General features: G+C 63.2%; 42 protein-coding genes (1 of these 42 running past the window's edge). 29 read left to right on the forward strand and 13 right to left on the reverse strand.

Annotation, left to right across the window (positions count from 1 at the left end):
- Positions 1-168 precede the first annotated feature (168 nt).
- From codB to QP305_RS06135, 14 genes are all read left to right on the forward strand, one after another.
- Positions 169-1,554 carry a cytosine permease gene (gene codB / locus QP305_RS06075; protein ID WP_284904534.1) on the forward strand — a complete coding sequence of 462 codons (1,386 nt, stop codon included), beginning with the start codon at positions 169-171 and terminating at the stop codon, positions 1,552-1,554.
- Positions 1,555-1,605: 51 nt separating this feature from the next.
- Positions 1,606-2,907 (forward strand): cytosine deaminase, encoded by a 1,302-nt coding sequence (gene codA / locus QP305_RS06080; protein ID WP_284904536.1) that lies wholly within the window; start codon positions 1,606-1,608, stop codon positions 2,905-2,907.
- Positions 2,908-3,526: 619 nt separating this feature from the next.
- Entirely contained in the window at positions 3,527-4,282 is a 756-nt protein-coding gene (locus tag QP305_RS06085) for a TetR/AcrR family transcriptional regulator (protein WP_284904538.1), read from the forward strand.
- A complete protein-coding gene (locus QP305_RS06090) occupies positions 4,279-6,822 on the forward strand; it encodes a YhgE/Pip domain-containing protein (protein WP_284904540.1) in 2,544 nt (847 codons plus the stop codon). The genes QP305_RS06085 and QP305_RS06090 overlap by 4 nt, the downstream gene beginning before the upstream one ends.
- 189 nt (positions 6,823-7,011) lie before the next feature.
- Complete coding sequence (locus tag QP305_RS06095; RefSeq protein ID WP_284904542.1) at positions 7,012-8,898, forward strand: ABC transporter ATP-binding protein; 1,887 nt, start codon at positions 7,012-7,014, stop codon at positions 8,896-8,898.
- A complete protein-coding gene (locus QP305_RS06100; RefSeq protein WP_284904544.1) occupies positions 8,891-10,765 on the forward strand; it encodes an ABC transporter ATP-binding protein in 1,875 nt (624 codons plus the stop codon). Before QP305_RS06095 ends, QP305_RS06100 begins: the two co-directional genes overlap by 8 nt.
- 550 nt (positions 10,766-11,315) lie before the next feature.
- Positions 11,316-12,470 carry an ABC transporter substrate-binding protein gene (locus QP305_RS06105; RefSeq protein WP_274736337.1) on the forward strand — a complete coding sequence of 385 codons (1,155 nt, stop codon included), beginning with the start codon at positions 11,316-11,318 and terminating at the stop codon, positions 12,468-12,470.
- Positions 12,471-12,483: 13 nt separating this feature from the next.
- Positions 12,484-13,611: a FecCD family ABC transporter permease gene (locus QP305_RS06110; RefSeq protein WP_284904547.1), complete on the forward strand. Its 1,128-nt coding sequence runs from the start codon at positions 12,484-12,486 to the stop codon at positions 13,609-13,611.
- The gene (locus QP305_RS06115; protein ID WP_016441903.1) at positions 13,604-14,404 is read left to right on the forward strand and encodes an ABC transporter ATP-binding protein; all 801 of its coding nucleotides are present in this window, start codon (positions 13,604-13,606) and stop codon (positions 14,402-14,404) included. The genes QP305_RS06110 and QP305_RS06115 overlap by 8 nt, the downstream gene beginning before the upstream one ends.
- Positions 14,397-15,008, forward strand: coding sequence for a hypothetical protein (locus QP305_RS06120; protein WP_126135242.1), 612 nt, complete (start codon positions 14,397-14,399; stop codon positions 15,006-15,008). The genes QP305_RS06115 and QP305_RS06120 overlap by 8 nt, the downstream gene beginning before the upstream one ends.
- Before the next feature lie 2 nt (positions 15,009-15,010).
- Positions 15,011-15,670: a hypothetical protein gene (locus tag QP305_RS06125; RefSeq protein ID WP_016441905.1), complete on the forward strand. Its 660-nt coding sequence runs from the start codon at positions 15,011-15,013 to the stop codon at positions 15,668-15,670.
- A 210-nt stretch (positions 15,671-15,880) separates the two neighbouring features.
- Complete coding sequence (locus QP305_RS08715) at positions 15,881-16,033, forward strand: HNH endonuclease (RefSeq protein ID WP_350309601.1); 153 nt, start codon at positions 15,881-15,883, stop codon at positions 16,031-16,033.
- Positions 16,034-16,131: 98 nt separating this feature from the next.
- Positions 16,132-16,512: a hypothetical protein gene (locus tag QP305_RS06130; RefSeq protein ID WP_284904550.1), complete on the forward strand. Its 381-nt coding sequence runs from the start codon at positions 16,132-16,134 to the stop codon at positions 16,510-16,512.
- A gap of 68 nt (positions 16,513-16,580) precedes the next feature.
- Positions 16,581-17,153, forward strand: coding sequence for a Panacea domain-containing protein (locus tag QP305_RS06135; protein ID WP_284904552.1), 573 nt, complete (start codon positions 16,581-16,583; stop codon positions 17,151-17,153).
- A 574-nt stretch (positions 17,154-17,727) separates the two neighbouring features.
- Here the strand turns inward: QP305_RS06135 and QP305_RS06140 are convergent.
- From QP305_RS06140 to QP305_RS06180, 9 genes are all read right to left on the reverse strand, one after another.
- Positions 17,728-18,093, reverse strand: coding sequence for an SdpI family protein (locus QP305_RS06140; RefSeq protein ID WP_284904553.1), 366 nt, complete (start codon positions 18,091-18,093; stop codon positions 17,728-17,730).
- 194 nt (positions 18,094-18,287) lie between these two features.
- Entirely contained in the window at positions 18,288-20,018 is a 1,731-nt protein-coding gene (locus tag QP305_RS06145) for an ABC transporter ATP-binding protein (protein WP_284904555.1), read from the reverse strand.
- Entirely contained in the window at positions 20,012-21,865 is a 1,854-nt protein-coding gene (locus QP305_RS06150; protein ID WP_284904557.1) for an ABC transporter ATP-binding protein, read from the reverse strand. The genes QP305_RS06145 and QP305_RS06150 overlap by 7 nt, the downstream gene beginning before the upstream one ends.
- Positions 21,866-21,877: 12 nt before the next feature.
- Complete coding sequence (locus QP305_RS06155; RefSeq protein WP_284904559.1) at positions 21,878-22,543, reverse strand: TetR/AcrR family transcriptional regulator; 666 nt, start codon at positions 22,541-22,543, stop codon at positions 21,878-21,880.
- Positions 22,544-22,678: 135 nt separating this feature from the next.
- Positions 22,679-23,500, reverse strand: coding sequence for a Fic family protein (locus QP305_RS06160; RefSeq protein WP_284904561.1), 822 nt, complete (start codon positions 23,498-23,500; stop codon positions 22,679-22,681).
- 213 nt (positions 23,501-23,713) lie between these two features.
- Positions 23,714-29,389, reverse strand: a complete 5,676-nt coding sequence (locus tag QP305_RS06165) for a Rib/alpha-like domain-containing protein (RefSeq protein ID WP_284904563.1) — start codon at positions 29,387-29,389, stop codon at positions 23,714-23,716.
- 751 nt (positions 29,390-30,140) lie between these two features.
- The gene (nrdF, locus tag QP305_RS06170) at positions 30,141-31,181 is read right to left on the reverse strand and encodes a class 1b ribonucleoside-diphosphate reductase subunit beta (RefSeq protein WP_284904565.1); all 1,041 of its coding nucleotides are present in this window, start codon (positions 31,179-31,181) and stop codon (positions 30,141-30,143) included.
- A gap of 202 nt (positions 31,182-31,383) precedes the next feature.
- Positions 31,384-31,938: an NADPH-dependent FMN reductase gene (locus tag QP305_RS06175; protein ID WP_434736388.1), complete on the reverse strand. Its 555-nt coding sequence runs from the start codon at positions 31,936-31,938 to the stop codon at positions 31,384-31,386.
- Positions 31,939-32,031: 93 nt separating this feature from the next.
- Positions 32,032-33,864 (reverse strand): choice-of-anchor M domain-containing protein, encoded by a 1,833-nt coding sequence (locus QP305_RS06180; protein WP_284904567.1) that lies wholly within the window; start codon positions 33,862-33,864, stop codon positions 32,032-32,034.
- A gap of 124 nt (positions 33,865-33,988) precedes the next feature.
- Between QP305_RS06180 and QP305_RS06185 the strand changes: the two genes are divergently transcribed.
- Both QP305_RS06185 and QP305_RS06190 read left to right on the forward strand, forming a co-directional pair.
- A complete protein-coding gene (locus QP305_RS06185) occupies positions 33,989-37,042 on the forward strand; it encodes a choice-of-anchor M domain-containing protein (protein ID WP_284904569.1) in 3,054 nt (1,017 codons plus the stop codon).
- A 129-nt stretch (positions 37,043-37,171) separates the two neighbouring features.
- The gene (locus tag QP305_RS06190) at positions 37,172-37,984 is read left to right on the forward strand and encodes a carboxymuconolactone decarboxylase family protein (RefSeq protein WP_284904571.1); all 813 of its coding nucleotides are present in this window, start codon (positions 37,172-37,174) and stop codon (positions 37,982-37,984) included.
- Positions 37,985-38,318: 334 nt separating this feature from the next.
- Here the strand turns inward: QP305_RS06190 and QP305_RS06195 are convergent, their stop codons facing one another.
- Positions 38,319-40,010, reverse strand: coding sequence for an MFS transporter (locus QP305_RS06195; RefSeq protein WP_284904573.1), 1,692 nt, complete (start codon positions 40,008-40,010; stop codon positions 38,319-38,321).
- Positions 40,011-40,046: 36 nt separating this feature from the next.
- On the reverse strand, positions 40,047-41,261 hold the full coding sequence (locus tag QP305_RS06200) for an amidohydrolase (RefSeq protein WP_284904576.1): 1,215 nt from the start codon (positions 41,259-41,261) through the stop codon (positions 40,047-40,049).
- A gap of 160 nt (positions 41,262-41,421) precedes the next feature.
- Between QP305_RS06200 and QP305_RS06205 the strand changes: the two genes are divergently transcribed.
- From QP305_RS06205 to QP305_RS06215, 3 genes are read left to right on the forward strand one after another with little or no spacing between them, the layout of a single operon-like run.
- On the forward strand, positions 41,422-42,420 hold the full coding sequence (locus QP305_RS06205) for an MDR family oxidoreductase (RefSeq protein WP_284904578.1): 999 nt from the start codon (positions 41,422-41,424) through the stop codon (positions 42,418-42,420).
- 18 nt (positions 42,421-42,438) lie between these two features.
- Positions 42,439-43,410, forward strand: coding sequence for an L-lactate dehydrogenase (locus QP305_RS06210; RefSeq protein ID WP_026428978.1), 972 nt, complete (start codon positions 42,439-42,441; stop codon positions 43,408-43,410).
- A gap of 57 nt (positions 43,411-43,467) precedes the next feature.
- Entirely contained in the window at positions 43,468-44,130 is a 663-nt protein-coding gene (locus QP305_RS06215; protein WP_284904580.1) for a DNA-3-methyladenine glycosylase, read from the forward strand.
- Here the strand turns inward: QP305_RS06215 and pulA are convergent.
- Positions 44,114-46,876 (reverse strand): pullulanase-type alpha-1,6-glucosidase, encoded by a 2,763-nt coding sequence (gene pulA / locus QP305_RS06220; RefSeq protein ID WP_284904582.1) that lies wholly within the window; start codon positions 46,874-46,876, stop codon positions 44,114-44,116. The genes QP305_RS06215 and pulA overlap by 17 nt on opposite strands.
- Before the next feature lie 186 nt (positions 46,877-47,062).
- On the opposite strand from pulA, the gene QP305_RS06225 reads away from it, so the two are divergent.
- Entirely contained in the window at positions 47,063-47,518 is a 456-nt protein-coding gene (locus QP305_RS06225) for a (deoxy)nucleoside triphosphate pyrophosphohydrolase (protein WP_284904584.1), read from the forward strand.
- Positions 47,519-47,637: 119 nt separating this feature from the next.
- The gene (locus QP305_RS06230; RefSeq protein WP_284904586.1) at positions 47,638-48,435 is read left to right on the forward strand and encodes a hypothetical protein; all 798 of its coding nucleotides are present in this window, start codon (positions 47,638-47,640) and stop codon (positions 48,433-48,435) included.
- Positions 48,436-48,503: 68 nt separating this feature from the next.
- On the opposite strand, the gene QP305_RS06235 is transcribed toward QP305_RS06230, so the two are convergent.
- Positions 48,504-49,616 carry a histidinol-phosphate transaminase gene (locus QP305_RS06235; protein ID WP_284904588.1) on the reverse strand — a complete coding sequence of 371 codons (1,113 nt, stop codon included), beginning with the start codon at positions 49,614-49,616 and terminating at the stop codon, positions 48,504-48,506.
- Between the two features lie 139 nt (positions 49,617-49,755).
- Here QP305_RS06235 and QP305_RS06240 point away from each other — a divergent pair, with 139 nt between their 5' ends.
- The 8 genes from QP305_RS06240 to QP305_RS06275 all read left to right on the forward strand — a co-directional run.
- Positions 49,756-50,598 (forward strand): fructosamine kinase family protein, encoded by an 843-nt coding sequence (locus QP305_RS06240; protein WP_284904590.1) that lies wholly within the window; start codon positions 49,756-49,758, stop codon positions 50,596-50,598.
- A 105-nt stretch (positions 50,599-50,703) separates the two neighbouring features.
- Positions 50,704-52,158, forward strand: a complete 1,455-nt coding sequence (gene purB, locus QP305_RS06245) for an adenylosuccinate lyase (protein WP_284904592.1) — start codon at positions 50,704-50,706, stop codon at positions 52,156-52,158.
- Positions 52,159-52,262: 104 nt separating this feature from the next.
- The gene (locus QP305_RS06250) at positions 52,263-52,946 is read left to right on the forward strand and encodes a DedA family protein (protein ID WP_016441929.1); all 684 of its coding nucleotides are present in this window, start codon (positions 52,263-52,265) and stop codon (positions 52,944-52,946) included.
- 186 nt (positions 52,947-53,132) lie between these two features.
- On the forward strand, positions 53,133-54,572 hold the full coding sequence (locus tag QP305_RS06255) for an HsdM family class I SAM-dependent methyltransferase (RefSeq protein ID WP_284904594.1): 1,440 nt from the start codon (positions 53,133-53,135) through the stop codon (positions 54,570-54,572).
- Positions 54,569-55,516, forward strand: a complete 948-nt coding sequence (locus tag QP305_RS06260) for a BsuBI/PstI family type II restriction endonuclease (protein WP_284904596.1) — start codon at positions 54,569-54,571, stop codon at positions 55,514-55,516. The genes QP305_RS06255 and QP305_RS06260 overlap by 4 nt, the downstream gene beginning before the upstream one ends.
- Complete coding sequence (locus QP305_RS06265) at positions 55,509-55,697, forward strand: hypothetical protein (RefSeq protein ID WP_284904598.1); 189 nt, start codon at positions 55,509-55,511, stop codon at positions 55,695-55,697. The genes QP305_RS06260 and QP305_RS06265 overlap by 8 nt, the downstream gene beginning before the upstream one ends.
- A gap of 94 nt (positions 55,698-55,791) precedes the next feature.
- The gene (locus QP305_RS06270) at positions 55,792-56,037 is read left to right on the forward strand and encodes a heavy-metal-associated domain-containing protein (RefSeq protein WP_274735787.1); all 246 of its coding nucleotides are present in this window, start codon (positions 55,792-55,794) and stop codon (positions 56,035-56,037) included.
- Positions 56,038-56,148: 111 nt separating this feature from the next.
- Positions 56,149-57,671 carry the 5' portion of a heavy metal translocating P-type ATPase gene (locus QP305_RS06275; RefSeq protein WP_284904600.1) on the forward strand. It continues 928 nt past the right edge of the window, so 1,523 of the gene's 2,451 nt are visible here — the first part of the coding sequence; it begins with the start codon at positions 56,149-56,151; the stop codon falls past the right edge of the window.

A 57,671-nucleotide genomic window follows, 5' to 3' on the forward strand; every position in this document is an offset into this window, starting at 1 on the left:
CACCGCGATGTACCACCCCCGCCGTCGTCGTACCTTTAAATGCCAGCCACGCTACTGAGAGCCGTTTCACGCCGAAAAAACTTCCCTCCGGCCCGGGAGAGGAATATGCTATTGGCAATTTGAGCCAAAATCAGGAAGGCTCAGGAAAATTCGGAGGCACACGCACTTATGTCCGTGACGGAAACGACAACCACGACCGCCACTTACCCGATTGATCACCCTATCGATGGGAATCTCACCGTTCCCGCCAGTTCCGGCGTTTCCGGTGTTCCTGATTCCGCAGGAGTTAACAACCGGCCGGACGAGGATTTCTCATTCGGAGTTGTTCCCACTTCAAGCCGACGTTCCTTTTGGGCCGTCGGCTTTGTTATGCTCGGCTTCACTTTCTTCTCCGCGTCCATGTCGGTGGGAGCGAAGCTCGGCATCGGCCTAGACCTGGGCGGCTTCGTGGCCGCCGTCTCCATCGGCGGCGCCATCCTCGCCACCTTCACCGGGGCGCTGGCCTACGTGGGCGCGAAAACCGGGATGGGCGTGGACGAACTCGCCCGCCATTCCTTCGGCCGCTTCGGTTCCTTCCTTCCCTCCTTCCTCATCGCCTTCACCCAGATGGGCTGGTTCGGCGTGGGGGTGGCCATGTTCGCCATCCCCACCGCGGAAATCCTCAATATTAGCCCCTGGCCGATCGTGCTGATCGCCGGTGGCCTTATGACCGCCTCCGCCTACTACGGCATCAAGGCCATCGAGATCGTCTCCTTCATCTCCGTGCCGCTCATCGCCGGGCTGGGCACCTACTCGATGGTGACCGCCACGGTGGACGGCGGCGGCCTCACCCGCATCTTCGCCAACACCAGCGGCATGCCGGTGATGGTGGGAGTTGGCCTGGTGGTCGGATCCTTCATCTCGGGCGGCTCGGCCACCCCGAACTTCACCCGCTTCGCCGGCTCCGCGAAATCCGCGGTTATCACCACCGTTATCGCCTTCCTCCTGGGCAACACCCTCATGTTCTCCTTCGGCGCGGTGGGCGGTGCCTTCACCGGCAAGGACGATATTTTCTACGTGATGATCGCTCAGGGTCTGGCTATCCCGGCCCTTATCGTGCTGGGCGCCAATATTTGGACCACGAATAACAACGCCCTCTACACCACCGGCCTGGGCTTCGCGAATATGACGAAGCGCCCCAAGAAGCCGCTGGTTATTATCGCCGGTATCCTCGGCACCCTGTGCGCGCTGTGGCTCTACGACAACTTCGTGGGCTGGCTGAGTTTCCTCAACGCCACCCTGCCCCCGATCGGCACCGTGCTGGTGGCCGACTACTTCGCTAACCGCCGCGCCTACCACGCCATTGTGGAGGCGGTGGAAACCGGTCGGATCTGCGCCGCGGATACCTCGAACACTTCAGCGACCCGCGCGGTGGCCTGGCCTGCGGTTATCGCGGTGGCTGCCGGGGCGCTGGTGGGCTGGACCATCCCGGTGGGGATTGCCTCGCTCAACGCTATCGTGGCCACGCTGGCCGTGTTCTTCGCTGGCCGCGGCGTCGTCGCAAAAATGAAGTAAGCGCCCGCGCGCTGCACCGTAACGTATCGCACGCACCCGAAAGGAGCACCCGTGAGCACCCAGATTTTCCGGAATCTGCGCATCGAAAACGCTGAGCACCTCTCCGATATCACCGTGACCGACGGCGTCATTACCGCGATCACGCCCGCCGGGCCGGTTGCCGGTTCCGCCGCAGTTTCGCCCGCCCCCGTTTCCGGTACGACGGCGCAGCCGAGCCACGCGCCGGCCGCCACCGTCCGCGACTTTGGTGGGCGCCTGGCCCTGCCGCCCATCGTGGAATCCCACGTGCACCTGGACACCACGATGACCGAGGGTGACCCGCACCCCAACGAATCGGGCACCCTCTTCGAGGGCATCGAGATTTGGTCGCAGCGCAAGGCGAAGCTCACGGTGGAGGACGTCAAGGAGCGCGCCATGCGGGCGATCCGCCAGCAGGTACGTTTCGGCATCCAATACATCCGCTCCCACGTGGATATCAACGACCCGAAGCTCACCGCGCTGCGCGCCCTGCTCGAGCTGCGCGAGGAGCTGCGCGACCGCGTCACCTTGCAGCTGGTGGCCTTCCCGCAGGAGGGCATCGAATCCTACCCGCACGGACGCGAACTGCTGCGCACCGCCGCCGAGCTGGGCGTGGACGCCATCGGCGCCATCCCGCATTACGAATTCACGCGCGAATACTCGGTGAGCTCGCTGAATTACGCGGTGGGCCTCGCGCAGGAATTCAACCTCCTCATGGACGTGCATTGTGATGAGATCGACGACGGCGCTTCGCGCGGTCTGGAAACCCTGGCGACTCGGGCCTACGAGGCGGGTATCGGGGAGAAGGTCACGGCCTCGCATACCACGGCGATGCATTCGTATAACAATGCCTATTTCATTCGGCTGCTGCGACTGCTCAAGATGAGCGGAATCAATTTTGTATCCAATCCGATGGTCAATACCCACCTGCAGGGGCGCACGGATACCTATCCGAAGCGCCGCGGGGTGACCCGGGTCAAGGAGCTGACGGAAGCCGGAATCAACGTGTCCTTCGGGCAGGACGATATCGTCGATCCGTGGAATCCGCTGGGCACGGGCTCGCTGCGCGATGTCACCCTCATCGGGCTGTACGTGACCCAGATGATGGGGGCTTCGCAGATCGATCATTCCTATCGCTTCATCACCCATAACGGCGCGCGCACCCTCCACCTGCCTGATTACGGCATCAAGGTGGGTAATCCCGCGAACTTCATCGTGCTGGGGGCGCCGTCGTGGCGCGAGGCCCTGGCTTTCCACGCCCCGGTGCTGGCTTCCTACCGGCGCGGCGAGCTGCTTTTCGAGTCCACTGAGCCGGAGCGCGCCTGGCATTTGTAGGCGGTTGGTTGTGCGCCGCGCGCGCCGCGCGCTTTTCTCCCGGACCCTCGGCCGAGTGACAGGCCGGGGGTTCGGTGAATTTAAGCCGGTGGGCGGGCCTGCGAACGACAGGCACCGACCGCCCACCATCACGCCGGCTCACAAAGTGGTACTGGAGCTACAGTCAACACCCGATTTTCTGTCGTGCAGTACCACTCTGTAAGGCCCGCAGTTCTCCAGTACCACTTTGTCTCTGCACCGCGGGCCTGGCGGCCAGCCACCACCCGGAGCTGATCTGGCATCTGGCGGCCCAGGCCCGTCCAGCCCGGGCCCGTCCAGCCCGCCCCGAAAACAAAGTGCGCGTAAGAGCACCGTTTCGGAGCTATTTCGTGTCTCTTACGCGCACTTGACGAGGGTGATGGTCCGAAATGCGCACTTGAGGAGGAGGGAGACCAGGCCGACTCACAAAATGTACATGGGTGACTGTTTTTCCGAGATGTACTTCGCATGTACGACATCTGCACTACAGCTCGGAAAACACCTACCACCCCGCCTCCCCTTGCGCCGCCTATTTTACATGTGTAAATTAGGCGGCATGAGAGAGGTACACACAGACGCTCCCAACGGCGGCACGAGCGGAATGCCGAACGCAAATCAGCACAGCATCCTCGGCCCCGCCGCAAACCAGCACAGCCCCCTCGGCCCTGCCGCAGACGATCCGCGGGCCCGGCGCTCCTACGATGCACTGGTGCACGCTGCTGGCGCGCTCATTGATAGCGGCGCGGCGATTGATGATCTCACCGTCTCTTGGATCACGCGGGAAGCCGGGGTCACCCGCCCCACTTTCTACCAGCATTTTTCTGGGATTAGCCAACTGGTGCGCGCCGTCGTTCTTACACGGCTCCACGCAATTTTTGACGCCACCCCGGTGCCAACCTCAGAAGAACCGTCGCTCGACGTACAGCTGCAGGTGCTGCTCCCCATGCTCACCACTCTGTTGGAGCACCGCCACCTCATTGCCGCGGCTCTCACCAGTTCCGCGGCTCTCGGGAGCGCAGCCCCGATTATCGCGGCGATTCGTGATCGCCTGCTCAGTGCCCCGGCCATTCGCGCCCGTGGCCGTGTCATGTTCGGTACGCCGACACCCGAAAAACAAACTTCGGGCGACGGCGCGCCTGCGCCTGCGACCGCTAAATCAAGCATGCCCGCCGGGGCGAACGGCACCTATCCCCCGCCCTCGAAAGCGGAAATGGACTTCGCTTCCATGGTGGCGGCCGGCCTGCTCTGGCGTGTGCTCCACTGGATGACCGAGGAACCCGCCGACCCCGATGATCTTCCCCGCCTCGCTACCGAAGTGGGCAGTTTTACCCGCGCCGCCTATGGAGAACACTCATGAGCGAATCACGAAACACCGCCCCGCAGCCGGATACGACGCCGCGCACCACCGCGGAAACCGGGCCGGCCGCGCCGTCCGCGCAGCCGGCTCCCGCCCGCAGCTGGCGGGAGCGCATCCGCCCCGCGATTATTATGTTTGGGCTCGCCATTATCCCGATGATCTACGCGCTGATTCTCACCGGCGCCTACGATGACCCGCTCGGCAACCTCAATGAGATCCCGGCCGCGATTGTGAACGAGGATCGCGGCACACAGCTGGGCGGCTCCGAGGTGAACCTGGGCGCAAGCATCACCACCAAGCTCTTGGAAACCGAAGAACGCCAGAACTTCCAGTGGCGGGAATACTCCGCCGCGGAGGCCCAGCAGAAACTGGCTAACGGCGATATCTACGCGGTGCTCAGCATCCCGGCGTCGTTTTCCAGCGATGCCACTTCCGTGGCGCGCGGCCCCGGGGCCGCCACCCGCGCCCGGCTCTCCTTCGTCACCGACGATGCCCTCAACTATATTGTCGGCAATGTGGGACGCGTCATCGCCTCCACCGCCACCGCGGCGGTTTCGGAGAAGGTGTCGGCCGAATATCTTGATGGCATCTACCTTTCCTTCGGGACGCTGAGCGAGCAGCTGAGCGCCGCGGCGGGCGGGGCCGGAGAGCTGGGCGCCGGGCTGCGTGACGCGGCCGGCGGCGCAACTCGGCTCGCGGAGGGCGCCGGCCAACTGGCCGAGGGCGCCGGGAGCCTCGCCACCGGAACGGAAACTTTAGCTTCCGGTGCGGGGCGTATGAACGACGGCGCAGCTCAGCTCGCGGCCGGTGCAGGCGACGCCGCGGGCGGGGCCAGCACCCTCAGCGAGGGGGTTTCCCAGGTAGCCGGTGGGGCCAGTGCCGCGAGCCTGGCGGCCGGCCAGCTCCGAGATGGTGCGGAGCGCAGCGCCGCGGGCCTGGATACCTTGGCGGCCGCCAGCCAGGATGTGGCGGCGGGCAGCCAGAAAGTAGCGGAGGGGAATGCCGCGCTGGCGGAGGGAGCCAACCGCGCCCTTGCCGGAGCGCAGCAATTGGGCACCGGCGCGGAGAAACTCAGCGGCGGGCTCAATAACCTCAATGACGGATTGAGCACCCTCATCGCGATGTACGATGTGCTGCCCCCGGAGGTGGTCAAGGCGAAGCTCGCTGAGGCACAGGCTGGCACCGCGCAACTTCTTGAGGGATCCACCCAGCTCCAGGGCGGGATAGCTGCCCTCGTCGGCGAGGAAACTGGAACGGCGGGCGGGTCCGGCATGGGTAGCGACAATGGAACAGGGGGCGGACCTGGCGCGGGCGCCGCCACCGGCGCGAGCGGCGAGCCTGGCGCGGGTGCCGAAAGCGGCGGGTTGAGCGCGCTTGCCAGCGGGGCGCAGGCCGCGAGCGCCGGGGCGGCGCAGCTCAAGGACGGTGCCGCCCAGCTGGCCGCCGGTGCGCAGCGTGCCGCCGCGGGAGGCCAGCAAGCCTTGGCCGCCACCACGGAATTCGCGGACCAACTCGATGCCCTGGCCGTCGGGAGCAGCCGCGCCGCCGCCGGGGCCACCCAGCTAGCGGAAGGCACCGCGCTCCTCGCTACCGGAAGCGGCGAACTAGCCGCCCGTGCCCCTGAACTAGCCGCCGGGGCACGCGCCGCCCACAGCGGGGCCACTCAGGTAAGCAGCGGCGCCACCACCCTCGCGACCAACCAGGAAACCCTGCGCGACGGTTTGCACACCCTGCGCGAGGGCGCCGCCACCCTGGAAGTGAAGCTCTCCGAAGGTGCGGAGAAAATCCCGGTCTACACCCCGAGCGAATCAGAAACGATGCAGCGAGTGGGGGCCACCCCGGTGGAATTGAGCACCACCCGCGCTCACCCCGTCGGTGATTTCGGTGCGGCAGTGGCCTGCTACTTCATCGCGCTGGCGATGTGGGTGGGCGCTATCGGCCTCTATCTCATGAAGCCACCTCTCTCGCGCCGCCTGGCGGCGGCGCGCGTATCCGGGCTGCGGCTCGGGCTCGGTTCGGTTGCTAGCGGGGCGCTCATGGGAATCGTGCAGGCGGGCCTGCTGGTCGGGATACTCCACCTCTTCGGGAATGTGGATCTCATTAACCCGGGCGCCACCCTGGCCATCTGCGTCACCTCCTCGATTGTGTATATCGCGATCAACCAGGCACTTATTGCGCTTTTCGGCGCCCCGGGTCGTTTCATCGCGCTCCTCATGATCGTGATCCAGCTGGGCGCGGCCGGCGGCATCTACCCGGTGGAAACAGCGCCGGGCTTCTTCCAGGCCGTCCACCCGCTGCTGCCCGTCACCCACACGGTTAACGCCCTGCGTGCCGCGATTGCCGGTGGCCCGATTGACACCGCGGCCTACGCCAGCGCGCTCGGGATATGGTTCGCCGCTTCGGTGCTGGCCACCGTCCTTGCTGCCATCATCAAAATACGCCGCGATGGCCATGCCGGCACGTCGCGGCCCCGCGAGGCGAAAGCCGGTAGCGGCGTCGTCGTACCAAAAAATGAGGAGGCGCCCGCCGCGGCACGGTAAAACGCAGGAGCGCGACGGCACGGTAAAACGCTACGGCACGATAAAGCGCAGGAGCGCACGCCGGGCCCGCACCCACCCCCGCACCGTAATTTCTGAGTCCTATTTACCACGAAGTAAGGGAAGCCTAATATGGAGGTGCTCCGCGGATCGCCCGCGGGGCACCTCTCCTACTGTTCGCGGAGGAATGGGATGACGGCTCAACTCACCCACGCAGATGCCGGCACCGCCCCGAACGGCGGCGTCGCCACGCGTGTCGATACGTATAAAGAAAAACGCGCGCAAGGACAGCGCGCCCTCAAAGAACTCATGGCGCCGATTGCCCCGCGCCTGGCGCTCGGCCGCTTCGTGGCGGTGTGCTCCTCGCTCGTGGCCGTGGCGCCGTTTATTGCGCTGGTGCGCATCGGCGATATTCTGCTGCCGGCCTGGCGCGCGGGAACGCCGATAGATACCGCGGCGCTCAGCTGGAATGTGAAACTACTTGCCGGGGCTTTTTGCACCCAGCTGCTCCTCTACTTCCTGGCGCTCACCATCACGCATTTCGCGGATCTCACATTGCGCGGCCTGCTCCAAGAGCGCATTATCGCACAGATTTCACGCGCGCCGCTCTCGTGGTTCTCCCGGGCGCGCTCCGGGCAGATCCGCAAAGCCATCCAGGCCGATACCACCACGCTGCACACCCTGGTGGCGCACGCCCCGGTGGAAACCACGGCCGCGGTAGCCACCCCGCTCGCCCTCGTTATTTTTGCTTTTACCGTGAATTGGCGCCTGGGGCTCCTCACCATCATCCCGCTGCCCTTCTATTTCGCGGCGCAAATGTTCATGATGCGCGATATGGGCGAAAAGACCGCGGAGATGGACGACCGGCTCGGCTACCTCGCCGCGCGCGGGGTGGAATTCGTGGAAGGCATCCAGGTGGTCAAAAGCTTCGGGAAAGTCGGCCACGCGCATCGCGCTTTCGCTCGCGCCGCCGATGATTTCGGGAATTTCTACTGGGACTGGTGCGGGCCGCTGCTCAAAGGCTCCGCGCTGGCGATGTCCTTCATTTCCGCGCCGGTGGTGCTGCTCGTCAATATGGGGCTCGGCTCGCTGATCCTGGCCGCCGGCGGCGCCACCCTCCCCGAGGTCATCGCCTGTTCCCTCATCGGCCTCATCGTGCCGCTCACCTTCGACACCCTCTCCACCAGCATGTGGTCCTACCAGCTGGCCGGGAATTCCGCGCTGCGCATTATCGAGGTGACGAGCGTGGAACAGTTGCCGCAGCTGGAAGCCCCCGCGGAAAATCCCGCAGCAGATCCCGCAGCCCCCGCGGCCGCGAGTACCGAGGAAGCCGCGGGCGGCGTCGTACCCGCGCATGTTGTTTTCGAGAACGTGAGTTACTCCTATCCGCGCGCCGGGCGCACCATCCAGGCGCTCGACGGCGTATCCCTCACGCTGCGCCGCGGCACCGTGACCGCGCTGCTCGGGCCCTCCGGTTCGGGCAAATCCACGCTGGCGACCATGCTCGCGCGCTTCCGCGATCCGGATAGCGGGCGGGTGCTCCTCGACGGGCGCGACCTGCGCACCCTCCCCGAAAAAGACCTCTACGCGCGGGTCGCTTTCGTGCTCCAAGATGCGCAAATGCTGCGCATGTCCGTGCGCGATAATATTCGCCTCGCGCGTCCCCATGCCGACGACGCCGCCATCGAGCAGGCGGCCCGCGCCGCCAATATTTGGGACGATATCTGCGCCCTCCCCAAGGGGCTGGACACGGTGCTCGGGGAAGATACCACGATGTCCGGGGGCCAAAACCAGCGCCTGGCCATCGCGCGGGCGCTGCTGGCCGACGCCGATCTTCTTATTTTGGATGAGGCGACCGTGGCCACCGATCCCCAATGCGAAGCGGAAATTCAAAGCGCCCTCAACCGTTTGGTGGCCGGGCGCACCGTGCTGGTGATCGCGCACCACGCCGAATCGGTGCTCGGTGTGGATCAGGTCTGCATTTTGGAACAGGGGCGGATTTCTGCCCTGGGCACCCCGGACGAGGTAGCCACGCATCCCTTCTGGGTGCGGCTCATGGAAGGACGCGAACATGCCTAAGAACTCTGAGGCCACGAACACCTACGGCGGGCGCGCGGGCGGCGGGCACACGCACACCGCGAGCGCACCCGCCACGTACGGCGCCCACACGCACACCGGGCGTTTCTCCGATCCGCTCCTCGTGCACGCCTACGGCTCGGTCCTCACTAAGGAAGGCCACGGCTACTACCGCCGCTCGATTATCCTGGTCATCCTTTCCGGGATGATCGAGGGCCTGGCGCTGCTCACCGTGGTGCCCCTGGCGCTGACATGGTCCACCGGCACCCCGACCCTCGGGCTCGGCGTGGGCGGCTGGATGAGCGTGCTTGCCGGACTCGCGGTGACCGGCCTGCTCACCGCCTACGTTCAGGCGGTCATGGCCTACACCGCCGCCATGGACGTGATCCGCCACAGCCTCAGCCTGCTGGGCGACCAGCTTTCCCGCCTGCCGCTGGGATGGTTCCGCTCCGGCTGGGCCGGCACCCTCTCGCGCCTGGTCACCGACGGCCTCATGGCCATCGGCCAGGGCATCGCCCATTTCACCACCCCAATTATCCGCAACGCCACCGCAGCCCTGGTGCTGCTGGTGGGGATGTGGATCTGGCAGTGGCAGCTGGGGCTTGCCCTTACGGTTGCGTTCCCGCTGCTGTGCGCGCTGGCCGGCGCGGCCCGGGTTTTACGACGCCGCTCCGAGCTAGCCACCAGTGCTACCGAAAGCGATCTGGCTGACCGGATCGTGGAATACGCCCGGTGCCAGCCGATCCTGCGGGCCACCGGCCAGGCCGCCACTTTCGCGCCGCTCCACACCGCTGTGAACGCGAACCTCGCCGCCCAGCGCCGTTCGCTGTGGCTGGGCATCGCCGCGAATCTACTTTCCGGGGTGGGCGCGCAGCTGCTGGTGGTGAGTCTTATCGCGCTGGCGGTGCACCTGTGCACCGGCGGGCTGCTCAACCCGGCGGCCACCCTCGCCTTCCTCGGGGTGGCACTGCGTTTCATGCGAAATCTGGAGGATTTCACCGCTTTCGTTATGGCGACCGAGGTGGCTCGCACCCCGCTTGACTCCATGCGCGAGGTGCTTGATGCACCTGTCCCGAGCGAGCCGGCCAGCGACGTCGCCCTTCCCACGCCCGGCGAAGTTGCCCTCCGGGACGTTCGTTTCGGGTACCGCGCGGATACCCCGGTACTCGACGGTGTGAGTTTCACGGCCCGCCCGGGCACCCTCACCGCGATTGTGGGGCCCTCCGGGGCCGGCAAATCCACTCTGTTCCGGCTCATGTGCCGGTTCTGGGACGTGGACGGCGGCAGCGTGAGCATCGGTGGCGTGGATGTGCGTGATCAAACGACGGCGCAGCTCATGGCGCAGTTGTCCATGGTGTTCCAGGATGTTTATCTGTACGACGACACCCTCGAAGCGAATATTCGGGTGGGGCGCGAGGGCGCCACGGATTCCGAAGTGCGGGCGGCCGCGGATATGGCCGGGGTAAGCGATATTGCCGCGCGGTTGCCCGATGGCTGGGAGAGTCCGGTCGGCGAACGCGGCGGGATGCTATCGGGTGGGGAACGCCAGCGGGTTTCCATCGCGCGGGCACTCCTCAAGCACGCCCCTATCGTGCTTTTCGATGAGGCAACCTCGGCCCTCGACCCGGAAAATACCGCCGCTATCCGCGCCTGCATTCAGCAGCTGCGCCAGGAAGCAACGGTGCTGGTGATTGCTCACAAGCTGGAAACGGTGCAGGGTGCGGACCAGATCGTGGTACTCGACGCGGGCGGGACCGTGCGCGAAGTGGGCACCCACGCGGAGCTGCTAGAAAGCGGCGGACTGTACCGGAAGTTCTGGGAGGATCGACGGCGCGCGGCCGGCTGGCAGCTGGGAGCCGCGGCGGATTAGTGCCGGCCTGGCGGAATGCCGCCGCCTCGGCGAAATAGCGCCGCTTCGGCGGATTAGTGCCGCTCTTCGCGTACACGTCGCGGGCCCGCCGGTACGTTTGAAAACGCCCGGCGGGCCCCATCCTACATTTTGCAACGCAACCGGCCTACATTTTGTAACGTAGAGAGCCTACAAAATGCAACGTAAGGGCTCTACATTTTGCAACGTAAGCGGTTGTGCACGATCTCAGCGTTTTGCCGAGACCTTGGGCGGGCACGTGCGGCATTACCGCGATTCCTACGGCCATGAAATTGATGCGGTGCTGGAATTGCCCGGCGGCGTCTGGGCGGGCGTCGAAGTCAAGCCAGCCACACTGAGCATCCACGCCGCCCCCGCCACGCCAAGCCAACGCCGCGCATACTCATACCCACTCCCGGATTTTCAAGCATTTACAAGGATTTTCACGCCACATAACGGTTGACACCCCGCGCTCCACTCCATAAAGTTAGGGCCACCTAACCACTAGGTCGGGAGCCGGTTTCACGCCCCGGCCGCTAACAAAGGAGCATTGGTGAAACGCCGTGTCATGACCGTTGCCCTGAGCGCGCTCTGCGCCGGGTTACTGGCGAGCTGTTCCGCATCTTCCACCTCTACCGAATCACCTACCAGCTCGAGTGGTGCCAGCGCAGCTGCGTCGTCGGCCTCCCCCGCCACGGGCGATGCCGCAAGCGGCCCCATCACCGTGACCGATCAGCGCGGCCACCAGGTGGAAGTCACGCGCCCGGTGCAAAAAATTGCCTCCGCGGTGATTCCCGCGCCCACCATTATTGCCGCGGTAGATGGATCCTGGGATCGCATTGTTGGGATTAACGAATCGCTGCTGGTCGCCAATAAACAGGGCATTATTTCGAAGATTTTCCCCGCCTCGGTGACCACCCCGGTGATCGCGGATCGCCAATTCACCCCGAATATGGAAACCATTCTGGCGCAGGATCCGGACGTATTTATTCAGTGGGGTGACCGCAGCGAGGATCTTATTACCCCGATTGAGTCGGCCGGCATTCCGGTGCTCGGGCTCAAGTACGGCACCCAGGAAAATCTGGAAACCTGGATCAAGCTTTTCGGGGAAATCCTCGGCAAGGAAGACCGCGCCGCGCAGCTTATCGACTATATGCACAGCGAACAGGAATCGATATCCAAGCAGGTCGCAGCGCTGGGCAAGCCCAAGCCGCGCGGGCTGCAGCTGAGCTACTCGGCGGAAAAGATGTCCGCGAATACCGAAAAGAGCTACGGGCAGCACGTTTTCGATGTGGCCGGGATTCAGAATATGGCCACCTCGGATGTGGTGCAGGATGGCATCGTTTCCCCGGAGCAGATCCTGGCCTGGGATCCGGAAATTATTTTCCTTTCCGCTTTCGATAAGGCCGTGCCCGACGATCTTTATAACGATCCGCGCCTGGCCGAAGTAAGTGCTATTAAGAATAAGCGCGTCTACCGCGCCCCGCTGGGCGTGTACCGCTGGCAGGTTCCGTGCGCGGAATCGCCGCTGTACTGGAATTACGTGGCGGCCCTCGCCTACCCGGGAGAATTTAAGGTCGATATGCCCGCGCTCATGCGCGAGAAGACGAAGTGGGTCTACAACTACGATCTCACCGACGAAGATATCGATCTGGTTCTGCGCACCGATATTAATGCCGGCAGCGCTAATTATGACGTTGTCCGCTAAATCCGCAGATTCAATGGCCGCATCCGGTGCGCCCGGTGCAGTGCCGGGAACGATGAGTACGACGACGGCGGGGGCTACCGCCCCCGCACCCGCGGCCAGCGCGCCAACCACAGCCGTCAGTACCATCGCCCGGCGCCGCACCGCGGCTTTCGCGGTGCTGCTCATCACCACCATCGCGCTGCTCGGCGCGATGGTGGTGGCGATGGGCATGGGTCAGCTCTCCATTAGCGCTCCGGACGTGGTGCGTATTCTCTTCTCGAGTCCGGACGATGTGGATCGCTCGGCCCTCGTGGCTATTAACCAAATTCGAGCCCCGCGAGTCATTCTTGCCGTCGTGCTCGGCGGTTGCCTGGCTGTTTCCGGCGCGGTGCTCCAGTCCCTGTTCCGCAACCCGCTGGTCTCGCCCGATATCGTGGGGGTTTCCTCCGCGGCTGCGTTCGGCGGGGTGCTGGCGATTCTGGTGGGCACCTCAAGCTTCATCCTCATGGGATCCACCTTCATTTTCGGGCTTTCCGCGGTGGTCTGCGTGATGCTCATCGGGCGGATCCGTTCCCATTCGGCCACGCTCACTATCGTGCTGGCCGGCGTGGTGGTTTCCGCGTTCTTCAACGCCATGGTTTCCCTCATGACCTACGTGGCCGACCCGTACAGTAAACTCCCCTCGATTACCTTCTGGCTCATGGGCTCACTAGCTGCGGCGTCGTGGGCAAAAGTCACCACCATTATTATTCCCGTCATTATTGGGCTTATCGTGGTGGTGGCGCTGCGCTGGCGTATTAATGTGCTCTCGCTGGGCGATGAGGATGCCCGGGCTCTCGGTATTAATCCGAGTGCGATGCGCTGGGTGTGTATTTTCGCCGTCGCCCTCCTTACCGCAGCTTCGGTGGCAGCCGCCGGAATCATTGGCTGGGTGGGCCTGGTGATCCCGCATCTGGTGCGCCTGCTGGTCGGGCACGATAATCGCGTGGTTATCCCGGAATCTTTCCTCATGGGCGGGATGTATCTCCTCATTATTGACACAATTGCGCGCAATGCGACCTCGGTGGAAATACCGGTGGGAATTTTGACCGCCACGATCGGCGCCCCGGTATTTATCGGGTTGCTCATTCGGCGCGCGCGAAAGGGGCGGGCTCTTGCTTAAGGCAGAAAATCTTGGGCACCACTATCGCGGCGGGCCGTGGCTGTTCCGCGGGGTGGAGCTGGAGGCCCACCCCGGCGAAGTACTCACGGTGCTCGGGCCGAATGCGCGCGGAAAAACCACCCTGCTGACCTGTTTGGCGGGAGTGCGCACCCCGGTGGAAGGCACCGTGCATTCGGACGGGCCCATCGGCTACGTGCCGCAATCCCACGCGGCAAACCACCAGTTCACCGTGCATGACATGGTCCTCATGGGTCGGGCCCGCACCATGCGAGTTTTCGCCAGCCCCTCGGCCGCCGATAGCGAGGCCGCGTGGGAGGCCCTCGAACGGGTGGGGATCGCGCACCTGGGCGGGGCTACGTACGCCGAGCTTTCCGGCGGGCAACGCCAGCTCACGCTCATTGCCCGCGCGCTGGTCGCCACCCCGAGCACTCTCATTTTGGACGAGCCGACATCCGCGCTGGACCTGCGCAATCAACGCCGTGTCCTCACAATTATTCGCACGCTCGCGGCCGAGGGCCTGGCCATTATTATGACCACGCACGATCCGGCGCACGCCTTCCTGACCTCGCGCACCACCCTCGTCATGGACGCTGACGACCTCTCCATTGGCGCCACCGAACGCCAACTCACCGAAGCGCGGCTGAGCTCGCTTTACCGCACGCCGATTCGGGTTCGTGATGTTCCGGTTGACCGTGGCTCACAGTGCGTCGTCGTTCCGGATTTTAGTGCGAACGACGACGCCGCCCCTTCCGCTTCCACACCGCCCTCGCAAAGAAAGGACCACGATGGGTAATATCCTCACGATTATGAATATGGTGCGCGATGCGAGCACGCCACCTGACCTTATTGATACCTACGAGCTACCCAGCACTGACCTGGGTAATTACCGCGGAATTGTGGTGTCCATGGGCGCCGACCAGGTATTTTTAGAGCGGCAGCGCGAGCGCCTGAGCGCCTGGGTGCGCGCGGGCGGGAAACTGCTCGCCAACGGCCTGCCGATGCGGCGCTGGGTGGACGGGCTACCCACCCACCGGAAAATGGAATTTCACGGGTTGGATGATGTGTGGCTAAGCGCTGTGGAGCCGCATCCGATCTGGGAGGGTGTTGAGCGCCGCGATATGCTGCTGCGCACCGGCGTGCCCGGCGAGCATTCTTTCGAGGAATTACGCGAGATCGGGGTGGCCGGTTTTTACGCGCGTTCCTTCCTATCGGACCTGCCCGCAGGCGCGCGGGTGATCACCGGAATCGGGCCCGGCAAGCTGCCGGTGGACGTCAGCTACCGGCTGGGCGAAGGCGAAGTGATTGTCCACAACGGTAACGACCTCAGCGGTTTCGCGTTCCCGGGGACGTCCGCCGCCGGGCTGCGCCGCGCCATCACCGAGTACCTGGAGAAGTAACGATGAAGAAAATAGCATTTGTGCACACCGGTTCGTTTTTCCATCTCGCGACCGTGAAGGATCCCGCGGTGCGGGCACGCCCGGTCACCCCCGTGTACTGGCCGGACTATTCGGGAGATTTTTCGGAGTTCGACGCCGTCTACTTGGCCGCGCGCAATCACCCGGGTGTGGTGGCCGCGAAGCACGGCCAGGTGCTGGACTTCCTGGGGCAGGCCGGTAATAAAGTATTTATCGACGGAATTAACCAGGTGGATAGCTGGCTGCCGGGGACGTCCGAGACTCCGCGCGGCACGAATTTCTGGTCCTGGCGCACGGGTGAGGATCTGGGGCGGCGTTCGGTGAATACTGATCATCCGCTCTGGGAGTATCTTTCCGATGAGGCCGTCCACTGGCATTATCACGGGGTGCTCGCGCCTCCGGCGGGGGCGACGCCGTTGGTGGTGCTCACGCAGATGGAGCAAACCGGGCCGGGCGTTGATCCCTGGGGCGGGTATTATCTGGCACTTCCGGATCACCCGAATATGCTGCTCTACCACGATAATGTGACGTTCGCGGCCGAGCTGGTGGTATCCACGATGGATGCCACCTATCACCACGGGGCCGGTTTCATGCCTGGCGCCACCCAGTTGCTCTACCGCATGCTGGAGTGGCTCGGGGATTAGCGCGGGCGGGTGGCGCGGGCCGGGGCGACCGGAGCGGTCGGCGAGACCCGGGCGGCCGGTGCGGCCGGTGCCGCTGGCGTGCAGCCTTGGCTGTACGCGAGCGCGGCTCTTAGTCGAGAACGCAATCGGGTGGGCGTGCGAGATGTCGCGCGCCCACCTTTTCTACCCTAGGAGAATGGCCCGGAACCTCGCACGCATGAGGTCGCTAATATTGAAGCATCCAGAGGAAACGGCGCACCCGACTCCAGCGACAATGGATTGCTACTGTGCCGGAACCATCACCGCGCCTTTGACATTGGCTGCTTACAGTACGACGCCGCAACGGCAAGGCTTCGACGGCGGGAAGACTGCACTCCCTTCTAAAGTCCGCTCGTAAAACACTGCATCTTTTCTAGCCCGGCTTGACTACAGTTTCAAGCCGGGCTAGAATTCCGCCAACCACCTACAAGAAAGAAGAAAACATGAATCGCCCCGTATTCAAAGCAAGCGCCGAACGTGCCGGTAAACAGTGGCACCTGGAATGCCATGCGGTTGATCATGTTTCAGAATGTCCAAAGCTCGATCAGGCTGAAGAGGTAATCCGGCGCGCTATCACATCTCAAATTGGACTCGCAGCCGATAGCTTCGATACTTCCATTGATATCATCCTGCCCGAAGGTTTCGATATCCGGATTGCAGAAACATACCGTCTCCGCCACGAGGCGGAAGAACTCACCCGGCAGGCTGCGGCACAAACACGCAGCATTGCACTCGAACTTAAAGAAAACGGCCTAACTCTGCGCGATATCGGCGCCATTCTCGGAGTCTCGTACCAGCGCGCCGGCCAACTAACGAAAGGATAATTTCGATGCTCCTGACTGCATACAAGCCACCTGTCTTATGCCAGAATGATGGGACAGGAGGTCTCCCCATGAGCGTTTTTGACGTAGCCCAGTTTTTCGTTTCCCAGTCAGCATCCGGCAGCTTGTCCGCGCCCAAACTGCAAAAACTGTGCTTCTATGCCTTTGGCTGGTACGGCTACCAAACAGGCGAAGCCCTCTTCGATGATGCCTTCTGCGCAATGGAGAACGGTCCCGTTGTAGGCGATCTCCTTACGGCGTCTGCTTGCCGCGCAACTGTGGATCAAAAGCTTCTCGAAGAAGTCCATGCCGCTTGGGAAGAAGAAACCAAGGAGTTCGATCTTTACACCAGCGATATTCTGAAGGCAGTCTGGGATCGGTATGGTGACATAACTCCTGAGGAACTGACCCGCGCCACACAGCAGGAGGAACCATGGGTTGAGGCATGGCAGTCTCGCCCACATGGAGCAAAGCGCGCGGCGCTGTCAAGCTTCGAGATTATCGATTACTTCGTCACGAGAAAGAGTCCTGATTTTGCGCTACCGGATCGCAAGATCATCTACGATCCTTTCCCCTTCGAAGAAACCCCAACGCCGGCTTCGTTTTTTGAGAAACTTCGGGATTTGGGATGTCTTTCCATCTGACTCGCCTGAACGAAGATATTTTCCTCGATTCTTTCATTACAGGAAAAGACAACGACTCGCTCGGAAGGTGGCTCCGCGACAAAGCTCGCAAACTCCAGGAAGAGGATACCTGCGTGGTGTGGGTACTTTGCCAAGAGAACTCGAGCGAGCCGCTCGGATATTTCGCGCTTACCAGCACAAACGTCCCTACTACGCGCATCTTGAAGCGAGATCGATATCATTTCCCTGAGAACGGCAGCCTATAGGCGGCTTACGATCATCACCCTGCTTTACTGCTAGGTAAATTCGCTCTCCACGCGGATTATGCAGGAAAGAGCTCGCTGGGCCCCTTACTCATGGCACACGTATTTTCTAAGGCCGCAGCGGTAAGCGAGATTATCGGAGTACGTTATATCATCCTGCAAACACAGGTAAAATCCGTCGCTAATTACTACCAGCGTGAGTATGGTTTCACTTCGCTCCACAGCAGCCAGGCTTCCACCTTCCCGATGTACAAGACAATTAGTGCTGCACGCGAAGCCGTCACCCATTTCTTACCCTAGGAATAGCAGCAGAAGCCTATTGCCTGGCTCGGTCACCGCTCTTGCTCGCAAAGAATCTGTTTCGCAACCTTCTGAGCGCGGTGTGCACCGGCAAATACGCAGGCGAGCAGCACCACCATGCTGAGGATGATGATCGTGGCGATCACCCCGTCGGAGAGCGGGAGCAATACCGCGAAACCGCTGAAGACTAGGCATGCTGTGGCGGCGGCTGTCCACGGCCAAGCTGCGGCGTGCGCTTCCTGCCACGTTTCCTGGTTCGTCATGATGATGTCAGTGCGGTACCCGACGAGTTCGTTAAGCTTGAGGGTCTTTTTGCGCGAGGCGTAGGCAAACCAGCCGCTAACCACCGCAGATCCCCATAAGATAACCACTATAACTACCGCGATCTGCCAGGTCATTGACCCCTCCCATCTGCCAGCTTCGTTGCTGGTGGCGCTCTTCTCAGTGAACGGTATTTTCCCATGGGCCAGTTTACTGAGTGGCAGCGTCGTCGTACCAGTACCCACATCAAATTCGTAAGCGATAGAACCTGTCGGAAATACCGACAGCTTGCTTCCCACTGGGCGCGCTGCGCTACCGAATATACGCAGGTTCAGCGTGCCATGAGCTGCGAAAAATCGATGACCTGGTCTGCCCACGCAATTGTGGAGGGACGGTGGGCGACCATGAGTACCGTGCGGCCTGCGGCGAGGCGTCGTATCGCTTCGCCGATGACTGCCTCGGTGATGCTGTCCAGCGCGGAGGTGATTTCGTCGAGGAGGAGGATCGGGCTGTCTTTGAGGAAAGCTCGGGCGATGGCAACGCGTTGTTTCTCCCCACCGGAGAGCGCATTTCCGCCCGGACCTACCTGGGTGTCAAGTCCGGCGGGCAGCCGCTCGATAACTGGATCCAGCCCGGCCTGGCTTACCGCGGTGAGGATTTCTTCCTCCGTGGCATCCGGCTTGGCCAGCGTCAGGTTTTCTCGGATGGACCCGCTGAAGAGGTAGACATCCTGGAACACCATTGCGATGTGGCGCATGGGCTTGCATTCGCGAATATCGCGCCCGCCGAGAGTGATGGTTCCGCCCTGTGGCTGCCAAAAGCCGGCGACCAACGCCAATGCGGTAGTTTTCCCCGCACCTGACGGGCCCACTAAAGCGGTCACTTTACCTTCCGGGGCTTTCAAGTTGAGATCACGCAGCACGGGGTAGCGCGGATCGTAGCCGAAGGTCACCCCGGAAAATTCGATGGTGCTATCGGCGAGCACGCCTGGATCCGCCTCGGGAGATACGCTCGGCCCTGGGTTCGCGTGGGAGGGCGCGAGCACGCCAGAATCCGCGTTCACGGGCTCGGCGACAGTCGAGATATCGGGCTGTTCCTCGGCGGCCGCGATAATTTCGCGCACCCGCTCGAGGGCTTGCATAGAATCCGTGAGCGCGGTGGAGTATAAGACTGATTGCGAGAGCGGCAGATTAATACGGGTGAGAACAACGGCGATGGCCAGGAAGCTGAGGAAATCCAGGCCGCCACCAACCACCAGGGCTCCGCCCCAGCCCAGGCATACGGCGAAAGCCAGTTCAACCAGCAGGAGGAATGCGGAGGCCGGGCGGCTTTGGCTGCGCAGCGTCCGCAGGATTCCGGTGGACTCGGCAGCGAGCGCCTCATCCAGGGGCTGCCATTGGGTTTGCCCGCTGCCGCGCAGGACTTGCTGGAGTTTCGCGAATTCGATAATCCGCCCGGCTACTCGGCGTGAGAGCCGGGCTTCGCTGGCTTGGGCTTCGCGCACTGCTCGATGCATCCATCCCCAGATAAACCACAATCCGATACTGGTCACCGCGAGAACCACCCCGAGGCGCCATTCAACCACCGTGACCACCACCGCCATGACGAAAGGAACCACCACGCCGGATATCACCGCAGGGAAAACCAGGGAAGCCAGGTGGGAGAGGGTGTTAACGTCTTTCGAAGTGGCATTTATAACCGCGGTGCGGCGGGATGGGGTGAACCACCCGACCGGGAGGCGCACTACCGCCGCGCCGATTTTTTTCATGAGCTCGTCGCAGATCGCGTACACGCTCACCCGGTAAGACCAGCTCATCGTCACCACGTAGAGGAAAAACGTGATGGCTCCGCTGATGCATATCGCAATGAGCCAAGAGGATAGCTGCCCATCGGCCGGCGCACCGCCGCCAGCGCCACCTTCGGTGAGCAGTGCCCGGAGGAACCCGATGAGCATCGCTAAGGTGATGCCTTGGGCCACCGCGGCCGCGGTGTAGGCCCCTATCAAGATTTTTATTTGGCGCACATGTAGTACGGTGCGCATCGCCGTGAGCATTTTCAGCATGGGATTCCCTGCTCTTTCAGCATGTCGCGGTACAGGCCCGCGGTGGCCGCGAGTTCGTCGTGGCGGCCGGATTGTACGATTCGCCCGCCCGCAATCACCAGAATCTGGTCGGCTTGGGCGAGACCGCTTAGCCGGTGGGCGATCACCAAGGTGGAGCTATGCCCGCGCCGCGCCGCGATGACCTGGTGCAGAGCCTGCGCGGTATGAGTATCTTGGTGTGCGTTCGCTTCATCCATAATAAGGAGCGGAGGATCAGCTAACAAGGTACGGGCGATACTCAAGCGCTGCGCTTCACCGCCGGAAAGCACAGCGGCCTCCCCCAGGATCGTGTCATACCCGGCCGGGAGTGCGGCGATCCGTTTGGCGATATGCGCGCGGGCCGCCGCTTCCTGTAGCTGTGCATCGGTAGCCTCCCGGTTGCCGAGCAGGAGGTTATCCCGCACACTCACCGCCGCTAAGGACACATCCTGAAATACTGTCCCGACCTGGCTGTAGAGCCCCGCACGGCTGTATTCGCGCAGGTCGTGCCCGCCCAGGGTAATGCAGCCACTTTCCGGATCCCAAAAACGTGCCGCGAGTGCACCGATGGTAGTTTTCCCAGCTCCCGAGGGCCCGACCACGGCGGTCAGAGTTCCGGATGGGAGGGTGAAACTAATATCGTGCAAGACCGGGCGGCCTGGAGCATAACCGAAGGACACATTCTGGAAACGTAGCTCCGGGGCGGCCGAATCTATAACGGTCTCAGCCTTAGCGGCCGAAGCCGTGACGCCCGTAGTCTTAGCGGCCGAATCCGTAGCGGCCGAATCCGTAGTGCGCGCAGCCAGGGCAGGAACCTGGTAATCCCCTACTTCCTGCGGTTTTTCCGCCAGCAGCGCCGCTGTATCTTCCCCGGCCCGCAGTGAGCCTTGCAGGTTCTGAGTGAGCGTCATGAGTTGCCCCAGCCCCGCGGGCAGCCCGAGCCAAATGGTGAAGAACGCCAGACTGCTCGCGGGTGTGATCCAGCCGCTCCACACGAACCAGCAAATGAGCGGGGCGCTCCACGCGAGGATCACGCCCGGCTGGCTCAATGCGGATACCACCGCAATTCCTTTACCGGCCCCGGCCAACCACCGGAAGGACGCGTCGGAATTTTCTTCCCGCGCCGTGGTGAAGCGCCCGCCGACTCCGGTGGCGGGGAGTTGGTAGTTTTTGATTTCTTTTATGCCATCAACAAGCTCCACGGTTGCGTCCGCGAGTTTCCGTTGGGCGACGTCGTAGTCTTTAACGGCTTGATCCCCGCCACGGAAAGCGATCCCCATGGCCAGGCCAACGGCAATAATAAATACTCCGCCCAGGAGGAGTGCCAGCCTCCAGTCGAGCACACACAGGTAGATGCCGCCCACCAACGGTGCCACGAGCGCACTGGCGAGTTCGGCGCTGGCATGGGCAACCAGGGTATGGATGGCGCTGGTGTCATCAACCACGATTTTCCGGATTTCACCAGGGCCCAGCCGCCGCACGCGCCCCAAAGGCAAGGCGCCTAAATGTGTGATGATACGACGGCGCAGCCGATGCCGCAGCCCTGCTTCGCTGATATGGGTGATACCAACTGCCCAGTTGTAACAGATGTGATGTACCAGCAAGCCCACCAGGGTGAGCCCCAACCACCACCAGATACGTGCCGCGCCGTGGCCGCCGAGCCAGTCATCAGCCAAGCCAACTAATGCGATATACGGAATGACCGAAGCGCCGGATCCGATGCCGGCAATAATGAAGGAAACCAGCATTGACGTGCGCACGGGTGCGACCAGCTGCCACGTAGTCGTTTTCGGAGCCTGCTTCGCGTTTTTCCCTTGATGGTGAGCCATGGGATCTTCTTTCTACCCGAGCACATGCGTGCCGGAATGTACCGGCTCTTCCAAGAGACTCCGCCATCCGGCTTCCCGGAAGTTCTGAAGTAAGCCCAGGTATTTTTTGGCGTTCTCACGGTTGAGGCCTTGCCTGAGAGCGCCAAAGAAGCCATACCAGCCGGTTTCGCACATGACCTGCGCGAAGGCGGGCCATACCGCATCTTCCGGGCCGAGCTCGATATAGAGGCGGGCTTCGTATTCGGCTAGGTCAGCTACGAAGCTCTGATAGGGAGTGCCCGCGGATCCCCACAGAACTAATTGAAATACGGTGAGGTGGTCATAGACGTAATCGATCATCCAGTCCGTGATGCTGCTACCAAGATCCTCACCTGCACCGCTACCACCCTCCCGCGGTTCTTCCGCGCGCGACTTTTCGCCGAGCGACTTTTCCGTGAGGGCAAGACCGCGCATAATACCTTCGCGGTGCCGCTGGCGTAATTCCTGGCAACAGGGTTCCACAAGAGCCGCAAACAAGGCTTGTTTATTATCAAAATGGGTATAGAGGGCGCCGGTGGTGACATTGGCTTCTTTGGCAATCACACGCAAGCTGGCTGCTTCATAGCCGTGCTCGGAAAAAGTCCGCAAAGCCGCGGCAAGGATCCGTTCCCGTGTTGAGCTATTTCCACGTGCCGCCACCGCAACCCCATTTCACATAACACTGTTATGCGATAAGGATAGCCCGGCAGAGGCAGGGCAGCAAGGGGCTATTTCGGAGTATCGGAATCGACGTTGCCGTGACTGGTAACTTGAACCATTATCTTGGCCGGTAACTTAGACGCTATCTTGGTCGGTATCTTGGTCGGTCGACCGACCAAGTACATCGACTTCGGTCAAGGAATCGCGGATTATCTCCAACATAAGCTCAACAAAATTCGAGCTATCCCCTTCCTTACCCGCAACAACGAAAGCTCGGTAATAATCCTGCTGGCGTGACCGGATGAATTCTTCCACGGGAAGCCAGAAGAAGATCTCTTTCCAGCGGCCAAGGAGCAGAGAATGCCAGAGCCGGCCCGTACGCCCGTTGCCGTCGGCGAAGGGATGGATGAACTCGAATTCGTAATGGAAAACCGCGCTCTTTATAAGCGGGTGCAACGTGGATTCCTGATACCACGCGAGCAAATGGCACATGTGTTGCGGAACCAGATCCGCCGGCGGAGCCGCGTGCACAACCACACTCCCCGCAAAGACCCCCACACCGCCAGAGCGGAAACACCCGCTCTCGGGAACTAGCCCGCTCATCATGGTTCCGTGCGCACGTAGCACATCGCGCGCTGACATCGGATCAAGTTCGGGGAGCAGGTCATATGCACTGCCGGCGTTATGCGCCTCAAGAACCTGAGCTGTCACGTCCGCGATATATTCACCGCCAAGAATGGCCCGGACTGTCTCCAGCGGCAAGGTATTCCCCTCAATGGCAAGGGTGGCGTGGATTACGCGAATACGGTTCTCGCGCCGCCCAAGCTCTCCCAAAGAATCCAGCCAGAATTTCCCGCCGTCCCCCGGGCGTTCCAGTTTTTCAACAAGGTTGCAGACCTGCCCGACCAGCGCCTCGCAGGCAGGTGTTATGCGCAGTGGTGGTTCGTAACCGCTCATCTCCCGATGCTATCGAAGCGTCATTCCCGCCACCGATCCACACGCCGAGAAACTGCATAGCAGGACTACGCACCGCGCACGCAAAGGGGCCGCCCCTGATATTTCAGGAGCGGCCCCTTGCGTTAGCCACTCGGCTGCTTGGGTAACCCATTGGAAACTTCCGCAGCCGCGCGGCTGGTTGGGTAGCTTTTCAGCTACCTCAGCAACATTGTGTTACTTCTTGCGGCGGCGAATTGCCACGCTACCCGCACCGGCGGCCAGAAGAGCGAAGACTGCCAGCGATGCCACATCGGCACCGGTCGCGGTCAGGCCCTTGGCCTTCTTGACCTTCTTAGTCTTCGGTGCAGCCTTGCCCGGATCGTTCGGGTTCAACGGGTCGGTGCCGTTCTTGATCTCGTCACCATCATTGATACCGTCACCATCGGTATCGGCCTTATTCGGGTTAGTCGGCTTACCACCATTCTTCACGCCCGTCACCTCGTCACCATCGGTGAGCCCATCACCATCGGTGTCAGGGTTGAGCGGGTCAGTGTTACCAGGCTTGCCGTCCTTATTGAACTTATCGTCCTGGAACGGGTTCTTGGTGCCGTTCACCTCATCACCGTCCGTGATGCCGTCACCGTCGGTGTCCGGGTTCTTCGGGTCAGTACCAATCTTCTTCTCGTCACCATCGGTCAGGCCATCACCATCGGTATCACCCTTATTCGGGTCCGTACCGTTCTTGATTTCGTCGCCATCATTGACGCCGTCACCATCGGTATCGGCCTTATTCGGGTTAGTCGGAGTGCCGTTGTTGTTCTTGCCGGTCACCTCGTCACCATCGGTGAGCCCATCACCATCGGTGTCAGGGTTGAGCGGGTCAGTGTTACCAGGCTTGCCGTCCTTATTGAACTTATCGTCCTGGAACGGGTTCTTGGTGCCATTGACCTCATCACCGTCCGTGATGCCGTCACCGTCGGTGTCCGGGTTCTTCGGGTCAGTACCAATCTTCTTCTCGTCACCATCGGTCAGGCCATCACCATCGGTATCACCCTTATTCGGGTCCGTACCGTTCTTGATTTCGTCGCCATCATTGACGCCGTCACCATCAGTATCGGCCTTATTCGGGTTAGTCGGAGTGCCGTTGTTGTTCTTGCCGGTCACCTCGTCACCATCGGTGAGACCATCACCATCAGTGTCAGGGTTGAGCGGGTCAGTGTTACCAGGCTTACCGTCCTTATTGAACTTATCGTCCTGGAACGGGTTCTTGGTGCCATTGACCTCATCACCATCCGTGAGCCCGTCACCATCAGTATCCGGGTTCAATGGGTCAGTACCGATCTTCTTTTCCTCACCATCGGTCAGGCCGTCACCGTCAGTATCGGGGTTCTTCGGGTCGGTCTTGGTGGCCTTGGAATCATCAACCTTCGGGGTACCATCCTCATTACGAGCAGGCTTACCGTTCTCGTCGATATCCGTACCGGCTTCCTCACCATCGGTCAGGCCATCACCATCAGTATCCGGGTTCTTCGGATCGGTGCCCAGGTCCTTTTCACGACCATCACTCACACCATCACCGTCAGTATCCGGATTCTTCGGATCAGTCCCGTCCTTCTTCTCATCCCCATCATTGATGCCGTCACCATCAGTGTCAGCATTATTCGGGTCCGTGCCGTCCTTGATTTCGTCAGCGTCAGTCACGCCATCGCCATCGGTATCGGCCTTGTTCGGGTTAGTCGGCTTGCCACCGTTATTCTTACCGGTCACTTCGTCACCGTCGTTCACCCCGTCACCATCAGTGTCAGGGTTGAGCGGATCAGTGTTACCAGGCTTACCGTCCTTATTGAACTTATCGTCCTTGAACGGATTCTTGGTGCCATTGACTTCGTCGCCGTCATTGATACCGTCACCATCGGTATCCGGGTTATTCGGGTCGGTGCCGATCTTTTCCTCTTCGGAATCGGTCAGGCCATCGCCATCGGTATCCGGATCCTTGACGGTCACCTTGGAGGTGTCGAGGACCTTATCACCATCCTTGATGGTCACGGTGATCTCAGACTTGTCCTTAGCGCCCGCGGGCACCTTGACCACAACATTGCCATCGGTGCCGATGGTGCAGGTTGCACCGCCGGTTGCTTCACAGGTGGCCGAAGCCGGGATCGGGCCGTTCGCCGGGTCCTTCGTGAGCGTCACGTCCGCACCGGGCTTGCCTTCGCCGTCGTTCCACGCCGGGCAACCATTATTGGAAGCCGGGCCGGCGATGGTGGGGCACTGATCCTGAGCATCGGGCACGCCGTCGTTATCGCCATCCGGGTTCGGAACCGGAGCGGGGGCCGTGACGGTCACCTTGGACTTGTCGAGGACCTTGTCACCATCCTTGATGGTCACCGCAATCTCGGTACCGGGGGTTGCACCCGCCGGAATCTTGACGACGACGTTGCCATCCCCGCCAATAGTGCACGTGGCACCACCGGTTGCTTCACACGTGGCCGAAGCCGGGATCGGGCCGTTGGCCGGATCCTTCGTGAGCGTCACATCGGTGCCGGGCTTACCTTCGCCGTCGTTCCACGCCGGGCAACCATTATTGGAAGCCGGGCCGGCGATGGTCGGGCACTGATCGGCATCCCCGGACACTCCATCCTGATCGGGATCAGGATCAGCAATGGTCACGGTAGCCGTATCCAGGTCCTTACCGTTGGGGTCCTTGACCTTGACAACGATCTGGTCCTTATCCTTCGCATTCGCGTTCGGAGTGACCGTAATCGAGCCATCCTGGTTGAGCTTGGCGGTACCCGGGCCGGTCACCTCAACGGTGGAACCGTCCGGAACCGGGCCACCCGCGTTAGGCAGCTGCGCCGGCTCACTCGGCTTGGTGGTCGTGTCATTCCAGGCCGGGTTATTCGGGGCAAGCACGGTCACCTTGGAGGTGTCCAGATCCTTGCCGTCATTCTTGACGGTCACCGGGATTTCGGTACCGGGGGTCGCACCTTCCGGAACCTTCACGGTGATATTGCCATCCTGGCCGATGGTGCAGCTCGCGCCATTACCCGCAACGCACGTAGCGGTGTTCGGGATCTCGCCGTTAGCGGGATCCTTCGCCAGCGTCACATCCGCACCGGGCTTACCTTCGCCGTCGTTCCAGGCCGGGCACCCGTTATTGGTGGCCGGGCCGGCGATGGTGGGGCACTGGTCTGCGTCGTCGTTCACACCGTCGTTATCGGTATCGGGGTTCGGAACCGGATCCGGGGCCGTCACCGTCACCTTGGGTGTGTGGAGGGTCTTGCCCTCGTTCTTGATGGTCACCGGAATTTCGGTGCCGGGGGCGGTTCCTTCCGGAACCTTGACGACGACGTTGCCATCGGTGCCGATGGTGCACGTGGCACCATTGCCGGCTTCGCAGGTCGCGGTGCTCGGGATCGGGCCGTTCTTCGGGTCCTTCGTGAGCGTCACATCAGTGCCGGGCTTGCCCTCGCCGTTGTTCCACGCCGGGCAACCATTATTGGAAGCCGGGCCGGCGATGGTGGGGCACTGGTCTACGTCGTCGTTCACACCGTCGCGGTCAGTATCGACCGGGGCCGGGGTGGTGACGGTTACCGGAACCTTGACGGTATCGGTGCTGCCATCCGGGTAGGTGACAACAACGGGAACCTCGTAGGGGCCAGCGGCGGTGCCCGCGGCCGGAGTCACCGTAATGGCGCCGGTTTCGGGGTTAACCGTGGCGGTAATCGGGGAGTTCTCGCCGAGCTTGAAGGTGGTCTTCTTGCCCTTCTCCGTCGGAGCGGGGTCAGTTTCAACCTTCTTGGTAGCGAGCTTATCGAAGGTGGGAGCCGGGACCTCAATGGTCTGCCCCGCTTCTACCGTATTGTCCTGCTTGTAATTCGGATCGTAGGTATCGGTGAGCTGCGCCAGCACCTTGACCGGAACCCAGGTCTTGAGCTTGAGCTTGTTCTTGGCGTTGAGCGGATCGGTCACGGTAGCAACCACCGGGATGCGGTAGTCACAGGGAGCCACGTCCGCGCCGGGCTTGACGGTCACCACGCCGGTGGCCGGATCAACAGTAGCCCAGACCTTCGCGCCTTCACCCAGCTCATAAGTCGCATCGGCAGGAAGCTGGTACTTGTTATTACCGGCCTGCGTGAAGCCCTTGGCTTCGCGGGTTGCGTAAGGAGCCTTGCTCTTCTCGGTTTGGGTCTTCTTCACCTGGACGGCGTCGTACTTGACGGGAATCGCGCGCACGATGAAGGAATCGGAAGAAACAGCGTTTTCAGCGGCATACAGAGTTGCCGTGTAGATTTCGCCGTCCTTCGCGTTATCCGGAACCTTGAAGTATGCCTTGCTGGCATCGCTCAGCTTCTTCAGGCCGCCGTTGGTCTGCACAACCTTGCCCTTGGAATCGGTCCACTCGATGCGGTTGGGCAGCGGGGAGAGATCCTTACCGGTCAGCTTGACTTCAGCGGTCTGCCCGGGGAGAGCGTAGTTTTCCTGGGCATCGAAGTTCGTGATATCCAGTTCCACCTGCACGCTGAGCACCAGCGCCAGATTGACGTTGTACCAGTTATTGGTAATCAGATTGACAGCCGCGGAGGTTTGCGGAGTCCACGAAGCATTCGAGTTGAACATGTTGAAGGTCTGGCGCATGAAGGAGGAGTAGTTCGGGACTACTCGCCCGTTCGGGTCCAGGACGTACATGTAAATACGGTCCACGTCCGCGCCGGCATTCTTCGGCAGGCGGATGGTGTACATGCCCTTTTCGTTCGTGGTGGCCGTGTAGGTGCCCTCGATGTAATCGGGGTGCTCGGTGAGCATGTCACGGACCTTGACCTCGCGGTCATTCACGGACGGGGTGGCATTACGCAGTTCCTGGAGCGCAGCCTTGCCCGCGGGGGTCAGCTGCGAGAGCACCACGGTGTAGCCGGAGGCCACCACGTCACCCGAGGTATTGAAGTTCGGGCCGGTGGCGGAGTTGGCAAGATCGCCAGCACCGGATTCGAACCACACCTTGCCGGAAACGGAGTCCCGGGTGGAGAGGGTCACGGCCGGGTCGGTCAGGGGACCCTTGTCATCATTGACCCATTCGTTCTTGGGGCGGGTGAGGTAGTCATTCGGATCGGTGTACATGAACACCGCGGTCCGCTGCATATTGGTGCCGATAAGCGGGAACTGGCCCAGGTTATTGGCCGTCACGCTATTGACGAAGGCACCCGGGAAGAAGCCGCCGGCCTGGCGCACCATGGTGACGGGGTTGCCGGCCGGGTTGGTGAAATCATTAATCCACAGGCGGTAGTACTGGCCAGCAACGGCCTTGTAAAGGTGCTGCTTGCCGGTGTTATCTACCCAGGGCACGCGCAGATCAAAAGCGTAGGCGCCGGGGCCGATCTGGCTTCCGTCGCTCTCGTCAATCGTCTTGACGGTGGTGGAGTAAATCGGGGAGGCCGCGCCGTCGGTATCACGCCACTGGAGGTACACCTTGGTTCCGTCCGGAACCGGGGTTGCACCATTGGAGGTGGTTGCCGGCGTGCCAACGCCGCCGAAGAACGCACGCCCCGAGAGCGTGTTCTTGGCATTACTGGCATCGGTGGTGCTCTTAATCCAGCCGGTCTTGAAAGCATCGGCTTCGATAATGGCATCTTGCTTGAAAGGAATATCCGGTCGGTTAGCGCCAGCTTGGTTCGCGCCTGCTTCGACAGCGGTGTCACCGACATACGTCGGACACTGCGCCGTGGGAGCAGTCGGCGCCGCACCGGAATTACCTTGCGGTGCAGCGTAGGCGATTCCCGAAGCAAACGTCGTCATGAGCGCCGCGGCGGTGAGACCGGCCCACACTTTCGTGCGACGACGATGCCCACCCTTGCGGGACACAGACGCGGAGACTCCGGGCGCCGACTGAGTCGACTCCGTGTGTTGGGACATTATTTCTCCATTAGTAGGTTTATGGATCGTTAGGGTGAAGCATGAGGAGAGCGTCAATTGTGGGAGGGTAGCGCTGGAGTGCCCCCCCCCCCGCAATTCAACCGACCCTGTCAGCTAAATCGCCTAAACAATTCATGAGCCTAGCACAAAGAGCCGTATTCAATTATTCAGTACCAAAGGTTATATAAACCGCGTAGCAACGCGGCTTCCCTCGCGGAGATAACTAACTTTTTATCAGGCTGTTTCAGAATTATTTACTAAGTATTAACCCGCGGCACCGCGCGGTTTTGAGACGGGCGCTTCGTTGCGCTCGGGCCTGCCTGGCCGCTTTTTCGACGGCGCGGCCGCGCGTCCACCTCGCCATTATGCCGCCCGCGCCGGCGTGAATAATAATACTTTTCCGTAGCGGCGCGGGCCTTCGCTCACCACCCACACCGCCCGGACGGTACTAAAGTCCCGTGCCGGCGCGGCGAAAGGGCGGGCACACGCGCGGTACATTCCCCGATTCACACCACGCCCCGCCGCGTGAATACTTATGTGCCGCCACGGCCCCTACCTGGGGCATCGCTCCGGTAAATGTACCCAATCTCTCGTTTTCTCGGGGCGGCCACCCGCACACAGCACACGCGCAGGTGGCCGCCCCGATCATCGCACCACAGGTCAGGACCTTTGGGCTACTCGCTTATGGATTACTTACCTTGAGCTATTCACCTTCGGATACTCAGCTTCGGATACTCAGCTTCGGGCTACTTTAGAAATCCCAATCGTCGTCGGTGGTATCTTCCGACTCCCCAATAATGTAGGAGGAGCCCGAACCGGAGAAGAAATCATGGTTTTCGTCGGCGGCCGGGGAAAGTGCGGTGAGGATTTCCGGGCTCACCCGCGTTTCTTCGCCGCTGAAGCGCGCCTGGTAGCCAAGGTTCATGAGTGCCTTATTGGCGTTGTAGCGGACGAAAATTGCGACGTCGTCCATCAATCCCACGGGCTCGTAAAGTTCACCGGAGTACTCGAGTTCCATCTGGTAGAGCTTCTCGAGCAGCTCGAAGGTGAATTCTTCCATTTCCGCGCGCCGCGCCTCGCTGCATTCTTCCAGGCCGCACTGGTACTTGTACCCGGAGTAGTACCCGTGCACCGCCTTATCGCGCAGAATGAGGCGGATAAGATCCGCGGTATTCATGAGCTTGCCGCGGCAGGACAGGTAGAGGGGCAGGAAGAACCCGGCGTAGAGCAGCAGCGAGGACAGCAGAGTGGAGGAGACCTTGCGCTTGAGCGGATCATCGCCCACGTAGTGTTCCAGCACCGCCTTGGCTCGCTGCTGGAGCAGCGGATTATCCACGGCCCAGGTGTAAGCTTCCTCGATCTGGGCGCTCGAGGCCAGGGTGGAGAAAATCGAGGAATACGAACGCGCGTGCACTGCCTGCATGAAGGCGATATTGGCGTAGACGGCCTGCTCGTGTTCGGTATGCGCGTCCTGGATCTGACTGATTTCACCAATGCTCGCCTGTACGGTATCCAGCAAGGTCAGGCCGGTGAAGACCCGCATCACGAGGGTCTGCTCCACCTCGCTCATGCGCTGCCAGGAGGGCAGGTCATTGGAGAGCGGCACCTTTTCCGGCAGCCAGAAATTCGCGGTGAGCCGGCGCCACACCTCCAAGTCCTTCTCCTCCGGGACGTAATTCCAGTTGATCGGCCGGAAAGGCCCCTCGGGATGCTGGATGTACTGCGGCGGCATAAAGGAACGCAGGGTGTAATGCCGTCCATCAGGTGCGCTCATGACTTCTCCAATTTTCATCAAAACACTAGATATTGTGGTCACTTCAATTTAGACCACTAGATATAGTGTCGCATTGTGGGCGCCTAGGACTTAAGGCTCGCCGCAGTGGTGTATGTCATAACGACGACGCCGCTCCTTTCCCGCGAGCACCCGAGCCACGAAAAACACCCCCGAGCCGGCCGGAAACCAACTCGGGGGTGCGCTACGCGATAAGCGAGATTTACTTCTTCTCAACCAGGGCCACGAAGCGGTCAATATAGCCGCGCACGAAGTCCGCGGTATCGGCCTTGAGCTTGCCGGACTCCTCGAAGAGTTCCGGGGAGCGCCCCAGGAACACTTCGGGCTGGCCAGGCATGGGCATATCGAAGTAGGAAAGGGCCAGGCGCAGGTTCTTCTGCGAGCTGTAGCCACCCATCCGCCCCACCGAATGGCTGATAATGCCGGCCGGCTTGTTCTTCCAGGCCACATCGCTATTGGGCTTGGAGCCGATGTCCACGGCGTTCTTCAGGCAGGCCGGCACGGTGCGGTTATTTTCCGGCGTGACGAAGAGGATGCCATCACTGGCCTTAATGGTTTCCCGGAAGCTGGTGTAGCTTTCCGGCAGGGGTACGTCCGTCACAGCTGCGTCGTCGTAATCGAAGTTGTAGAGCGGCAGGTGACCGATCTCCACAATCTCCACCTGGTACCCTTCGGGGAAATAGCCGGCCACTTCGCTCGCGATTTTGCGCGCGTAGGAACCGCGCCGCAAACTACCCACCAGAATTGAAATCTTCATAAGTATCCCGCGCTTTTCACTCGTATATTGACTGGGTGTGCCGCGCCCGGCCGCCGCCACAGGCGCCGAAGCGGACGCTGCCACCATCATAGGCTAGGCCCGCTTGCGGGTATACAGCACCACCCCACCCACGCAGAGGAGGGCCAGGGTAACCGAGAGCGGGTCAATCACCTCGGAGCCGGAATGCGCGAGGTTATTGCCGAGCTTCTTGCCTTCGCGTTCCAGCTGGGCGATTTGCTCGGCGGAAAGTTCGCAGGGCTGGCCATCCGCGGTGCGGCCTTCCCACACCGTTTCGGTACCGCCGCCGCTCGAACCGAACCACTGCTGGCCCACCAACTGCCCGAAGGTACCCGATTCGAAAACGGCCATCTTGCCGGGGCCGGACACGCTGGTGACGCTCAGGGTGAGCTCGCCGGTGGTCGCTTCGCGGAAGCTGGGATGCTGGGTATTCGCGCCGAGCCACGGCACTCCGGAGACCTGGCTGGAAGAAATCATGTAGATGCGCTCACCGGCGCTCGCCACGAAATCAATACCGGCCGGGGCGGTGGTGGCCGCGGCCTCCCCCAGCCCGAAGCTCAGGGAAGCCGGGTCGAGCCACTGCCCGGAATTATCGTCCTTGACGGCGGCGCGCAGCTGCCCGCCGTCCACCACCGCACCCAGGTCGTAATGGCCGCTATTGGCGTTGCCACTTCCCCCGACGTTGAAGGTGAGGGTAGTGGTGGTTGACAGGCGGGTGCCGTCCGTTGCGGTGGCGTTGAGGGCCAAGCCCACCGTGTAGGTGCCCGGCTGGGTGAAGACCCAATTGGGGTGCACATGGGTATTGGCCGGTATCTTATGCGAACCGCTGGCACCGCCGCTCGCGGCGCGCTCCACCGGGGTAGGGATGCACACCGGCGCGGCGGGCGCTTGCGGGGCTTGGCCGGCCGGGGCTTGGGGTGCTTGGCCGGCCGGCGCCTGGGGTGCTTGCCCCGTGGGGGGCTGGGGCGCCTGCGTAGCGCCGCCGTTCGGCGCCGGGGTGCCGGGCGTGCCGTTAGCCCCGCCAGTCGCACCGTTGGCACCGTTCCCGCCGTTGGCGCCGTTCGCACCACTTCCCCCCTTGCCAGCTCCCGGGGTGGATCCGCCGCCCGGGGTAGCGGTATTGCCCGGCGCGCCAGCGGCACCGTCGTTCCCACTATCGTTCCCACTACCGGAGCCACCGTTATCGTGACCCTGCGCGGCCGCAATCGCGGCGTCACCCACCGCCCAGGTGTAGGTGCGGGCGGGCGCGGTGAGGGTACCTCCGGGGGTATCCACTTCGGCGCGCACCGTCATGCGGTAGGTGCCGGGCGCGGAGAAGAGCCAATTAGCGTGCTGGTGCGCGGGTTCGGGCTGGGCGATCACGCTGCCCGGCCCCATCTGGAAGATTGGGGCGCCGGCGGCGTCGCGCAGAATCGGGTTGAGGGTGGCGAAATTCGTTTCCCATAGGAAGACCTTGCCGGGGCCTTCGAGCTGCTCCACCACGAAACGTGCCGCGGTGCCGCCGAGCTGGCGCGCCGCCCCGGAATCCCAGCCGGGCCATACAATTCCGGGCTGCTGCACCTGGTCGAGCAGAAAGCCGGGTGTACCCAGCTGCGGAACCTCGGCGGATTTGCTAATGAACGTTCGCTCCACTACCCCGATCACGGTTTCTTCGGGGGCGCGCTCCACCCCGGTACCGGTGGCGTCTTCTTTGAGATTGAGGGAGATGGCGCCATCTGCACCCGCGGCAATATTGAAGAGGTCCATATGCCCGGAGGTGAGAACGGTGGACTGCCCGGCCCCCGCCCCCGCGGGCGCTGCCGGCGCCGGTGCGGCCTGGGCGGCAGGAAGGAATGCTCCCCACCCGGCCAGGAGCGCCGCCATGGCGCCCGCCAGCCCCGCCGCAGCACGCCGTGTGAGTGCTGTCATGACTTTCCTTTCCTTGCGGTACTTGCGCCACCTAGCCTATTTGATAACAATAATGATTATCAATAAGGGGTGATGCGGTTGTCTCTCACCCGGACTGCCGCACACCGAAACGGAAAGAGACAGAATGGCACGACGCTTCCTCGCGGCCCTGGCCGCCGCCGCACTCACCGCCGGGATAGCTCCGGCCGCCGCGGCCGCCCCGGATGACGGAAAGATTGTCACAACGACGGCGCACGTTGATGCCCCCAAGGTTTTTTGGGAAAACGGTACGTTCGTGCTGAAAAACGAAGCCTATGACGAGTTGTATCCGCTGGAGAAGACCGTCAATTGGGTGGGGCGCGGCTACGCGCGCTCCGGCTCGAATCAGGGCGGGCAGCAGTACATTTTCCTCCCCCCGGATAACGAGGCTTACGGGCATCTGCGCAAGGTGGCCGAGCGCTGGTATTCCGCGCCGGGTATGCCCAGCGGCCCCTTCCCCATCTGGGCCGGTTTCGGTGCGGATGCCGCCATTCCAGTGGAGCAATTCCGCAACGGCACTTTCGCGCTGGAGCTGACCAAGTTCGACGGCCCGGGGCGCATGGAAGCCTTCATGACCAATATGGACCTCTACCTCCCGCTGTTCTCCAGCCACGAGACGGGGCGGCGGGTCTCCTACCTGGTGCCCGGCAGCCACACCCATAACGAGACCGCTTTTACCAAGCCGGGGCGCTACACCCTGACCTATCGCGCCATCGCGCGCGGGGTGGACGGCAAGATTATCGCCTCGCAGGAGATTCCGTTTGTGTGGCAGGTGGGTGGCACCCGCCCCGCCAAGGAAGCGGGCCCCGATCTGGCTACCGCGTTCAATGCCGCCCCCACCGGGGATACCTCCGGCTACCGTTTCTCCCTCGCCCCGTACGAGGGCCGCGAGCACGACGCGGATGACCAGCTCACCGAGCTGCGTTTCGATGCCGGTTCGGAAACGGTGGCGGGGAAGGTGCAGTTCTTCCTGGATGGTTACTTCTTGGCTGAAGTCCCGGTGGAGAAGGGGAAGGCGCGCTGGGCGGAGATGATCGGCTCGGGCGCCTCGAATTTCCAGGCGGTTTTCGTGCCCGCCACCCCGGGAACGCAGGGCGCGGCCGGCGCGCCCAAGGCCGACGGCGCAGCCAATTCGGCTCCCGGCGCTCAGGCCACCACCGGGGCCCGCTGGATATCCGCCCCGGTCTCCTACGCCTTCGGGGCGGCCGAGGCCAGCACCTCGGAGAGCGCCGCGCAGCTGCCCGAGCCCCATTCGCAGGATCCGGCGCCGGCCATGGAGGGCGGGGAGTATACGCCGTCGTCCTTCGATTACACGGTACGCACGGAAAAGACGGCCACCGGAAACGTAACCACCTCGGTTGCTTTCGCGGATCCGAAGGTGCGCGCGTACGTGCACGGCGGCTACTACGCGAAACCGGAGGATAAGTACCCGGATTGCGAAGTGAATATGGTGACGGATTCGCGCGGCGTGGCCACCGTAACCCAGGGTGATTCCTGGTGCGAGGGCTACCACCTCAAGCTCAGCATCGACCCGCATCCGGAAGTGAATATGAGCGCGGCGGCGGACGCGCGTTTCGGCACCATGGACCTGAGCGCCCCGCAAAGCTATTCCGGGCGGCTCGCCGCCGCTCCCGCGATTGGTACCGGCACCCAGCCAGCCCCCGAGCCGCAGCCCGAACCGGCGCCGGGGCCGGGGCCTGAGCCCGGGCCGAACCCAGGTCCGAATCCTGCGCCAAACCCGAACCCGGGACCGAATCCCGGCCCGAATCCGCCCGCGCCGGCGCCTACACCTTCTGTGTCGCCTAGCGCTCCCGCACCAGCCCCCGCACCGCAGCCCGCCCCGTCGCGCACCATTTTGCGCCGCGGCCACGTGGACCTGCAGGCGGTGCCGGGCGAGGGCGGCCCGGGCGTTACCCTCAAGGACGACACCCTCGAGCACGCCACCACCTCGGTGCAGCGCGATGTGAGCACGGTGGCGCTGGCGGTTCCTGATTCGGCGAAGTCCCCGCGGGCGAAGGGCGCGGCTTTTGATTTCCTCGGCGCGGAGGGCGAGCGGCTCTACCAGCTGCCCCAGAACTGGGATCGTTCGCATATTTGGCCCGGGTGGTCCACGGAGAGCTACCGCAAGCCCACGCGTTTCCACGTGGAGCCGGAGTCGATTCCGGCGGGCGCGCAGTATCACGCCTACGCGCTGAGCGGCTTCGGGAACGTGGATCGCCTCTTCGACGCCTCGCGCACCGCCCTTGACCTGCCCGATCCCACGCACCAGCACGCCGGTTGGGCCTTCACGCAGCCGGGCGTGTACGTGTTGCGGGTGTGGTACGACGACGCCGCAGCCGCGCCGGAAAATTCCGGCGCGGGCGGGGCCAATCGGGCGGGCCGCCTAGTTTTCTTGGTCGGGGATGAGACGATCGCCGGTTACGAGCAGGGCATCGTGAGCATCCCCGGCGATCCCACCGCTCCCGAACCGGGCGGTGCGGATCATCCCTCCGCGGATCCGAATCCGGGCGGCAACCCCGGTGGCAACCCGGGCGGCACCGTTAATCCGGATGGTGCGCCCACGCCGGGCGCCACTCCCGCACCGCAACCGTCGGCCGCACCCGGAACCCCGGGCGGCATTAGCACACCGAACCCGAATCCGCAGCCGGGTACACCCGGCCCCGGAACTAATCCCGGGAATAAGCCGCTAACTCCGGGCGGGCCGCCCGCGCCCGCCCCGCTTCCGGAGAATCCCGGGGCGAAGGTGCTGCCACCGAGCGGCAACGCACCGCTCGGCCCCGGTGGCGGCGCCACCCTCACGGGCAACCGGGTAGTTGGCGCACCACAGGCCGGTGGCGGCGGGGCACCGCGTCCCCTTTCCCCCGCTCCGGCGAAGGCCGGTGGGCCAGCAGCCGGTAAAGCGACCGCCCCCTCCGCCACTCCGTCGGCGAGTGCCACGCCCGGTGCCGGCACGCCCTCCGGTTCCGCCTTCGTTGGTATGCCCAATGGCGCGGCGGGCCAGGGTAACCAGGCGGCTGCTGGTGCGAATGCGGATGCTTCGGCAAGCGGCTGGGATCGGAGCATTAAGCTGAGCACCCTGGCGAAGATCATGGGCGTCATCGCTTTGTGTGCCCTGTGCCTGGGCGGCGGCGTCGCCCTGGAACGCCACCGACGCAAGTAACGCTCCTATAAACGGACCGGGCCACTAAGGCCCCCTACACCCCGGCGCACCCGAGACCGGATGCGCCGGGGTGTAGTCTGTTTTTGGCTGGGCAAAGGCGTCGGCCATACGTGAAGGAGATGATCTCAGGTGAGTGAGAAGATTACCCAAACCGCAGGCCGCGACCAGCTGGGAGATTTCACCCCGCTTTTTGCCGAGCTCAATGACGATGTTCTTTTTGGGCGGGTGTGGAATCAGCCCGAGCTGTCTCTCAAAACGAAGTGCGTGGTCACGGTGGTGGCTCTCATGGCCTCCGGTATCACGGATTCTTCGCTGCGCTATCACCTGGAGAACGCCAAGAATCACGGGGTGACTCGGGAGGAGATCGCCGCGATTATTACGCATGCGGCCATGTACGTAGGCTGGCCGAAGGCTTGGGCGGTTTTCAATCTGGCGAAGAATGTGTGGAGTGTTGATACCGAGGTTGCGGGTGCGGATGGTAGCGCTGGCTCCAATCCTGGCACGGATGCGCTGAGCGCCAAGGAACGCCACGCGCGCGAATGCCTCTTCCCCATCGGCGCACCCAATGACGGTTTTGCTCAGTATTTCATCGGGCAGAGCTACCTCACGCCGGTTTCCACCAGCCAGGTCCCCATGTACAACGTGACGTTCGAGCCGGGCTGCCGCAATAACTGGCATATTCACCACGCCTCCAGCGGCGGCGGCCAAATCCTTATCTGCGTGGCCGGCCGCGGATTCCACCAGGTCTGGGGCCAGCCGGTGGAAGAAATGCTGCCCGGGGATGTGATCAACGTTCCGGCGGGCACCAAGCACTGGCACGGAGCCGCACCCGATAGCTGGTTCTCCCACCTGGCTGTGGAAGTTCCCGGCACGGATACCTCCAACGAATGGCTCGAGCCGGTGAGCGATGCGGAGTATGCGCGGCTGACTGTGCGAGGCTAACCGCCCAAAATTCACACCTCATCCATCGAAGATTACCGGGCGAGTGGTATTTTTCTGAGCTGTACTTCGCATGTACGACATATGCACTACAGCTCTGAAAACACATGCCCCCGCAGGGTGTGATGTGATTATTGAGGTCAGTGGGAAAATACCATCATCGGGATTGCCACGTGAGGAATCTGGACCGCTTCGAAAGCACATCAGCATTAACGGGGTGTGGGTGCGCACCGCAGAAATCTGCAATACGCACCCACACCTATGTAAATATGCCTACGCGTGCGGCAGTCACACCCGCCGCCCGCGCACCCGCTCCGCGAGCGCGCCGCGCGAAGAACTACGCCTTCTGCTTCTCCACCAGGGTCTGCAAAGCCTTGGTGTCCAAGCCGGAGAGTTCATCCACGAGCAGCTGGCGCTCCAGGCGCTGGAGATCGCGTAGCGGCAGCTCGGACAGGCGCGCGATAATCTCCTGGCGCTCGTCGTCCGGGGCGAGCTGCGGTGCCGGAGCCGCGCTGGGAGCCGAAGCACCCGCGGTGGCAGAGCCCCCGCCCTTGGGTACCGTCGTCGTAATAGAAACAATGGCGAGCAGCAAGAACACCAAAGAAACACCCAAGGCGACCATCGCGGCCAGGCGAATCGAGGAGTTATCCGTACGCCCGGACATCGCGATCACGTCCGGCACCGGGGCGCCCTGCAGCCCGTAGAAGACCGCCAGCGAAATCGCGGTACCGATCGCCCCGCCCAGCGAGGAGGCCATCTTGTAGATACCCGAACCGGAACCGGCCTGGGAAGCCGGCAGGTTCGAGAGCGCCGCGTCCGTGGACGGGGTGGCGTAGAAGGCCAAGCCCAGACCGAAGAGGCAGTAGGCGATTACCGCCATGAGCACGTACTGGCCGATAAGCAGGTGCGTGGTCATGAGCAGCCCGCAGGCCACGATGGTGATGAGGCAGCCCCAGATCATCGGCTTGCGCGGCCCGAAACGCTGGAGGAGTTTCTCGCCGATACGGATGAAGGCGATAATGCACACGCCGTAGCCCAGCGAAAGCAGGCCGGCATCGAACGCGGTGTAGAGCGAACCGTCCGCCTTGTGCCCGGCCAGCTGGATGACCTGCTGGCTAATAATGAGCATGCCGATGGTGCCGTTTACCAGGAAGTTGGAGATCGTGGCACCCGTGAAGGTGGTGTTCTTGAAAAGCGCGAAATCAATGAAGGGGTTCGCCTGCTTGCGTTCCCACCCGAAGAAGAGCGCGTAAGAAACCACCGCGAGCGCGGTGAGCAGGAGCGTTGCCGCGCTGCCCCAGCCGAGTTTCGAGCCGTAGAGCAGCACGATCATGAGTCCGAGGGTGCCGGCGATGAAGAGCACCAGGCCGATGGCGTCGAAGCTCTTGCGCGGGCCGGTGCTTTCCACCCGGTTTTCCGGGGTGCCCAGGATCATGAGGAAGGCGAGCACGGAAATAATAATCGAGGCGATGAAGATTCCGCGCCAGCCCACGAATTGCACCACGGTGCCGCCGAAGATCGCGGCCAGGCCGGAGCCACCCCAGGAACCAATCGACCACATGGACACCGCGCGCTGGCGGGCCGGGCCATCCCAGTAGGCCTTCACGAGGGCCATCGAGGCCGGCATAATGCAGGCCGCGCCCAGGCCCTGGATCGCGCGCCCGGTCAGCAGCAGCGGCAGCGCCACGCCCCCGGCCGCGAAAATGAGCAGCAGCGAACCGGCCGCGTTGAGCACAATCCCGAGGAGGGTGATGCGTACGCGCCCGATTTTATCGGCCAGGCCGCCCATGAGCACCATGAAGAGGCCGGAGAACAGGCCGGTAATGGACACCGCGAGGTTCATCCCGGCCGCGTCCACGTTACCGAGGTCCTCCATAATATTGGGTGCCACGGTGGCGGCAGTTCCGGCGAATAGCCAGAAGGTCACCACCGCGAGGACGATGCCCCACAGCAGTTTTTCGGTGCCGCGGTAGCCGGTTTCTTGCGGCGGGTTACCGGCCGGCGCCTTTGCGCCATTGGTGGTAGCCATAGTTTTATCCTTTGTCATCGTGGAAATGTGGTCCCGCTAGTCCCGCGCCAGCCAGGCGAGCGCGGCAACGGCCGCGGCTTCGGTGCCGGTGGCGAGGGTGGGTTGGAGAACCGGCCCGAAGGCGGGGTTGTGATTGGGGTAGGTGGGCGCGCCTTCCGCGAAACCACCAAAGCCCCAGTAGGTGTAGGGAATCCCGAAGGCGTCCGGGATCACGCTGAAATCTTCGGAAGCCGATACTTCGCCGCAGTCCATCACGCGCTCTTCCCCGAAGTGTGCCAGGAATGCCTGGGTGACCTTGGCGGTAGTTGCGTCGTCGTTATTAGTAAGCGGGTAGGAATCGTAGATCTCAAATTCCGGTGCCTGCGGGGCGCGGGCCGCTTCGCATTCGGCCGTGATGGTGCGCTTAATGCCATCAAGGAGCTGTTCGCGCACGTCCATGTCGTACGCGCGAATATTAATAAGCAGGGTGGCCGTGTCCGGAATAATATTTGATTTGCTTCCGGCGTGGATGGAGCCCACGGTCAGCACCGCCATCTTGAAGGGATTAATTTCGCGCGCCACCACGCTCTGGAGCCGGGTCACCACGGCGGCGGCCAGCACCACCGGGTCGATGCTCAGATGCGGCATGGAGCCGTGCGAGCCCTTCCCGTGCAGCGTCACCTTAACGGAAGCACCGGTGGAGAGAATCGCCCCGGCGTGGGTGCCGACCTGCCCCGCGCGCATCGGCCCGGCCAGCACGTGCTGCCCCAGAGCCACATCCGGCGCCGGAATCTTATCGACCAGCCCGTCGGCCACCATGGAGCGCGCCCCGGCCGCGGTTTCTTCCCCGGGCTGGAACAGCGCGATATAGGTGCCGGCCCAGGCCTCGCGATTTTCCGCGAAAATACGGGCCGCACCCAGGGCGCAAGAAATATGGAAATCGTGGCCGCAGGCGTGCATGGCCGGGACTTCATTGCCGTCCGCGTCCGTGCGCGTCTGCGTGGATGCGTACTCAAGCCCGGTCGCTTCCTTGACCGGGAGCCCGTCAATATCGGCGCGGAACAGCACCGCGGGCCCCTCCCCGTTTTCCAGCACGCCGACGACGCCGCCGCCGATCCGCTGCGTTGCGTACCCGAGGCGCGTCAGTTCCGCGTCGATAGTGTCACACGTTTCTTTTTCCTGCATAGAAAGTTCGGGATGCTGATGCAGGTGGACATAAAGCTCTTCTTGCCAGGAGGTGAAAGAATCCACCGCCTCTTTAATGTTGATCATGAATCACCTTTCCGCCAGGATAGGGCGGGACCGCCATCGTTGCGAATGCGTGGAAGTAGCGGCCGGCCCTATCTGCGCCTTGTGCCCGGCTCACGCGCCGGGTCTACTTCAGATAGTAGCGGTAAAAGCACCTCGCGTGCCGCGCCGGTACGCTTAATGCATGGCTACTATTTTTGTGCGGTGCGACGACGCAGCCGCGCCCACGCTCACTTTCGACACTCAGGCCGGTGGAGCGAATGCGGCCCCGTTCGGGGAAGGCGATGTGCTCCTCGATATTTCCTGGTCTTCCCTCAATTACAAAGATGCGCTGTGCTTGAAAGGGGACCGGGGTGTGGCGAGGGTCAGCCCGCTTATTCCCGGTATTGACGCAGTGGGGACGGTGCGGGAGGCCGGCCCGGATAGCCCGGTGCGCCCGGGGCAGCTGGTCAGTGTGAACGGGGCGGGTCTGGGTGAATTCCGGCACGGTGGCTACACCCAGCAGTTGCTGGTGCCCGGGGAGGCGTGCGTGCCGGTGCCGGAAGTTTTTAGCGCCGCGCAGGCGGCGGCCCTGGGAACGGCGGGGTATACGGCGGCGTTGTGCGTGCTGGCACTCAGTGATCACGCGGTGAAGGACGGCCCCGTTGTGGTGACCGGGGCGAGCGGCGGGGTGGGAAGTATTGCGCTCCACCTCCTCGCGCGGCTTGGCTATGAGCCGGTGGCGTTGACCGGGCGGGCGGAGCGCTTCGGGGATTTCCTGCGCGGGCTCGGGGCAAGCGAGGTGCTTTCGCGCTCGGAATTTGAGGAACCTTCCGCCCGGCCGCTACAGAAGAGCCGCTTTGCGGGCGGGGTGGATACCGTGGGCGGGCAGGTGCTCGCGAATCTGCTGGCGCAAATCCGCTGGGGCGGGACGGTGGCCGCCTGCGGCCTGGCCGGCGGAACCGCGCTGCCCACCACGGTGCTGCCCTTTATTTTGCGGGGCGTCACTCTGGCCGGGGTGGATTCGGTACGGGCCCCGCGCGAGCTGCGCCTGCGCGCCTGGGAGCTGCTGGCCGAGCACGTGGATACGGGCGTGCTCGATTCCCTCACCCACGTTATTGAGCTGGAGGAGGTTCCCGCAGCTGGGCGCGAGCTGCTGGCCGGTCAGCGTTACGGGCGCACGGCGGTGCGGGTCAACCCGTAGCGGCTAAAATAGTGAAATATGATTGACCAGCGCACTGAAGGCTCAAAGGTTTCTATTATTGGCGCCGGGGCGGTGGGAACTTCCCTCGCCTACGCCATGCTCATTAAAGGCGTGGCCCGGCATGTTGTTCTCCAAGATATCAACGCACAAAAAGTGCATGCCGAAGCTCTCGATCTTATGCACGGTGGCCAGTTCATGCCGACCGCCAAAATTGAGGGCACCGATAACGTGGAGGCCACCGCGGATTCCGATGTTATCGTCATTACCGCCGGGGCACGCCAGCGGCCGGGCCAGTCCCGCTTGGACCTTGCGGGCGCGAGTGTGGCAATGATGCGCTCCATTGTTCCCCCACTTGTTGAGCTCTCCCCCAACGCGATTTTCGTCGTCGTCGCCAATCCTGTGGACGTAGTCACCCAAGCCGTCCTCAAAATCTCCGGGCTGCCGCCCGCGCGCGTTTTCGGGACCGGTACCGTGCTGGATTCCTCGCGGCTGCGCCAGCTCATTTCGCAGAAGTTCCACGTGGCGACCTCGAATGTGCACGCCTACATGTGCGGCGAACACGGGGATTCCGAGACTCCCATGTGGTCGATGGCTTCGATTTCCACGGTGCCGATCCGCGAATGGGAGCTGCGTTCCGGCCCGGTCACCGATGAACTCCTCGACGGTATCGCCGACCGCGTCATCAACGCCGCCTACGAAGTGATCGAAGGGAAAGGCTCCACGAATTACGCCATCGGGCTGGCGGCCTCCCGGATTATCCAGGCGGTGCTGCGCGACGAACACGTGGTGCTTTCCGTTTCCCGGCTTATGACCGGCTGGAACGGGATTTCCGGGGTGTGCATGTCCGTGCCCACCATCGTGGGGGCGCGCGGCGCGATCCGGCAGATCGATATGAAGCCCTCGGATGCGGAACTGGAATCTCTACGGGCCAGCGCCGCGCAGATTCGCGAAGCGCTTTCCAACCTCGAGGGTATGGGCGACGACGCCTAGGAGGCACGCGGTACTCACCCGAGCATCGGACTCGGTGGGCGTAACAGCGGGAGGGGTATGACGGGCGCGAATACGGCGGGCACCGAGGCGGTGAGCATCGCTGCGGCAAGCGTCGCGGACCTGAGCCGGCCGGCCGATGAGCTCGCCCCGCTGCTACTGGGCGCGATGATAGGCGACGGCACCGTGGCGGTGCGCCTGACCGAGGTGGAAGCCTACCTCGGGGCGAGCGATCCGGCCTCGCATGCTTTCGCCGGGCCCACCCCGCGCGCCCGGGTCATGTTCGGGCCACCCGCCCACCTCTATGTCTATCTCAGCTACGGCATCCATCGCATCGGCAATATCGTCTGCGGGGCGGATGGCCAGGCCAGCGCGGTACTTTTGCGCGCCGGCGAGGTCGTGGCCGGGCTGGAGGAAGCCCTGATGCGCCGGACTCGGCCAGGCGCCGCTCCGCCCGCGCGCCAGGCCCTGGCGCGCGGGCCGGGCAACTTGGGCCAGGTGCTAGCTTTGGATACCTCCATGAGCGGGCTGCCGCTGACGGTGCGGGATACGGATGGCGGGGTGCTCGCTCCCGCCGGATTGGCGGGGCGGGCGCTGTGGCTGGAGTTGCCGCCGGCGCCGCTGCCCTACCGGGCGGGTCCCCGCATCGGGATTTCCCGAAATAAAGAGGCACCGTTGCGCTTCTGGCTGCCCGGGGATCCCACCGTCAGCGGGCGGCGCTGAGCAGGAAGACCGCGACGGAGCGCGCTGGCACAGTAACGGTGCCGCTGATAAGCGTGGCGGCGCGAACTGCGTCGTCGTACCCATAACGCTGAATGGGCGAAAGCTCATAGGTTTCCGTGACGCCCTCAATTTTTTCCGTGATGGGGCGCGGGGAGGCGTTGAAGGCGATGATGATGCCGTCGAGCTGCGGATCGATATCCGGGCCGGCGGTGTCGTCGATGCGCATGATGATGAGGCCGGGGGTGGCGCCTGGCCCACCGTTGGGGAAACTCACTTTCGCGCGGATGAGATCCGCGCTTCCCAGGGTGATGAGCGGGCTGGAATGGCGCAGGCGCAGCAGGTCGCGGGCGATGGCTTCCGTGCGGGCAATCTGTTCCGGGCTGGGGCGCAGTTCGGGGCGCGCCAGCAGCGGCCGGATGACCGGCCAGGATGCTTCGTTGCGGCTGGCGGGCGGGAGGCCCACCCCGAAATTATTGCTCTGCCCGGAGAAATCCAGGCGGTTGAAATGGTCCCCGGAATTGTAGGAATCCCGGTCCAGGGACTTCGAGCGGAGCAGCTCGGTGCCCGCGTGCCAGAAAGCCGGCGCCTGGCCGAGCGCCACCGTGGCCAGGGAGAGCAGCGCCATTCGGATGCGGTCATCGGTGCTCAGGGAGAGCGGCAGTTTGTAGGCGCCACTATCCCACAGGGTTTCGTTATCGTGCGCGTCCACGTAGTTGACGGCTTCCTGGGGTTGGGAGGCGAAACCGGCGGGCCGCCCGCCGTAATCCAGCTCAGCGCCGCTTTTCCACTCCCCGGTGTGGGTGCGGAAGCGAAAATCGCGCAGGGCCCCGGCCAGGGAGAGTTTGACCAGGTCGGTGGCGTGCCCGAGGCGTGCGCGATTCTCCTGCGGAGAACACGGGCTGTGGCCATTCGGGTCGGTGAACAGACCGGTGCCGTAGCCCTGGTGGTGGCGTTTATCGGAATCGAAAGGCCCGCCGCCGTGGACGGCATCGCGCAGGCGATCATTGAAGGCCCCGATCCCGGTGCCGTTCAGCTCCAGCTGGGTGGCCTGGCGGAACCGCGTGTTATCGGCCACCTCCCCGAAATTCCAGCCCTCCCCGTAGAGGTAGATACGCGCGCCGTCGATACCGTCGCGCTCCACCGTGAGGGCATCGAGAGCTGCCCGCACCGCCTCCATATTTGCCCGCGTATGGTGGCCCATGAGGTCGAAACGGAAACCGTCCACGCGATAGTGCTTGGCCCACAGCACCACCGCATCGACCATGAGTTTTTCCGCCATGAGATTTTCGGTCGCCACATTCGGGCAGCACGTCGACGTTGCGACGGCACCGCGCGCGTCCAGCCGGTAATAATAACCGGGCACCACTTTATCGAGGACAGAGGCCGGCGCCCCGCCCGCTGCGGCCGTGTGGTTGTAGACCTGATCTAGTACGACGCCGAGGCCAGCCGCATGCAGCCCTCCCACCATGGCACGGAACTCTTCGATGCGCGCCCCGCCATTGGGCTCCACCGCGTAGCTACCTTCCGGTGCCAGGTAGTGGAACGGATCGTAGCCCCAGTTATAGGCATCGGAATCCGCCACCGCGCTCACGGCCTGCTGCTGGGCCGGGGAATCCGGGGCGGCCGGCGGGATCTGCGGGATCTTCTGGTTCTCGGGGCGTTCGGGAATGGTGGCAATATCAAAGGTGGGGAGGAGGTGCACGGTGGTCATCCCGGCTTCCGCCAGGGCGCGCAGGTGGCGCATCCCGGCCGAGTCCGGCAGCGTGAACGCACCGTATTTTCCGCGCAGGTGCTCGGGAACGGTGGGATCCGACATTGAAAAATCACGCACATGCAGCTCGTAAATGGTGTGGGCGGCCGGGTTGGTGAGGGTGCGCTGCGGGGCGGTGCGCCAGATTTCTGGCTGGTAGGCCGGGTCGTTCAGATCCACGAAGACGGCGCGCTCGGAATCCACCGTGAGGGCCACCGCGTAGGGGTCGGTCACCCGGTAAGTCACCACGGTGCCCGCCCGGGGTTCCACAACCTCGACCTCGAAAAGATAGCTGGCGTTCTTCCAGGCCGGGGTGCCATGCACGTGCCAGATACCCAGCTCATCGCGGGTCATGGCGTGCGTGGTGGTGCGCGAGGCGGCGGTGCGGGTGGCGTCGCGCGCGGCGGCGGTGCACGCAGCGGCGCCAGTGACGGGGCCAGCGGGCCCCGCACCAGCGCCGTCGCCCGCACCCGTCACCACAATACGAACCTGGCGGGCGGTGGGCGCCCACAGCGCCACCGCGGGCGTATCCCCATTCCACGTAACCCCGAGGCGCGCCTGGCGGGCACCCGCATAAAGATCATCAATCATCCCGGCGATCTGCACCCCGGTCAGGGCGCTCAGTTCACCGGCACCAGTGTGGCGCGCCACCAGGAGCTGCCCGCGCAGGGCCTCGCGCAGCTGGTGGGACGGCACGCCGCTCAGGCGCAGCGCGGCATAGCCGGCCAGATGAGCGCGCGTGGGAATGGCCGCGGCCGGGATACCTCCCGGGTCCGCCGTGAGGGCGCAAAGCCGCTTGACGCCGAGCTGTTCTGCGCGCCTATCGCCACGCGCACTGCCCCCGAGCACCCCAGCCCCATCCGGGCAGGCCCACAGCTCAAAGCTGTCGCCCTCCGCGATCTGCTCCGCGGGCCAGGCAATCAACGAGCGGTTAACCGATTGCGCGAGGAACTCCCCCGAGCCGAAAAGCGCCTCAGAACTCCAGTGGTGGGTCATGGTGATCTCCTGTGATCGGCAAAATGGGAGCGGTGCGGATACGCGCGGGGACGGTGCGTGAACGGCGCCCGTAGGGAGGGGCAATGCGCGGCCAGTTTATCCGGTGGCAGAACTCACTCACAAGGTGAACGCATATCCGCACCGCCCACCCCAGGAATTAATATGGGCGGCGAGGAGGTATCCGATATGACATCCGAATCCGAATCTGCGCCCCGCCTGGTGGTGGGCGCGGCCCTCGTCGCCGACCTCACCAATCCCAGCGGCGTGCTGGCCACCCAGCGTTCCTACCCTGAATGGGCGGACGGCCTGTGGGAATTCCCCGGCGGCAAAGTGGAACCCGGGGAAACCTCGCGCGAGGCCCTGCACCGGGAGATTTCCGAGGAGCTAGGCTGCGGTATTGATATCGGCCGGCAACTGGCCAACCCCGATAGCCCGGACGGCTCCTGGGACCTGAGTTCCGGGGAGCATAACGCCGGGTTGCGGATGATGGTGTGGCTGGCGCGGCCCTTCGGGGAGATCACCCTGGGCCCGGCGCACCGCGATGCCCGCGTCCTCACCGCCGCGGAGCTCGATAGCGTGAAGTGGCTGCCCGGCGATATTCAGATTCTGCCCGTGCTGCGCGCCGCCCTGAGTGGGCGCTAGCCGAAGGCCACGGCGGGGCCACGTAGGGCAGGCTTCCTAGCTGCGCCGTCGTACCTAAGATGACGCACGGCGCGCGGTGCCGTAACCTAGGAGGACAATCCCCAGCACAAGGAGTACGCATGAAACACGGCGCGCACGGCCCGGCGCGATGGCCGCTGTATTTCTTGCTTTTCGCCGCTGCCGTTCTCGCGGGCGTGCTCGCCCTGGTGGGGGTTTCGTATTTTTCTGGCGACGACGCCGCCGCACCGGCGCCCACCGCCGCCGGTTCCGAACCCGGGCGCAGCGCCTCCGCTGATCTCACCCAGCTGCGCGAACAGGTCCACGACTTGCGCTCGGGCTCCTGCCCGAATCCGGAGAGCGCGGCGGCAACCCTGGCTGATTACGCCACCGCGGCGGCCGCGGGCGGCACCTATAGCGCGGAGGCCCCGCTGCTCACCGAGGCCCTGCGGACCCTCTCCTCCAGCTGCGGGGCCGAATACACCCTGAGCTTGAGCACGGCGCTCGGCGATATTGCCGCCCCGGCGGATTTCCAATCGTTCGCGGCCTCGCGCCAGTGGTGGAAACTGGTGCGGCCCGCCCCGCCGGAGGCCACCCGGCTGGAATCTTTCACCACCCCGATGAATAACGTGCGCTGCTCCCTCGACGAAAAAGCCGCCAATTGCACGATTTTCACCTACGACTATGTGTCGCCGCCCGGCTGCGAAGGCGAACCGGCCAATTACACCGTGGGCCTGACGGGCACCACCACCGCCGGGTGTTCCACCCAGGTGAGCACCGCCAAAGAAGTGCCCTACGGCAGCGTGGTGGCCGCGCACGGTTTCGCCTGCACCGCCGACCAATACGCCGGGATTTCCTGCTGGTCAGAGCTGACCGGCCACGGGTTTACGGTGCGGCGAGCCGCCGAAGAAGTGTTCTAGCTGGCGCGGCGCTTGTTGGTACGCGGCACGTGTGGGGCGGCCGCACCGTTGGTCTAGTTGGCGCGGCGTTAGCTGCTGCGTTCGCCGAGCGCGCGCACGGCCGCGAGCACCCGCGTGCTGCCTTCCGGCTCGGCCACGCTGATGCGCACGCCCTCGCCGAGCACCCGCACCAGCACCCCGGCATCCATGCAAGCATCTTCGAAACGCGCGGCGCTCACCCCGTGCCGGTCCAGTTCCGCCGCCGAAACCCACAGGAAATTCGCGTGCGAGGTGGGCGTGTGCCAGCCGGCCGCCGCGAGCTGGGTGGCCAGCTCATCGCGGGCGCCGGCGAGCTGCGCGGCGCGTTCCAGCACGGTATCCGCTTCGGTGAGCGCCGCCTGGCCGGCCACCTGAGCGAGGCGATTGATGCCGAAAGGCGTGGCGATACGGCGCAGCGGCTCGGCCAGCGCGGGGCTGGTGAGCAGGTAGCCCAGCCGCAGCCCGGCCAGCGCAAAAGCCTTGGAAAACGTGCGCGCCACCGCCACATTCGGGTACTGGCGCGCGAGTTCCTTCCCATTTTGTACGACGGCGCGGCTCGCCTGGCTCTCACCTACCGCGGGAGCGAAGTGAATATAGGCCTCGTCGAGAAGCACCGGGATGCGGGCGGGAACCTTGGCCAGGAAGCTAGCCAGCTCGGCGTGCGGGATGGTGGTGCCGGTGGGATTATTGGGCGAACACAGGAGGATGGCGCGAGTATTTTCCGTGATGGCGGCGGCCATCGCTTCCAGGTCATGGGTGCCATCCGCGCGCAGCGGCACGCCTACGAAGCGCCCGCCCGCGGCGATGGTGGCGATGGGGTAGGCCTCGAAGGAGCGCCACGGGCTGACTACGTCGCCACCCGGGGTGACCACGGCTTGCAAGAATTTTTCGATGAGGGCGGTGGAGCCGTTGCCCACCACAATGCCGGCCGGATCCCAATTCTCGTAGGCCGCGAGCGCGGCGGTGAGCTGCGCGCAGGACATATCGGGATAGCGGTTGAGTTCCCCGCCCTGAGCGACCGCGGCCGCGAGCGCGGCGGCCACCGCCGGGGTGGGCGGGAAGGGAACTTCGTTGCTGGAGAGTTTGACGCTATCGGCGTTGCGGGGGCGTTTCCCGGCAACGTAACTGGGCAGATCGGCTAATTCGGGGCGGAACCATTGCATTCTTCTATTGTGCACCATCACCGCGAGCCACCCCGGGGCCGTTCCGCGCCGCCGCACCGTCGCGCCGTCCCATCCCGTCCGCCCGCGCCGTTATCCGGAACGGTGCGCCGCCCGGCGCGGGGCGCCGTAGGATGCGGGTATGGAGACCTTTGTGAAAACCGGCGACCCGGCTGAGATCTGGGGTGAGGCGCTCTCGCTGGCGGAGCTGGCCGAGGCGACGCCGCATGGCGGGGCGCCCGTTGTGCCCCTCCTGTCCACCGCCGCGGATCACGACCGCGGTGTTATTCGTGAAGAACGCTTACGCTCCGTGCGCCCCACCGCGGTGGCCGCGCGGGAATTCGGGGCGCGCCTGGCCCACACTCACGCCTGGGATCCCACCGGGCATCGGATTTTCGGGCAGGCTCCCGGTGGCGCGGCTGCTCCCTCCAACGCGGCTCCGTCCACGGCTGACCGCTCCCGCCGGATCCGGCTGGGCTCCTGGGATTTGCCGGTGGTTCCCGCCGATTTCCCCGCCCGCAGCTTCGGAGAGTTTTACGCCGAGGATCGCATCGAGCCCTACCTGGGCCCCGCCCGCGACAACTGTGCGTTGGATGCGAGCGGCACCCACGCCCTGGAGCATTTATGCGAGCGCCTGCGCGACGGCGATTTCGATTCACCTCAGCCGGCCCTGGTGCACAGCCCGGCCGCCCTGCTCCACGGTGATTTATGGAGTGGCAATGTGATGTGGACGGAGCTCGGCGGGATGCTCATCGACCCGGTTTCCCACGGCGGGCACGCGGAAACCGACCTGGCCACCCTCACGGTCTTCCGCGCGCCGTTCGCGGAGGAAATCTACGCCGGCTATAACGAGGTCTCCCCGCTGGCTTCCGGGTGGCAGCACCGCATCGGCCTGCACAGCCTCCACATCCTCATCCTTCACGCCGCGCTGTTCGGCGGTTCCTACGGCGCCGAAACGCTAAGCGCCGCCCGGCCCTATCTCTAGTTCTGCCAGCCGGACGTGCATTCCCAGCCACCAACGGGCACCGGACGCAGCGGTATACGCCCGCACGGTTCTGCCAGCCGGGCGCGGATCTGCCAGAATAGAGCCATGAGTGAGCAGCGCGCGCCAGAACCAGCTTCCGAATCCACCGCCGTCCCGAATATTTCCGGGCCGCTATCCCCCTTAGATGGCCGCTACGCCAGCGCCACCGCCCCGCTCCAGCCTTACCTGTGCGAGGCCGCGCTCAACCGCTACCGGATTCACGTGGAAGTCGAATGGTTGATTTTCCTGTGCGAACGCGCGGTGATTGCCGGGGTGGGGGCGTTGCCCGGCAGCGCCGTCGTATATTTGCGGTCACTTCCTGAAAAGTTCGACGACGCCGCGGCACGCGAGCTGGCCACCATTGAGGCGGAAACACGGCACGATGTCAAGGCTGTCGAATACTTCATCAAGAAGCGCATGGACGCTGGCGGGCTGGGCCACCTGCGCGAAATGGTGCATATTTTCTGCACCTCGGAGGATATTAATAGCCTGGCCTGGGCGCTGGGCGTGCGCGATGCGGTGCGCCGCTGCTGGTTGCCGCGCGCCTGGGGCCTGGTTTCTGATTTGAGCGAGCTGGCCCGCACCCACGCGGAGCTTCCCATGCTTGCCCATACGCACGGGCAGCCGGCCTCGCCCACCACCGTTGGCAAAGAGCTTGCCGTTTTCGCGCACCGCCTGCACCGTTCCCTGCGCCGGGTGGAAGTCGCCGAATATTATGGGAAATTCTCCGGGGCCACCGGGACTTTCTCCGCGCACGCCACCGCTATTCCGGAGGTGAACTGGCCGGAACTGGCCCGCGATTTTGTGGAATCCTTAGGGCTGAGCTGGAATCCGCTCACCACCCAGATTGAGTCCTATGATGCGCTCGCCGATCTTTTCGACGATATTGCGCACGTCAATCGCATCGCCCATAATCTCGCCACCGATATGTGGACCTATATTTCTCTGGATTATTTCCATCAGAACCTGGCGGCGCAAGGCTCGACCGGCTCCTCGACGATGCCGCATAAGGTCAATCCCATTCGTTTCGAAAATGCGGAAGCGAATCTGGAGATCAGCTCCGGGCTTTTCGGGGTACTCAGCCAGACGCTGGTGACCTCCCGGATGCAGCGCGATCTCACCGATTCCTCCACGAAACGCAATATCGGGGTGGCGCTCGGGCATTCCTACCTGGCCCTCGATAATTTACGGCGCGGGCTGGCCGGGGTGGATCCCAATCCCGCCAAACTCGCCGCGGATCTGGACGCGAATTGGGAAGTGCTGGGCGAACCGATCCAGCAGGCCATGCGGGCTGCGGCCCTGGGTGGTGCCGAACACCTGGAAGATCCTTATGAGCGGCTCAAGGCACTGACCCGCGGGCGGAAAGTCACCGCAGCAGATATGCGGGAATTTATTGCGGGCTTGGGTTTGCCGGGGGACGTGGAGAAACGTCTTCTTGCTCTCACCCCGGCCGGGTACACCGGCCTGGCTGCCCGCCTCGTGGATTTCCTGGAGGACACGCCCGGGACCGCAGCCAGCTAAGCCTGCTAAGGTAACCGGCAGGCCGCGCGGCAGCGCGGCGGCGTCGTCGTAAAAAATACGGCATATGTGCCGCACTTCGCGGCGTTCGCAACCAGAGGAGAAGCGTGAACGTAGCAGCATGGACGAGCGTCCTGGCGACCGCACCGGCGCCGGGCGGTGACCCGGGCGCGATGGGCGGGATCACCGGCTGGGTGGTCAGTGTGATGGACGCTATCGGCGGGTTCGGGGCGGCGCTTCTTATTGCGCTGGAAAATATTTTCCCGCCGCTGCCCTCCGAGGTGATTTTGCCGCTGGCCGGTTTCACGGCCTCCTCGCCCACCTCGAATATGACGCTGATCGGCGCGATTCTGTGGTGTACCGCCGGGTCGCTGGCGGGGGCGTGGCTGCTGTATGGGCTGGGCGCCTGGCTCGGGCGGGAACGCACCCGCAAAATTCTGCTGTGGTTCCCGCTCACCAAACAATCCGACGTGGATAAAACCGAGGCGTGGTTCGATAAGCACGGCAGTTGGACCGTGTTCTTCGGGCGCATGGTGCCGATTTTCCGTTCCCTTATTTCGCTTCCCGCCGGCGTGACAAATATGGGGATGCTGAAATTTACCGCGCTGACGGCGGTGGGCTCGGCGATTTGGAATACGATTCTGATTTACGCCGGTTATCTGCTGGGCGCGAATTGGACCATCGTGGAAGATTACGTGGGGATTTTCGCGAAGATCGTGGCGGTGGTGTGCCTGGTGATCGCGGTGGGGTGGATTATTCATCGAGTGGTTGTGAACCGGCGCGGGCGTTAGAAAGTAGAACCCTCAAGCAATTTCGGCTCAAGGTAGCGTAGAAGTCCGGCTAAAAGTAGGATAGAAAGCCGGCTAATGGTAGCGTAGGGCATCTGCTAACGGTAGGACAGCACTGCAGCAAGTGCCACTCCGGGGTATGCGAATCTGAGCGTATTTTGTGTCGGGGCCCTACGTTAGGATTGCCCCATGGAGATGATGGAGCGGGCTGAACACAGGCGTGACGCCGCTCTAGCCTGCCTGGATTCCACCGAACAAGCAGCGCGTGGGCAGTTCTTCACCCCACCGGCCGTTGCTGACATCATGGCACGGATGGTGCGGATGTCGCATCTGCCGGAATCTGGCGTGATCCGCATCCTTGATCCCGGTGCAGGAACCGGAATGCTCAGCGTTGCGGTGGCTAGTTATCTGCGCGCGGCCCGCCCGAATCTCACGCTTGAGATCACCGCGGTTGAGAACGATCCGGCCCTTCTCCCCGCGTTGAGGGAAGCCCTGGCGGACTGCGCACACTTGGGTGCCACGGTCACGCTTGTCCCGGAAAATTACTTCGAATGGGCTCCGCGGGCGCGGCAATATTTCGATCTCATTATTCAGAATCCTCCGTATCACAAACTCCGCGTGGGAAGCCCGGATGATGTAGCGCTGCGCGCGCATGGAATCCAGGTTCCTAACGTGTATGCGGCCTTCATGGCACTGGGGATTCGTCAATTGGGGCCACGGGGCCAGATGGTAGTTATTTCGCCGCGCTCGTGGATGAATGGCACCTACTATTCGCGCTTCCGCAAGGATCTCATCAGCCGGGTTTCCCTTGACGCGATTCACACCTTTGAGTCCCGGTCCCTGATTTTTGGGGATATGGATGTCCTGCAAGAGTCGATCATTATGTGTGTGAGCGCAGGAATCCAAGGGGATCGGATCCTCATCCGTTCTTCCATGGATGCTTACGCTCCGGTTCGTGAACGTACCGTAGCAACAGCGGAGGTCATCCGGTCCAACGCTATTTTTGTGCCGGCCTCGCAAAGCGATAGCGATGCGGTTTCCTGGATGGAAAGTTTCCCTTATACCCTGGCTGATCTTGGGCTCAATGTTTCAACTGGCAAGGTGGTTGGTTTTCGCTGCAAAGAAATAGTGCATCCCAATCCCGACCTTCACTCTCAACGCTTGATCTACCCGACGAATATCGTCGATCACCGGGTTGTTCATCCGCGAGCCACACTGTCAAAGCCGCAGTGGATTAACCCGGTAGATAGTGCCGGGCTAAAACTGCTATGCCCGGCCGGCAGCTATGTGCTGGTAAAAAGATTCTCCTCCAAAGAAGAAGCGCGCAGGATTGTATCGGCCGTTTGGACCAGCGCAGAACCCTCAGCTTTCGACAATAAGCTCAATTACATCCACGAATCCGGTGGCGGCCTCGATCCGGTGCTGGCCCGCGGGATCGCACTCTGGCTCAACTCCCCCCAGGTTGATGCCTATTTCCGTGTTTTCAGTGGCCATACTCAAGTGAATGCCACCGATCTGCGCCTCCTGAAATTCCCGGACCGCGACGCGCTGGTCAGCCTTGCTCGGCAGAACGGCAATCCAGCGCTGAACGTACAGCACTTATGTGACGGGAGAATAAAAGCAGCATGAGTACTTTAGAAGAAGCGCGCGCCATCCTGAGAGCGCTGGAATTCGACGACAAACGCACAAACGCCATGTCCGGGCGTACGCTCATGGCATTAGCCGGTGTAGATGCACACACCCCCTGGGTAAAGGCAACCACCGAGAGGATGGGCGTGCGAGCCATCATGGACTGGATGCGCGAAAAACTTGACTATCCGATTGCTGAAAACTCACGTGAAACAGTACGTAGGTTTGTTCTGCACCAGTTCATTGAGGCGGGATTTTGTCTTTATAACGACGACGACCCATCGCGCCCAACAAATTCATCCCTGAATAACTACCGCCTCAACCCCGAAGTGATACTCGCGATACGCCAATTCGGAACTCCTGATTTTGATGCTGCTGTTGCTGAGTACCTCGCTGATATGCCCGGGCTTGCTACGCGATATGCCCAAGCCAGAGAGATCACCAGGATTCCCGTGACTCTCCCGAACGGGAAAGGCATAAGCCTCAAAGGTGGTGGGCAAAATACTCTCCTGAAGGCCATGATCGAGGATTTCTGCGGCTTCTTCATTCCTGGCGGCGAAGTGCTGTACGTAGGAGATGCCGATTCGAAACTTCTGCTCTTCGACGAAGATCGGCTGCGAGTGCTCGGGGTTCAGCTCGATACACACGGAAAACTTCCCGATCTGATCGTCTACGACCCGGGTAAAAATTGGCTGTTCCTCATGGAAGCTGCTTCCACACACGGCCCAGTTGACCACACGCGTAAAAACGAATTGTCACGACTTTTCGCCTCCTGTACAGCAGATCTCGTCTACGTATCCTGTTTTCCGGATTTAGTCACTATGCGCAGGTTCCTGACCGATCTTGCATGGGAAACAGAAGCGTGGGTCGCTACCGATCCAACGCATATGATTCATTTCAATGGCAAGCGATTCCTCGGACCATACAATGAAACACATGGATAAAAAGCCACTCGAGCAGAAAGATTCGCCACTGCTGCGGCTGTGGAAAAACGGGGAAGTACAGGAAGCAACAATTCCGTGGCCGGACCTTGTTGAACTTGCGTCTACGCCCGCCGAGCCGACGCCCGATGGGCCAACGGCCAGCGAGATTCTGCAACAGATGCGCGAAGAAGAACGCTACTAGGTTCCCTGAGCCACAAGCCATGCGGGAATAGCACCGCCAGGATTCGTGTTAAACCGGGTGCACCCCACCTCGGGGCTGAAGAAGGAGGCGCACCATGGCAACAGAAGAATTTGATCGCACTATCGAGCTGAAAGTCACCGGGATGACCTGCGAAAACTGCGTCAAGCACGTGAGCGCGGAACTCGATGCTCTCCCGGATGTCAACAGCGTGCTGGTCACCCTGAACCCGGAAGGTACCTCCTCGGTGCTCGTGTACACCCCGCACGATTTTTCCGACGAGGACCTCAAAGCCGCGGTAGCCGAAGCCGGCGACTACACCGTGACCGAGATCATCCGCTAAACACCACCCACTCGCACAAATAATGTAGGCACCCGCTGCCTTAACAAACACACTGCCGCGCGCCACCACCCGCGGCGGCTCACTCAGTGCGCCCACGTAAGGAGATTTTTCGTGTCCGAGCCCTCCCAGGCCGCAGCTGCGCCGTCGTACCCCATCGCACGCAACACCACAAGCAGCGCGAGCGAAAAACTTGACGCCGCCCCCGTTGCCGAAGTGAACCTCGCAATTTCCGGGATGACCTGCGCTTCCTGCGTGGCGCGCGTGGAAAAGAAACTCAATAAACTGCCCGGAGTGCGCGCCTCCGTCAACCTCGCCACCGACGAAGCCCGCCTCGAGCTCAGCGAAACCGGGGCGCAGCTGGACACCGCAGATTTCCTCGCCCAGGTGAGCGCGGCCGGCTACGAAGCCCGGCTCATTTCCCGCACGGGCACTATCAATCCGCACGACGACGCGCACCCGGCTACCACCAACCCGAACACGCACGCCGATGCCGCCCGCGCAGCAACCGCTACGCGTGAAGCAGCTGACGCCCAAGCAAGCGCCCGCATCGCCTCGCTGCGGCGCCGTTTCTGGATCTCGCTGACCCTCTCCATCCCCGTGGTGGCACTCTCCATGATCCCGGCCCTGCAATTCCCGTACTGGCAGTGGGTCATCGGTGCGCTCACCCTCCCGATCGCGCTCTGGTGCGGTTGGCCCTTCCACCGTTCGGCCGCCGCCGCGCTGCGCCACGGCTCCACCACCATGGACACGCTCATCTCGCTGGGCACCCTGGCCTCGCTGGGCTGGTCGATCTGGGCACTACTGTGGGGCGGAGCCGGCGGCGCGGACTACCGCATGTCCATGACCGGCATCCACGCGCTCGCCACCGGCGCCGCGCACGGCTCCCACGTGTATTTCGAAACCGCGGCCATGATCGTCACCTTCCTCCTGCTGGGGCGCTGGCTAGAGACCCGCTCGCGCCGCAGCGCCGGCGATGCGCTGCGGTCCCTCCTCGCTTTAGGGGCCGACGACGCACGCCGGGTACGCACCGCCTCCGGAGCGGATGTTGATGAAATTATTCCTGCCAGCGACCTGGCCGTCGGCGACGAATTCCTCGTGGCCCCCGGCACGAAAATTGCGACCGACGGAGTGGTGGTCTCCGGGACTACCGCGGTGGACGCCAGCCTCCTCACCGGCGAATCCACCCCCATTGACGTGGGCCCGGGCGATGAGGTGACCGGAGCAACCCTCACCACCGCCGGCGCGATCCGGGTGCGGGCCACCCGGGTGGGCCGCGATACCACCCTGGCGCAGATGGGCCGCCTCCTCACCCGCGCCCAATCCGGGAAAGCACCGGTGCAGGCCCTGGCGGACCGGGTCTCCGCGGTATTTGTGCCCGCCGTTATCCTCATTGCGCTCGCGACATTCGGGGTGCGCCTGGCGCTCGGCAACCCCCTGGATCTGGCCATCATGACCGCCATTACGGTGCTGGTGGTGGCCTGCCCCTGTGCTCTAGGCTTGGCCACACCCACCGCGCTCATGGTGGGTTCCGGGCGGGCCAGCCAGCGCGGCATCCTTATCCACGGCCCGGAAACCCTGGAAAGCGCACATAGCGTAGACACCATCATCTTGGATAAAACCGGCACTCTCACCAC

The sequence above is a fragment of the Actinotignum timonense genome (genome assembly GCF_030216305.1).
In the GTDB taxonomy this organism is placed as follows: domain Bacteria; phylum Actinomycetota; class Actinomycetes; order Actinomycetales; family Actinomycetaceae; genus Actinotignum; species Actinotignum timonense_A.

Coding starts and splice junctions, on each gene's coding strand:
- codB (WP_284904534.1), top strand. CDS start 169: ATGTCCGTGACGGAAACGACAACCACGACCGCCACTTACCCGATTGAT.
- QP305_RS06085 (WP_284904538.1), top strand. CDS start 3,527: ATGCCGAACGCAAATCAGCACAGCATCCTCGGCCCCGCCGCAAACCAG.
- QP305_RS06090 (WP_284904540.1), top strand. CDS start 4,279: ATGAGCGAATCACGAAACACCGCCCCGCAGCCGGATACGACGCCGCGC.
- QP305_RS06095 (WP_284904542.1), top strand. CDS start 7,012: ATGACGGCTCAACTCACCCACGCAGATGCCGGCACCGCCCCGAACGGC.
- QP305_RS06100 (WP_284904544.1), top strand. CDS start 8,891: ATGCCTAAGAACTCTGAGGCCACGAACACCTACGGCGGGCGCGCGGGC.
- QP305_RS06110 (WP_284904547.1), top strand. CDS start 12,484: ATGGCCGCATCCGGTGCGCCCGGTGCAGTGCCGGGAACGATGAGTACG.
- QP305_RS06120 (WP_126135242.1), top strand. CDS start 14,397: ATGGGTAATATCCTCACGATTATGAATATGGTGCGCGATGCGAGCACG.
- QP305_RS06125 (WP_016441905.1), top strand. CDS start 15,011: ATGAAGAAAATAGCATTTGTGCACACCGGTTCGTTTTTCCATCTCGCG.
- QP305_RS06130 (WP_284904550.1), top strand. CDS start 16,132: ATGAATCGCCCCGTATTCAAAGCAAGCGCCGAACGTGCCGGTAAACAG.
- QP305_RS06135 (WP_284904552.1), top strand. CDS start 16,581: ATGAGCGTTTTTGACGTAGCCCAGTTTTTCGTTTCCCAGTCAGCATCC.
- QP305_RS06140 (WP_284904553.1), bottom strand. CDS start 18,093: ATGACCTGGCAGATCGCGGTAGTTATAGTGGTTATCTTATGGGGATCT.
- QP305_RS06145 (WP_284904555.1), bottom strand. CDS start 20,018: ATGCTGAAAATGCTCACGGCGATGCGCACCGTACTACATGTGCGCCAA.
- QP305_RS06150 (WP_284904557.1), bottom strand. CDS start 21,865: ATGGCTCACCATCAAGGGAAAAACGCGAAGCAGGCTCCGAAAACGACT.
- QP305_RS06160 (WP_284904561.1), bottom strand. CDS start 23,500: ATGAGCGGTTACGAACCACCACTGCGCATAACACCTGCCTGCGAGGCG.
- QP305_RS06165 (WP_284904563.1), bottom strand. CDS start 29,389: ATGTCCCAACACACGGAGTCGACTCAGTCGGCGCCCGGAGTCTCCGCG.
- nrdF (WP_284904565.1), bottom strand. CDS start 31,181: ATGAAAATTGGAGAAGTCATGAGCGCACCTGATGGACGGCATTACACC.
- QP305_RS06175 (WP_434736388.1), bottom strand. CDS start 31,938: ATGAAGATTTCAATTCTGGTGGGTAGTTTGCGGCGCGGTTCCTACGCG.
- QP305_RS06180 (WP_284904567.1), bottom strand. CDS start 33,864: ATGACAGCACTCACACGGCGTGCTGCGGCGGGGCTGGCGGGCGCCATG.
- QP305_RS06185 (WP_284904569.1), top strand. CDS start 33,989: ATGGCACGACGCTTCCTCGCGGCCCTGGCCGCCGCCGCACTCACCGCC.
- QP305_RS06195 (WP_284904573.1), bottom strand. CDS start 40,010: ATGGCTACCACCAATGGCGCAAAGGCGCCGGCCGGTAACCCGCCGCAA.
- QP305_RS06200 (WP_284904576.1), bottom strand. CDS start 41,261: ATGATCAACATTAAAGAGGCGGTGGATTCTTTCACCTCCTGGCAAGAA.
- QP305_RS06205 (WP_284904578.1), top strand. CDS start 41,422: ATGGCTACTATTTTTGTGCGGTGCGACGACGCAGCCGCGCCCACGCTC.
- QP305_RS06210 (WP_026428978.1), top strand. CDS start 42,439: ATGATTGACCAGCGCACTGAAGGCTCAAAGGTTTCTATTATTGGCGCC.
- QP305_RS06215 (WP_284904580.1), top strand. CDS start 43,468: ATGACGGGCGCGAATACGGCGGGCACCGAGGCGGTGAGCATCGCTGCG.
- pulA (WP_284904582.1), bottom strand. CDS start 46,876: ATGACCCACCACTGGAGTTCTGAGGCGCTTTTCGGCTCGGGGGAGTTC.
- QP305_RS06225 (WP_284904584.1), top strand. CDS start 47,063: ATGACATCCGAATCCGAATCTGCGCCCCGCCTGGTGGTGGGCGCGGCC.
- QP305_RS06230 (WP_284904586.1), top strand. CDS start 47,638: ATGAAACACGGCGCGCACGGCCCGGCGCGATGGCCGCTGTATTTCTTG.
- QP305_RS06235 (WP_284904588.1), bottom strand. CDS start 49,616: ATGCAATGGTTCCGCCCCGAATTAGCCGATCTGCCCAGTTACGTTGCC.
- QP305_RS06240 (WP_284904590.1), top strand. CDS start 49,756: ATGGAGACCTTTGTGAAAACCGGCGACCCGGCTGAGATCTGGGGTGAG.
- purB (WP_284904592.1), top strand. CDS start 50,704: ATGAGTGAGCAGCGCGCGCCAGAACCAGCTTCCGAATCCACCGCCGTC.
- QP305_RS06255 (WP_284904594.1), top strand. CDS start 53,133: ATGGAGATGATGGAGCGGGCTGAACACAGGCGTGACGCCGCTCTAGCC.
- QP305_RS06260 (WP_284904596.1), top strand. CDS start 54,569: ATGAGTACTTTAGAAGAAGCGCGCGCCATCCTGAGAGCGCTGGAATTC.
- QP305_RS06265 (WP_284904598.1), top strand. CDS start 55,509: ATGGATAAAAAGCCACTCGAGCAGAAAGATTCGCCACTGCTGCGGCTG.
- QP305_RS06270 (WP_274735787.1), top strand. CDS start 55,792: ATGGCAACAGAAGAATTTGATCGCACTATCGAGCTGAAAGTCACCGGG.